General features: G+C 30.9%; 54 protein-coding genes, 1 other RNA gene and 2 pseudogenes (2 of these 57 running past the window's edge). 44 read left to right on the top strand and 13 right to left on the bottom strand.

Going from position 1 to position 57,671, the window contains the following annotated elements; translation table 11 throughout:
* On the top strand, positions 1-822 hold the 3' portion of the coding sequence (locus FBF15_RS05620; RefSeq protein WP_038817091.1) for an ammonium transporter. It extends 414 nt beyond the left edge of the window; the window shows 822 of its 1,236 coding nt (coding positions 415-1,236); its start codon lies off the left edge, out of view; its stop codon occupies positions 820-822.
* A gap of 59 nt (positions 823-881) precedes the next feature.
* Here FBF15_RS05620 and hemH read toward each other — a convergent pair whose 3' ends face one another.
* The 3 genes from hemH to FBF15_RS05605 are packed head-to-tail and all read right to left on the bottom strand — an operon-like array spanning position 882 to position 3,734.
* Positions 882-1,793 carry a ferrochelatase gene (gene hemH, locus FBF15_RS05615; RefSeq protein ID WP_038817092.1) on the bottom strand — a complete coding sequence of 304 codons (912 nt, stop codon included), beginning with the start codon at positions 1,791-1,793 and terminating at the stop codon, positions 882-884.
* Positions 1,790-2,656 (bottom strand): Gfo/Idh/MocA family oxidoreductase, encoded by an 867-nt coding sequence (locus FBF15_RS05610; protein WP_002859910.1) that lies wholly within the window; start codon positions 2,654-2,656, stop codon positions 1,790-1,792. The genes hemH and FBF15_RS05610 overlap by 4 nt, the downstream gene beginning before the upstream one ends.
* Positions 2,657-2,660: 4 nt before the next feature.
* Positions 2,661-3,734 carry a DegT/DnrJ/EryC1/StrS aminotransferase family protein gene (locus FBF15_RS05605; protein ID WP_002867665.1) on the bottom strand — a complete coding sequence of 358 codons (1,074 nt, stop codon included), beginning with the start codon at positions 3,732-3,734 and terminating at the stop codon, positions 2,661-2,663.
* 114 nt (positions 3,735-3,848) lie between these two features.
* Between FBF15_RS05605 and alaS the strand changes: the two genes are divergently transcribed.
* From alaS to FBF15_RS05590, 3 genes are read left to right on the top strand one after another with little or no spacing between them, the layout of a single operon-like run.
* On the top strand, positions 3,849-6,377 hold the full coding sequence (gene alaS / locus FBF15_RS05600) for an alanine--tRNA ligase (RefSeq protein ID WP_002900739.1): 2,529 nt from the start codon (positions 3,849-3,851) through the stop codon (positions 6,375-6,377).
* Positions 6,377-6,928 carry a septum formation inhibitor Maf gene (gene maf / locus FBF15_RS05595; RefSeq protein ID WP_002855005.1) on the top strand — a complete coding sequence of 184 codons (552 nt, stop codon included), beginning with the start codon at positions 6,377-6,379 and terminating at the stop codon, positions 6,926-6,928. The genes alaS and maf overlap by 1 nt, the downstream gene beginning before the upstream one ends.
* Complete coding sequence (locus FBF15_RS05590; RefSeq protein ID WP_014516710.1) at positions 6,925-8,856, top strand: penicillin-binding protein 1A; 1,932 nt, start codon at positions 6,925-6,927, stop codon at positions 8,854-8,856. Before maf ends, FBF15_RS05590 begins: the two co-directional genes overlap by 4 nt.
* Before the next feature lie 27 nt (positions 8,857-8,883).
* On the opposite strand, the gene FBF15_RS05585 is transcribed toward FBF15_RS05590, so the two are convergent.
* Both FBF15_RS05585 and FBF15_RS05580 read right to left on the bottom strand, forming a co-directional pair.
* Positions 8,884-11,457, bottom strand: a complete 2,574-nt coding sequence (locus FBF15_RS05585) for an AAA family ATPase (protein ID WP_002854855.1) — start codon at positions 11,455-11,457, stop codon at positions 8,884-8,886.
* Between the two features lie 111 nt (positions 11,458-11,568).
* Positions 11,569-11,859, bottom strand: a complete 291-nt coding sequence (locus FBF15_RS05580) for a metal-sensing transcriptional repressor (RefSeq protein ID WP_002855280.1) — start codon at positions 11,857-11,859, stop codon at positions 11,569-11,571.
* A gap of 126 nt (positions 11,860-11,985) precedes the next feature.
* On the opposite strand from FBF15_RS05580, the gene FBF15_RS05575 reads away from it, so the two are divergent.
* From FBF15_RS05575 to FBF15_RS05525, 11 genes and pseudogenes are all read left to right on the top strand, one after another.
* A complete protein-coding gene (locus FBF15_RS05575; RefSeq protein ID WP_002868056.1) occupies positions 11,986-13,320 on the top strand; it encodes a S41 family peptidase in 1,335 nt (444 codons plus the stop codon).
* 1 nt (position 13,321) lies between these two features.
* Complete coding sequence (gene purC / locus FBF15_RS05570; protein WP_002858572.1) at positions 13,322-14,032, top strand: phosphoribosylaminoimidazolesuccinocarboxamide synthase; 711 nt, start codon at positions 13,322-13,324, stop codon at positions 14,030-14,032.
* An 8-nt stretch (positions 14,033-14,040) separates the two neighbouring features.
* Entirely contained in the window at positions 14,041-14,286 is a 246-nt protein-coding gene (gene purS / locus FBF15_RS05565; RefSeq protein WP_002857003.1) for a phosphoribosylformylglycinamidine synthase subunit PurS, read from the top strand.
* 1 nt (position 14,287) lies between these two features.
* Positions 14,288-14,960, top strand: a pseudogene (gene purQ / locus FBF15_RS05560) (phosphoribosylformylglycinamidine synthase I).
* Entirely contained in the window at positions 14,932-16,128 is a 1,197-nt protein-coding gene (locus FBF15_RS05555) for an SH3 domain-containing protein (RefSeq protein ID WP_165434599.1), read from the top strand. Before purQ ends, FBF15_RS05555 begins: the two are co-directional and overlap by 29 nt.
* A complete protein-coding gene (locus tag FBF15_RS05550) occupies positions 16,109-16,801 on the top strand; it encodes a lysophospholipid acyltransferase family protein (RefSeq protein WP_002872634.1) in 693 nt (230 codons plus the stop codon). Before FBF15_RS05555 ends, FBF15_RS05550 begins: the two co-directional genes overlap by 20 nt.
* A complete protein-coding gene (gene crcB / locus FBF15_RS05545) occupies positions 16,795-17,163 on the top strand; it encodes a fluoride efflux transporter CrcB (protein ID WP_002872635.1) in 369 nt (122 codons plus the stop codon). Before FBF15_RS05550 ends, crcB begins: the two co-directional genes overlap by 7 nt.
* Positions 17,164-17,235: 72 nt before the next feature.
* Positions 17,236-19,062, top strand: a complete 1,827-nt coding sequence (gene htpG, locus FBF15_RS05540; protein WP_002854987.1) for a molecular chaperone HtpG — start codon at positions 17,236-17,238, stop codon at positions 19,060-19,062.
* On the top strand, positions 19,059-19,376 hold the full coding sequence (locus FBF15_RS05535) for a rhodanese-like domain-containing protein (protein WP_038816969.1): 318 nt from the start codon (positions 19,059-19,061) through the stop codon (positions 19,374-19,376). The genes htpG and FBF15_RS05535 overlap by 4 nt, the downstream gene beginning before the upstream one ends.
* On the top strand, positions 19,376-19,810 hold the full coding sequence (locus FBF15_RS05530; protein WP_002858595.1) for a hypothetical protein: 435 nt from the start codon (positions 19,376-19,378) through the stop codon (positions 19,808-19,810). Before FBF15_RS05535 ends, FBF15_RS05530 begins: the two co-directional genes overlap by 1 nt.
* A gap of 54 nt (positions 19,811-19,864) precedes the next feature.
* Positions 19,865-21,584, top strand: a pseudogene (locus tag FBF15_RS05525) (Na/Pi cotransporter family protein).
* Between the two features lie 14 nt (positions 21,585-21,598).
* On the opposite strand, the gene FBF15_RS05520 reads toward FBF15_RS05525, so the two are convergent.
* The 5 genes from FBF15_RS05520 to mltG all read right to left on the bottom strand — a co-directional run bounded on the left by FBF15_RS05520 (position 21,599) and on the right by mltG (position 25,716).
* Positions 21,599-23,389 (bottom strand): penicillin-binding protein 2, encoded by a 1,791-nt coding sequence (locus FBF15_RS05520; protein WP_002867674.1) that lies wholly within the window; start codon positions 23,387-23,389, stop codon positions 21,599-21,601.
* Between the two features lie 6 nt (positions 23,390-23,395).
* Positions 23,396-23,692: a flagellar hook-basal body complex protein FliE gene (gene fliE / locus FBF15_RS05515; RefSeq protein ID WP_002856884.1), complete on the bottom strand. Its 297-nt coding sequence runs from the start codon at positions 23,690-23,692 to the stop codon at positions 23,396-23,398.
* 6 nt (positions 23,693-23,698) lie between these two features.
* Positions 23,699-24,193, bottom strand: a complete 495-nt coding sequence (gene flgC / locus FBF15_RS05510; RefSeq protein WP_002855235.1) for a flagellar basal body rod protein FlgC — start codon at positions 24,191-24,193, stop codon at positions 23,699-23,701.
* 9 nt (positions 24,194-24,202) lie between these two features.
* The gene (gene flgB, locus FBF15_RS05505) at positions 24,203-24,634 is read right to left on the bottom strand and encodes a flagellar basal body rod protein FlgB (protein WP_038816971.1); all 432 of its coding nucleotides are present in this window, start codon (positions 24,632-24,634) and stop codon (positions 24,203-24,205) included.
* Positions 24,635-24,714: 80 nt separating this feature from the next.
* Positions 24,715-25,716: an endolytic transglycosylase MltG gene (gene mltG, locus FBF15_RS05500; protein ID WP_002859067.1), complete on the bottom strand. Its 1,002-nt coding sequence runs from the start codon at positions 25,714-25,716 to the stop codon at positions 24,715-24,717.
* Between mltG and FBF15_RS05495 the strand changes: the two genes are divergently transcribed.
* The 21 genes from FBF15_RS05495 to FBF15_RS05395 all read left to right on the top strand — a co-directional run bounded on the left by FBF15_RS05495 (position 25,631) and on the right by FBF15_RS05395 (position 47,372).
* A complete protein-coding gene (locus FBF15_RS05495; protein ID WP_052773624.1) occupies positions 25,631-28,201 on the top strand; it encodes a DUF3971 domain-containing protein in 2,571 nt (856 codons plus the stop codon). The genes mltG and FBF15_RS05495 overlap by 86 nt on opposite strands.
* Positions 28,202-28,317: 116 nt before the next feature.
* Positions 28,318-30,522, top strand: a complete 2,205-nt coding sequence (locus FBF15_RS05490; protein ID WP_038816596.1) for an NADP-dependent isocitrate dehydrogenase — start codon at positions 28,318-28,320, stop codon at positions 30,520-30,522.
* Positions 30,519-31,421: a malate dehydrogenase gene (locus tag FBF15_RS05485; RefSeq protein WP_002872643.1), complete on the top strand. Its 903-nt coding sequence runs from the start codon at positions 30,519-30,521 to the stop codon at positions 31,419-31,421. Before FBF15_RS05490 ends, FBF15_RS05485 begins: the two co-directional genes overlap by 4 nt.
* On the top strand, positions 31,422-32,585 hold the full coding sequence (gene sucC / locus FBF15_RS05480) for an ADP-forming succinate--CoA ligase subunit beta (protein WP_002872644.1): 1,164 nt from the start codon (positions 31,422-31,424) through the stop codon (positions 32,583-32,585).
* 9 nt (positions 32,586-32,594) lie between these two features.
* Positions 32,595-33,464, top strand: a complete 870-nt coding sequence (gene sucD, locus FBF15_RS05475) for a succinate--CoA ligase subunit alpha (protein WP_002855278.1) — start codon at positions 32,595-32,597, stop codon at positions 33,462-33,464.
* A 13-nt stretch (positions 33,465-33,477) separates the two neighbouring features.
* The gene (locus FBF15_RS05470; protein ID WP_002854819.1) at positions 33,478-33,789 is read left to right on the top strand and encodes a 4Fe-4S binding protein; all 312 of its coding nucleotides are present in this window, start codon (positions 33,478-33,480) and stop codon (positions 33,787-33,789) included.
* 8 nt (positions 33,790-33,797) lie between these two features.
* Positions 33,798-34,922, top strand: a complete 1,125-nt coding sequence (locus tag FBF15_RS05465; RefSeq protein WP_002858560.1) for a 2-oxoglutarate synthase subunit alpha — start codon at positions 33,798-33,800, stop codon at positions 34,920-34,922.
* Positions 34,923-35,768, top strand: coding sequence for a 2-oxoglutarate ferredoxin oxidoreductase subunit beta (locus FBF15_RS05460; RefSeq protein WP_002854895.1), 846 nt, complete (start codon positions 34,923-34,925; stop codon positions 35,766-35,768).
* The gene (locus FBF15_RS05455) at positions 35,765-36,322 is read left to right on the top strand and encodes a 2-oxoacid:acceptor oxidoreductase family protein (protein ID WP_002864641.1); all 558 of its coding nucleotides are present in this window, start codon (positions 35,765-35,767) and stop codon (positions 36,320-36,322) included. Before FBF15_RS05460 ends, FBF15_RS05455 begins: the two co-directional genes overlap by 4 nt.
* Positions 36,323-36,460: 138 nt before the next feature.
* Positions 36,461-36,724, top strand: a complete 264-nt coding sequence (locus tag FBF15_RS05450; RefSeq protein ID WP_002854834.1) for a DUF2018 family protein — start codon at positions 36,461-36,463, stop codon at positions 36,722-36,724.
* A gap of 2 nt (positions 36,725-36,726) precedes the next feature.
* The gene (locus FBF15_RS05445; protein ID WP_002855217.1) at positions 36,727-37,263 is read left to right on the top strand and encodes a hypothetical protein; all 537 of its coding nucleotides are present in this window, start codon (positions 36,727-36,729) and stop codon (positions 37,261-37,263) included.
* Between the two features lie 13 nt (positions 37,264-37,276).
* Entirely contained in the window at positions 37,277-38,170 is an 894-nt protein-coding gene (locus FBF15_RS05440) for a hexaprenyl-diphosphate synthase (protein ID WP_002894044.1), read from the top strand.
* On the top strand, positions 38,170-39,468 hold the full coding sequence (gene hemA / locus FBF15_RS05435) for a glutamyl-tRNA reductase (RefSeq protein ID WP_002854989.1): 1,299 nt from the start codon (positions 38,170-38,172) through the stop codon (positions 39,466-39,468). The genes FBF15_RS05440 and hemA overlap by 1 nt, the downstream gene beginning before the upstream one ends.
* The gene (locus tag FBF15_RS05430) at positions 39,452-41,161 is read left to right on the top strand and encodes a proline--tRNA ligase (protein WP_074485720.1); all 1,710 of its coding nucleotides are present in this window, start codon (positions 39,452-39,454) and stop codon (positions 41,159-41,161) included. The genes hemA and FBF15_RS05430 overlap by 17 nt, the downstream gene beginning before the upstream one ends.
* Positions 41,158-41,547 carry an FxsA family membrane protein gene (gene fxsA, locus FBF15_RS05425; protein ID WP_002854991.1) on the top strand — a complete coding sequence of 130 codons (390 nt, stop codon included), beginning with the start codon at positions 41,158-41,160 and terminating at the stop codon, positions 41,545-41,547. The genes FBF15_RS05430 and fxsA overlap by 4 nt, the downstream gene beginning before the upstream one ends.
* A complete protein-coding gene (gene hemC, locus FBF15_RS05420; protein WP_002820769.1) occupies positions 41,544-42,467 on the top strand; it encodes a hydroxymethylbilane synthase in 924 nt (307 codons plus the stop codon). Before fxsA ends, hemC begins: the two co-directional genes overlap by 4 nt.
* Positions 42,464-44,266, top strand: coding sequence for a menaquinone biosynthesis decarboxylase (locus FBF15_RS05415; protein WP_002867682.1), 1,803 nt, complete (start codon positions 42,464-42,466; stop codon positions 44,264-44,266). Before hemC ends, FBF15_RS05415 begins: the two co-directional genes overlap by 4 nt.
* 156 nt (positions 44,267-44,422) lie before the next feature.
* The gene (locus tag FBF15_RS05410; RefSeq protein ID WP_038816593.1) at positions 44,423-44,788 is read left to right on the top strand and encodes a FlaG family protein; all 366 of its coding nucleotides are present in this window, start codon (positions 44,423-44,425) and stop codon (positions 44,786-44,788) included.
* A 2-nt stretch (positions 44,789-44,790) separates the two neighbouring features.
* On the top strand, positions 44,791-46,719 hold the full coding sequence (fliD, locus tag FBF15_RS05405) for a flagellar filament capping protein FliD (protein ID WP_038816592.1): 1,929 nt from the start codon (positions 44,791-44,793) through the stop codon (positions 46,717-46,719).
* Positions 46,720-46,729: 10 nt separating this feature from the next.
* Positions 46,730-47,116, top strand: a complete 387-nt coding sequence (fliS, locus tag FBF15_RS05400; RefSeq protein WP_038816591.1) for a flagellar export chaperone FliS — start codon at positions 46,730-46,732, stop codon at positions 47,114-47,116.
* Positions 47,097-47,372, top strand: a complete 276-nt coding sequence (locus FBF15_RS05395) for a hypothetical protein (protein ID WP_038816590.1) — start codon at positions 47,097-47,099, stop codon at positions 47,370-47,372. The genes fliS and FBF15_RS05395 overlap by 20 nt, the downstream gene beginning before the upstream one ends.
* Here the strand turns inward: FBF15_RS05395 and rnpB are convergent.
* Positions 47,369-47,692, bottom strand: an RNA gene (rnpB, locus tag FBF15_RS05390) — RNase P RNA component class A. The two genes, FBF15_RS05395 and rnpB, sit on opposite strands and share 4 nt — an antisense overlap.
* 115 nt (positions 47,693-47,807) lie before the next feature.
* Here rnpB and efp point away from each other — a divergent pair.
* The 6 genes from efp to FBF15_RS05360 all read left to right on the top strand — a co-directional run bounded on the left by efp (position 47,808) and on the right by FBF15_RS05360 (position 53,402).
* Positions 47,808-48,377, top strand: a complete 570-nt coding sequence (gene efp, locus FBF15_RS05385; RefSeq protein WP_038816589.1) for an elongation factor P — start codon at positions 47,808-47,810, stop codon at positions 48,375-48,377.
* Between the two features lie 159 nt (positions 48,378-48,536).
* The gene (locus tag FBF15_RS05380) at positions 48,537-49,229 is read left to right on the top strand and encodes a DUF969 domain-containing protein (RefSeq protein WP_002856730.1); all 693 of its coding nucleotides are present in this window, start codon (positions 48,537-48,539) and stop codon (positions 49,227-49,229) included.
* Positions 49,216-50,169 (top strand): DUF979 domain-containing protein, encoded by a 954-nt coding sequence (locus FBF15_RS05375; protein ID WP_002858607.1) that lies wholly within the window; start codon positions 49,216-49,218, stop codon positions 50,167-50,169. The genes FBF15_RS05380 and FBF15_RS05375 overlap by 14 nt, the downstream gene beginning before the upstream one ends.
* A 9-nt stretch (positions 50,170-50,178) precedes the next feature.
* Positions 50,179-51,183 (top strand): DUF2891 domain-containing protein, encoded by a 1,005-nt coding sequence (locus FBF15_RS05370; protein ID WP_002872011.1) that lies wholly within the window; start codon positions 50,179-50,181, stop codon positions 51,181-51,183.
* Between the two features lie 118 nt (positions 51,184-51,301).
* Complete coding sequence (locus FBF15_RS05365; protein WP_074485714.1) at positions 51,302-52,594, top strand: SLC13 family permease; 1,293 nt, start codon at positions 51,302-51,304, stop codon at positions 52,592-52,594.
* Positions 52,595-52,604: 10 nt separating this feature from the next.
* Positions 52,605-53,402: an amidohydrolase gene (locus FBF15_RS05360; RefSeq protein WP_002867687.1), complete on the top strand. Its 798-nt coding sequence runs from the start codon at positions 52,605-52,607 to the stop codon at positions 53,400-53,402.
* Here FBF15_RS05360 and FBF15_RS05355 read toward each other — a convergent pair.
* Positions 53,399-54,484 (bottom strand): FUSC family protein, encoded by a 1,086-nt coding sequence (locus FBF15_RS05355; RefSeq protein ID WP_002859081.1) that lies wholly within the window; start codon positions 54,482-54,484, stop codon positions 53,399-53,401. The two genes, FBF15_RS05360 and FBF15_RS05355, sit on opposite strands and share 4 nt — an antisense overlap.
* Positions 54,481-55,713: a glutamate-5-semialdehyde dehydrogenase gene (locus FBF15_RS05350; RefSeq protein WP_165434598.1), complete on the bottom strand. Its 1,233-nt coding sequence runs from the start codon at positions 55,711-55,713 to the stop codon at positions 54,481-54,483. Before FBF15_RS05350 ends, FBF15_RS05355 begins: the two co-directional genes overlap by 4 nt.
* A 70-nt stretch (positions 55,714-55,783) precedes the next feature.
* Between FBF15_RS05350 and FBF15_RS05345 the strand changes: the two genes are divergently transcribed.
* Both FBF15_RS05345 and FBF15_RS05340 read left to right on the top strand, forming a co-directional pair.
* A complete protein-coding gene (locus FBF15_RS05345) occupies positions 55,784-56,719 on the top strand; it encodes an NAD(P)-binding domain-containing protein (protein ID WP_002856867.1) in 936 nt (311 codons plus the stop codon).
* 180 nt (positions 56,720-56,899) lie between these two features.
* Positions 56,900-57,671, top strand: partial view of an MATE family efflux transporter gene (locus FBF15_RS05340; RefSeq protein WP_038816585.1) — the 5' portion only. The gene runs 557 nt beyond the window's last position; only the first 772 of its 1,329 coding nucleotides appear in the window; its start codon is at positions 56,900-56,902; the stop codon falls past the right edge of the window.

Raw genomic sequence — 57,671 nt, 5'->3', positions numbered from 1 at the left:
TTAGCACATATGATTTGGAGCAGTGAGGGATTTTTGCTTAAAAGAGGAAGTCTTGATTTTGCTGGGGGCGGTGTTGTGCATATTAGCTCTGGGGTTGCTGGACTTGTAGGAGCTTTGATGGTAGGCGCTAGAAAAAGTGATGATGAGGATAAAAACGCGCATTCTATTCCTTATGCTTTCTTAGGTGCGATTTTGCTTTTTATAGGATGGTTAGGTTTTAATGCTGGAAGTGCTGGCGAAATGAATGATGTTGCTATCAATGCTTTTATAGTAAGTATTATATCAGCAGCTTGCGGCTTTTTATCTTGGGTGGTACTTGAGTGGCTCATCTATAAAAAACCGACTATTTTAGGTGGACTTAGTGGGCTTGTAGCAGGGCTTGTGGGAATTACTCCAGCTTGCGGTTATGTAGATATTTATGCTTCTCTTGTTATAGGGACTTTGTCTTCTGTGTTTTGTTATTTTGGTTTAAGTTTTATTAAATACAAACTCAAATGGGATGATTCTTTAGATGCCTTTTCTTTACATGGAATCGGAGGTATTTGGGGAGGAATTGCCACAGGGCTTTTTGCAAGTGCTAAAGTAAATCCTAATGTGATTGCCCAAAATGCACTTGGCGAGGGATTTTTTATCAGCGGAAGTTTGGAACTTTTAAAAGAGCAAATTTTTGCTATTGTGATTTGTGTGGTTTTGTCAGCTCTTATAAGCTTTGTTATTTTTAAGATTATCTCTTGTTTTACAGACTTAAGAGTAAAAGAAGAAGTAGAGCAAAAAGGCTTAGATGTGAGTTTGCACGGAGAAAAAGCTTATACTTTAGCTTAGTTGGCTAAATTTTTACTAAAAAGTCCTTGTAATCATAAACAAGGACTTCAAAATCATTCTTAATTAAAATCAGGCAAATACTTTAAAATAAAGTGGATAAATTCATCACTATCATTTGGGCAAGTGATTAAATCATAATCGCACTTTGCTAAATGTTTATACTCCATACCTAGCTCAAAAATCGTTTCAGAACAATCAATGCAAAAAGAAATAGGGTAAATCAGAGCTTTATCGTTTAAATTTGCCAAAACATCGCTTGTATTTGGTTCAAGCCATTTTACAGGGCCTAGTTTAGACTGATAAGCTAAAATAAATTCATCAAAATGATCTTTTAGCTTTTCTTTTAAAATTTCTACATGATCATTTACATGCTTTTCATATAAATCACCTTTATCAATAATGCTTTGTGGTAAAGAATGCGCTGAAAAAATCAAAATTTTGGCATCAAATTTACTTTTTTTAGCCAAAATGTGCGAAACTATCATCTCGTTATAAAGCTCATTTTTGTAAAAAATATCTATAGTTTTTACTTTTGCTTGAATTTTTTGCTTTGAAATTTCATTTTGCAGAACTTCTAAAGATGAAGTTACTGTGGTGCAAGAATGGTGCGGATAAAGTGGAAAAAGAATGATTTCATCACTTGCATTTAAAGTGTATTTTTGCAAAATTTCTGTGGCAAAAGGAGGAACATAAAGATTTACAAAATCAAATTTAAATTCATCTTGTTTTAAATTAAGCTTGTCACACAGGCTTTGAGTAAGTTCGTTTAAAGGGGATTTTCCGCCCATTTTTTTATAGTTTTCTTGCATGGCTTTAACGCGAGCCTTTGTTATGATCCATGCTACAAATTTTCTTAAAAATCGATTTTTGATTCCTAAAATATAAGGATCATTAAACATATTTTTTAAAAAAACTTCACAATCTTGTAAATTCGTAGCTCCGCCCATATTTAAAAATAAAACTAATTTCACGCAAACCTTTCTAAAATTTCTTGAACTTTGTAAGCATCGCTCGTGCTGGCTAAATGATTGGGTTGATTATCGATAAGTTTTAACAAAGCTTCGTGTTCTGAAAAAAGTGGACTTTGTTGAGTAAGTTCTATAAAATTTCCATCTTTTAATAAAGAAAAGTCATTTAAATTGGCTTCATAAAAATGATTTTTAGTAATAAGATGAATTTTTCTTAGTTTTTGTGTGCTATTCCAACTTTGATGTATGCTAGCAATACATTTTTCAAGCTCACATAGAATAATGCTTTCACTTTCTCTTGTTTGATCTTGGGTGTATTTTTTAAGCAAATTGGTTTTTGTTATTTCTTGTTTGCTTAAAAAACAAAGCAAATCAAGATCATGCACAGCCAAATCTTGCAAAATCCCTACATCGCTGATTCTTTGTGGGTAGGGTGAAAATCTTTGTATGTTAATGCTGATAATTTCTTCATTTTCAAGCTCTTTTTTTAGGGCTAAAACCGCAGGATTAAATCTTTCGCAAAAACCTACACCTACTTTTATGCTGTATTCTTTAGCTAAATTTGAAATTTCGTCTATTTCTTTTAAATTTAGAGCTAAAGGCTTTTCGATTAAAACGCATTTGCATTGTTTAAAAACTTTTTTTGCTATTGTTAAATGTGAATTTGTAGGTGTTGCTATGATGATAATATCATTATTTTGATTTAAAAATTTATCCAGATCATCATAAAAAATATCATCAAAAATATTTAGGTTTGGATTTTTGCAAAGATCAAAAAGTGCATTAAGTTTAAAATGAGAATTTTTACTAAGTTCATTTAAGTGGTTTTGCCCCATTTTTCCAAGGCCTATGATACCTATTTTCATGGAATCAATCTTTAAAAATACAAATAACTTGCTCTTGCTCTTCTTCACTTAAAAAAGGTGAAAAAGGCAAAGATAAGATGTGTTCGCTTGCGTATTCTGAATTTTTAAGTTCTAAATTTGAAAACTCACTAAAGCAAGGTTGTTTATGCAAAGGGGTTGGATAGTGTATAGCATAAGGTATATTAGCTTTTTCAAATTTTTGCAATACACTAGCTCTATCTTCAACTAAAACACTGTATTGTGCATAAGCGCTAAAAGCATTTGGATTAATTTGTGGAATTTGACAGTTTTTTAAATTTGCATTATAAATTTGTGCTAATTTTTGTCTTTTGTCTAATTCTTTTTCTAGGTATTTTAACTTAACATTTAAAATCGCTGCTTGTAAGGTGTCAAGGCGTCCATTTATACCTATAAATTCATGTTTATAACGCTGAGTTTGTCCGTGATTGAGTAAAATTCTTATTTTTTTAGCAATTTCATCATCATGGCAAAAAATAGCCCCGCCATCGCCATAAGCTCCCAAAGGCTTCGAAGGAAAAAAGCTTGTGCATGAAATTTTAGCTATAGAGCAGGATTTTTCTCCTTTGAAACTTGCGCCAAAACTTTGTGCACCATCTTCGATCAAAGTGATATTTTTATCTTTTAAAATTTCTTCTAAAGCCCTTAAATCACTCATTTGTCCAAACATACTCACTACTATAACAGCTTTAGTTTTTGGAGTTATTGCTTTTTGCACTGCTTCAAAATCAAGATTGTAATTTGATAAATTTATATCTACAAAAACAGGTTTTGCACCTACCAAGGCCACAACTTCAGCTGTTGCTATGAAAGTAAAACTAGGCACTATAACTTCATCATCTTTGCCAATATCTAAGGTTCTTAAGGCAAGATATAAAGCACTGGTTCCACTTGAACAACCTATAGCGTGTTTAACACCTAAAAAATGAGCTAAATTTTGCTCAAATTCGTTAAGCTTTGTACCGCCTATAAAAGAAGAGCTTGATAAAACGCTTTCAATTTCAGCATTGATTTCATCTTTGTATGCGAGATATTGGGCTTGAAGATTGATAAAATTCATAAAAAACCTTAGAGAAATAAAATTAAATAAAAATGTTTATTGTATTTTAGTTTTACTTAATTTAAAGTAATTTTGGTATGATATGTTTTTATAAAAATTTCTTTAGGAAAATTCATGGATATTAGAAAAGCTTATTTGGATTTTTTTGCATCAAAAGGACATGAGATAACCCCGTCAAGTCCTTTAGTTCCTGATGATGCAACTTTACTTTTTACTAATGCGGGTATGGTGCCTTTTAAAAGTATATTTACAGGAGAAATTCCACGCCCAAACCCTCCACGCAAAACAAGCTGTCAAACTTGTATAAGAGCGGGTGGAAAGCACAATGACTTAGATAATGTAGGATATACCGCACGCCATCATACTTTTTTTGAAATGCTTGGGAATTTTAGTTTTGGGGATTATTTTAAAGAACAAGCCATAGCTTATGCTTGGGAATTTGTAACTGAAGTTTTAAAACTACCTAAAGATAGACTTTATGTAACCGTGCATGAAAACGATGATGAAGCTTTTAATCTATGGCAAAAACACATTCAAAAAGAAAGAATTTACAAATTTGGCGATAAAGATAACTTCTGGCAAATGGGCGATACTGGTCCTTGTGGTCCTTGTAGTGAGATTTTTTATGACCAAGGACAAGAGCATTTTAACTCAAGCGAAGATTATATGGGCGGAGATGGAGATAGATTTTTAGAAATCTGGAATCTTGTTTTCATGCAATACGAAAGAAGTGCTGATGGAGTGCTTAGCCCACTGCCAAAGCCAAGCATTGATACAGGAATGGGGCTTGAAAGGGTAACAGCGATTAAAGAAGGTAAATTTAGCAATTTTGATAGCTCGCTTTTTATGCCAATCATCAATGAAATTTCAAAACTTTGTAATAAAACTTATGTTTATGAAAGCGGAGCAAGTTTTAGAGTCATAGCTGATCATATAAGATCAAGTGTATTTTTGCTTGCACAAGGGGTAAGTTTTGATAAAGAAGGTAGAGGTTATGTTTTGCGTCGTATTTTGCGTCGTGCTTTAAGACATGGATATTTGCTAGGTTTTAAACAAGCTTTTATGTATAAACTAGTTGATATTGTGTGCGATTTAATGGGCGGACATTATACCTATCTTAATGAGAAAAAAGACTTTATAAAAGAACAAATTCGCCTTGAAGAAGAAAGATTTTTAAGCACTATAGAAAATGGGATTGAAATTTTTAATGAAGAGCTTAAAAACACTAAAGAAATTTTTAGCGGAGAAGTAGCCTTTAAGCTTTATGATACTTATGGTTTTCCGCTTGATTTAACGGCTGATATGCTAAGAGAAAAAAATCTTAAAGTTGATGAAGAAAAATTTGAACTTTTCATGAATGAGCAAAAAGCACGCGCTAAGGCTTCTTGGAAAGGAAGTGGAGATAAAACTGCAAGCGGAGATTTTAAAAACTTACTTGAAAAATTTGGAGAAAATCATTTCGTAGGTTATGAAAAAGCAGAATGCGAAAGTAAAATTTTAGCCCTTTTAGATGAAGATTTTAAAGAAGTTTCCACCCTTAAAGATGTGGGTTGGGTGATGCTTGAAAACACACCTTTTTATGCAACAAGTGGGGGGCAAAGTGCTGATAGTGGATTTATAGCTAAGCGTGAAGTTTTAGATACGCAAAAGTTTTTTAATCTCAATCTTAGCTTTATAAAAGCAGGCGAAGAACTAAAAGTTAACGATATAGTTCATGCAAGAATCGATACAGAAAAAAGAGAGCAAATCGCACGCCACCACTCAGCCACTCATCTTTTACATCATGCTTTAAGAGAAATTTTAGGTTCTCATGTAAGCCAAGCAGGATCTTTGGTTGAAAGCAATAAACTAAGATTTGATTTTACTCATCATAAAGCTTTAAACAAAGAAGAGCTAGAAAGCATTGAAAAAAGAGTCAATAAAATGATTATAAACTCAAGCGAAGCTATCTTAGAAAATATGCCTTTAGAAGAAGCTAAAAAAAGCGGTGCTATAGCATTGTTTAATGAAAAATACCAAGGCAATGTGCGTGTTTTAACTCTAGGTGAAAGCAAAGAACTTTGCGGGGGAACTCATGTTAAAAATACTGCTCAAATAGGAAGTTTTTACATAGTTAAAGAAAGTGGTGTGAGTGCTGGAGTTAGACGTATTGAAGCTGTGGTTTCTAAAGCGGCTTTAGAATTTGTAAAAAATCAACTCGAAGAACTTTCTAAAGTAAAAGATGAACTTAAAAATAATGATATTTTAAGCGGGATTAAAAAGCTTAAAAATGAAATTTTAAGTTTAAAAAATGAGCTTAAAAATTCAAGTAAAACCGAGCTTGATTCTAAAAATATCCAAGGTGTTGAAATTTGCGTAAAACGTATAGATAATGGCGATATTAAAGCTATGATTGATGATTTTAAAAACAAATTTGCTAAAGCGGTGATTTTACTTATCCAAGTAAAAGATGAAAAAATCACTTTAGCAGCTGGCGTTAAAGATGTGCCTTTAAAAGCAGGAGCTTTGGTTAAAGAAGCGGCGCAAATTTTAGGTGGAAATGGTGGCGGAAGAGATGATTTTGCTACTGCAGGTGGAAAAGATTTAAGCAAAATCAATGAAGCTTTAAAACAAAGCTTAGAAACGATAGAAAAAGCACTTTAATGTTAATTCTTGCTTCAAGTTCCATTTCAAGAGCTAACTTGCTTAAAACCGCAAAGATTGATTTTAGGCAAGTTAGTTTTGATTATGATGAAAATTTAAATAAAAATATTTCACCTTTTTTATATGTTCAAAAAATAGTTCTTGAAAAAGAAAGACAATTTTTAAGTACTTTAGGCAAAGATTTTCAAAACCAAAATTTGCTTTTTGCAGATAGTATAGTTTGTATAGATGAAAAAATTCTTACCAAAGCAAAGGATAAAAAAGAAGCTTATGAAATGCTTGCCTTGCAAAATGGAAAGTATGCAAGTATTTTATCGGCTTTTTTGCTTGTAAAACCTGAAAAAAGAGTTTTTTCTCTTTCAAAAACTACACTTTATTTTAAAAATTTTGATGAAAATGCTTTAAGAGATTATGTAGAAAATGATCTTTATAAAGGCAAGGCGGGTTGTATTATGTGTGAGGGTTTTCATCAAAATTTCATCACCCAACAAGTAGGAAATCTAAGCACTGCTTTAGGGCTTGATATCCAAACTTTAAAGGCTTATTTATGAAAATATTAAAATATATTTTTTCATTTTTTACTCTTTTGTTTATAGCTGGATTTATTTATGTGGCTTATCTTTTCACAAGTGCTGATACTGAGGGTTATACTTTTAAAGAATACAAACCTCCTCTTACAACACAAATTTACGATAGAAATGGCAAGCTTGTGGCTAATATTTTTGAACAACATCGTTTTTACGCTCCTTATGAAGAGCTTCCTCCACGCCTTATAGAAGCTTTGGTTGCTATAGAAGATACAAGCTTTTTTGAACATAATGGAGTTAATATCGATGCCATTTTTAGAGCTGCTGTAAAAATCATAAAAAGCGGTGGAAAAACCATGGAAGGAGCTTCCACTCTTACCCAGCAATTTATTAAAAACACGGAATTAACCCCTGAAAGAACTATTACGCGTAAAATTCGCGAAGCTTTGCTTGCTTATAAAATGGAAACCATTTTAACTAAAGAGCAAATTTTAGAAAGGTATTTAAATTTTATTTTTTTTGGACATGGGTATTATGGAGTAAAAACCGCAGCTTTGGGGTATTTTCATAAAAATTTAAATGAATTAAGCCTTAAAGAGATTGCTATGTTAGTAGGTATGCCAAAAGCACCTAGCAGTTATGATCCTACAAAGCATTTAGATCTTTCCATTTCAAGAGCAAATAATGTTATTTCAAGAATGTATAATCTAGGTTGGATTTCAAAAGCAGATTATGATATAGCCATTAAAGAAATTCCGCAAGTTTATGATGATACGCTTACTCAAAATGCTGCTCCTTATGTCGTAGATGAAGTGATTAAACAATTAAGCCCTAATATCAAAGACTTAAAAACAGGTGGATATAAAATCATTTTAAATATAGACTTAGATGTTCAAAATATGGCACAGAATGCTTTAAAATTTGGTTATGATGAGATAGTAAAACGCGATAAAGATGCAAATTTAAGCACTTTGAACGGAGCTATGGTCGTGGTAAATCATCAAAGTGGTGATGTTTTAGCTTTGGTAGGTGGAGTTGATTATGAAAAAAGTAATTATAACCGCGCTACTCAAAGTATGCGTCAACCTGGAAGCTCTTTTAAACCTTTTGTGTATCAAGTGGCGATTAATTTAGGATATTCGCCTATGAGTGAAATTGCTGATATTTCTAGAATTTTTGAAGGTGGAGCGGGTAATAATGAGGATTGGAAACCTAAAAATGAAGGGGGTAAATTTTTAGGTTTAATTACCTTAAAAGAAGCTTTAACAAGATCAAGAAATTTAGCTACCATTAATCTCGCACTTGATATGGGGCTTGATGTTCTTTACTCTAAACTAATGGAATTTGGATTTAAAGATATACCGCCTAATTTATCAATCGTATTGGGAAGTTTTGGTATTTCTCCTTTGGAGTATTCGAAATTTTATACCATGTTTGGGAACTATGGTACGATTAAAGATCCTCAAATTATCAGACAAGTTCAGGATAAAACCGGTAAAACCATCATGGAATTTAACTCAAATGAGCGTAAAGTCAGCGATGAAGCGCAAAGTTTTCTGGTTTTAGATATGATGAGAAATGTTGTTGAAAAAGGCACAGGGCGTAATGCAAGAGTAAAAGATATAGAAATAGCAGGAAAAACAGGAACAACGAATAAAAGTGTTGATGCTTGGTTTTGTGGACTTACGCCTGAAATAGAAGCAATCATTTGGTATGGAAATGATAACAACAAACCTATGCGTTATACAGAAGGTGGGGCTAGAACAGCTGCTCCTGTGTTTAGAGAATTTTTAACTCAATATATAGAAAAATTCCCTGATACAACTAGAAAATTTAGCATTCCTAATGGAGTTTATCGTGGAAATTATAAAGGAGAAAGTGCTTATTATACCACCAAATCACCATTACCAAAAGTAAATATGAAATTTAATGAAAGCGAGATTATATTTTGAAAGTAGAAAGATCTACTTTCAAAATGATTAAGCTTTTTTGATGATTATTTCATCATCTTTTGCATCAATGATAATGCTATCATTTTCATGAAGTTCATCAGCAAGTATCATATCGCTTAATTTATCTTCTATAAGATCATAAATAGCTCTTCTTAAAGGTCTAGCACCAAAATCAGGGTCAAAACCATCTTTAGCGATTAAAAGGGCTGCATTTTCGCTTAAACTTGCTTTTATTCCCTTGTTTTCTAAGCTCATTTGTAAATCTTTAAATAAAAGCTTGACTATTTCATAAGCTTCATCTTTTCCAAGTGGATTAAAGGTGATAATATCATCTAAACGGTTTAAAAACTCAGGTTTAAAGAAATTTTTTAACTCATTTTTTACCGCATCTTCTTGTTCTTTTCCACTTAAATTCATAATGGCACTTGAGGCGATATTAGAAGTTAGAATGATAATGGTATTTTTAAAATCCACTGTTACACCTTTGCTATCGGTTGCTCTACCATCATCTAAAATCCCTAAAAGCACATTAAATACATCTTTATGTGCTTTTTCAACTTCATCAAACAAAAGCACGCTATAAGGTTTTCTTCGTACGGCTTCAGTAAGCTCTCCACCTTCTTCATGTCCTATATATCCTGGAGGCGCACCTAAGAGTCTTGAAACACTATGTTTTTCCATAAATTCACTCATATCAAAGCGAATCATTGCTTTTTCATCATCAAATAAAAATTTTGCCAAAGCTTTAGCCGATTGTGTTTTTCCTACCCCTGTTGGCCCTAAAAATAAAAAGCTTCCTATAGGTTTATTGTCCGCATTAAGCCCTGCTTTGTTACGTTTAATGGCTCTAGCTAAAGCACTTAAGGCCTTATCTTGTCCTATGACACTTTCTTTTAAATGTTTTTCCACTTCTAAGAATTTTTGTTTTTCAGAAGTTAACATTTTTTGCACGCTAATACCCGTCCATTTGCTTAAAATTCCAGCAACCAAATCCTCATCCACTTGATTTTTAAGTAAAACTCCATTTTCACTCATTTTTTTCCATTTATCTTCTAAAATTTCTACTTCTTTTTCAAGACTTGGAATTTTTCCATACTCTAGCTCGGCTGCTTTTTGAAATTCACCTCTAGCTTTAGCCAAAGAAGCTTCATTTTTAAGCAGATCAATTTCTTTTTTCTTAGCACTTATGCCATCAAAAACACTTTTTTCATTTTCAAACTGTGAATTTAGGGCATTTTGTTTTTCTTTTAAATTGGCTAGTTCTTTTGCGATTTCATCGAGTCTTTTTTGATTTTTTTCATCATTTTCCATTTTTAAAGCTTCATTTTCAACTTCTAAAGTTTCTATATCTTTGCGTACTTTTCTTAAAGAACTTGGTTCGCTTTCAATTTGCATTTTCAGTTCAGCTGCAGCTTCATCGATTAAATCAATGGCCTTATCAGGTAAAAAACGATCCGCTATATAACGCTTTGAAAGTTTAGCTGCAGCTACTAAAGCGCTATCATTTATAGTTACATTATGATGAATTTCAAGCTTTTCTTTTATACCCCTTAACATAGCCAAAGCCTCATTAACGCTTGGCTCACCTACATTTACAGGTTGAAAACGGCGTTGCAAGGCTGCATCTTTTTCAAAATATTTACGATATTCTTTTAAAGTAGTTGCGCCTATAGTATGGAGTTCACCTCTTGCAAGAGCGGGTTTTAAAATATTTGCCGCATCCATACTGCCTTCACTCGCTCCAGCTCCTACTATAGTGTGAATTTCATCGATAAAAAGAATGATATTTTCACTTTTTATCACTTCATTAACCACAGCTTTTAATCTATCTTCAAATTCTCCTCTGTATTTTGCACCTGCAATTAAAGCACTCATATCAAGAGCGATAACTTTTTTATTTTGCAAAGATTTTGGAACATCTTTTTTAATAATTCTTTGTGCTAAAGCTTCTACTATAGCTGTTTTTCCTACGCCTGGTTCACCTAAAAGTATAGGGTTATTTTTGGTTTTGCGTATTAAAATTTGCATTAAACGTTCGATTTCTTCTTCTCTGCCTATAACAGGATCAAGTTTACCTTCGCTTGCTTTTAAGGTTAAATCTATACCAAATTTATTTAAGCTGTCTAAGGTTTCATCGCTTGTTTTGCTATCGATTTTGCGTCCCGCTCTTAGACTTTCAAGCTCTTTTTGAAATTCTCTTAAATCTAAAAATTGCGCCAAAATTTCTTTAATAGGACTTTTTTGACTTTCACTTATAAGCCAAGTATCCACACTTAAATAACTATCTCCATTAGCACTCATTAATCCTTTAGCATTTTCTAATGAATTTATAAGTTCATTGGAAAAGCGTATATTTTCACGGTTTACATTTGAACTCGTTGCAAGTTTTGAAATTCTGCTTTTAATTTCAAGTTCTAAAGCTTCTTTAGAAATATTTAATTTATTTAAAATTTGATTTAAAATACTTGCATTATCTACGCTTAAAGCCCATAAAAGATGTAAAGGTACAACTTCATTATTTTTAGAATGTATAGCTAAAGATGCTGCACTTTCAAGGTTTGAAAGCATATTATCAGTTAAAAAATCTTGTATATTTGCCATGTTTTATCCTTTATTTAGTTTATATACTTGCTATTATATAACTTTAGTCATATAATGTCAAGTTAATTGAGTAAAATTTTTTAAATAATAGGACAAATAACTAATTTTAGATTATTTCATAAACATATCTATAGCCTTGTTTAATTCTTCTATACTTTGAATATCATTTTCTTCTACAGCATGTACCATACAATGAGCTAAATGTTCTTTTAAAACTACTTTTGCAGTATTGTTAACTTCGGCTTTTACAGCAGCAAGCTGGATTAAAATTTCACTACAGTCTTTGTCATTTTCAACCATTCTTTTAATAGCGCTTAAATGCCCTATGGTTCTACTTAGACGATTGCAAACTGCTTTAAGATGTTTTTGAGAATGTGTATGAGTATGTTTTTCTTGGCACATTGCATTAACTTTCTTTTTGGAATTTTTAGTCTATTTTAACATATTTTTAAGAATTTAAATTTATTTACGAAGTTTTAAGCAATTTTTATTAAAATTTACTCTTTAAACTAATTAAACTAAAACTCAATGATGGAGCTTATTTTGAAAACAAAACGATTTTTTGCGGGTCTTGCAGGCTTTGCTACTACTTTCATTTTATGTCTATTTTTAACAAGTCATTTACAAGCTAAAGTTGATCAAAAAGAAGAGCAGGTTCAAAAACGCCTAGAAGCTTTAGATAAGCTTACAAAAACTCTTGCTATAGTAGAGCAATACTATGTGGATGATCAAAATATCAGCGATTTGGTGGATAAATCTTTATCAGGGCTTTTAAGCAATCTTGATGCGCATTCTTCTTTTTTAAATGAAAAAGATTTTAATGATATGAAAATTCAAACTAATGGTGAATTTGGCGGCCTTGGTATAACCGTAGGTATGAAAGATGGTGCTTTAACAGTTGTTTCTCCTATAGAAGGAACACCAGCAGATAAAGCAGGGATAAAATCAGGAGATATTATTTTAAAAATTAATGATGAAGCCACTTTGGGAATTAATCTCAATGATGCTGTAGATAAAATGCGTGGTAAGCCAAAAACTCAAATCACTTTAACCATCTTTAGAAAAGGTGCAACAAAACCTTTTGATGTTACACTTACAAGAGAAATTATTAAGATAGAAAGTGTTTATGCAAAAATGATAGAAAATGAAAACATTCTTTATCTTAGAGTTACAAATTTTGATAAAAATGTTGTAGATGTGGCAAGTAAAGAACTTAAAAAATATCCTAATGTTAGAGGGGTTATTTTAGATCTTAGAAATAATCCTGGTGGACTTTTAAATCAAGCCATAGGACTTGTAAATTTATTTGTAGATAAAGGTGTTATTGTTTCTCAAAAAGGACGCATCGCAAGTGAAAATCAAGAATATAAAGCCGATCCTAAAAACAAAATTTCTAATGCTTCTTTGGTTGTGCTTGTAAATGGTGGAAGTGCTAGTGCAAGTGAAATCGTAAGTGGAGCTTTACAAGATCTTAAACGCGGTGTTATTGTGGGTGAAAATACTTTTGGAAAAGGTAGTGTTCAGCAAATCATACCTATTAATAAAACTGAAGCTTTAAGGCTTACTATTGCAAGATATTATCTTCCAAGCGGGCGTACTATTCAAGCAGTGGGTGTAAAACCTGATATTGAAGTTTTTCCAGGTAAAGTAAATACTCAAGAAGATGGTTTTTCTATAAAAGAAAGCGACTTAAAACAACATTTAGAAAGTGAGCTTGAAAAAATAGATAAAAATAAAAAAGAAGATAAACAAGAAAATAAAGACAATAAAAATCTAATCAGTCAAAAACAAATCAATGATGACGCACAGTTAAAATCAGCTATTGATACTATTAAAATTTTAAATATCAAACAAGGACAATAAAATGACAAAAAAAGAAATGCTTTATGAAGGAAAAGGTAAAAAACTTTTCAAAACTGATGATGAAAATTTACTAATTAGTGAGTTTAAAGATGATTTAACTGCTTTTAATGCAGAAAAAAGAGGCAATGAAAGTGGAAAAGGTGCATTAAACTGTAAAATCAGTACTGAAATTTTTCATTTGCTTGAAAAAAATGGGATTAAAACCCATTTGGTAGAAATTATAAGCGATACAGAACAAGTGGTTAAAAAATGTAAAATTGTTCCTATTGAAGTTATAGTACGCAATGTTGCAACAGGTTCTCTTACAAAAAGACTGGGCATTAAAGATGGCACTGTGCTACCTTTTGCTTTGGTGGAATTTTGTCTTAAAGATGATGCCTTAGGCGATCCTTTTATCAATGATGAGCATTGTTTGATTTTAAATTTAGTGCAAAATGAAGCTCAAATTAGTGAAATTAAAAATATGGCTAGGAAAATCAACTCTATTTTAACTCCATTTTTTGACAATAAGAATTTAAGGTTGATTGACTTTAAAATCGAACTGGGTTTAACTAAAGATAATGAGCTTGTTTTAGCTGATGAAATAAGCCCTGATAGTTGTAGATTCTGGGATAAATTTAGTAATGAAAAATTAGATAAAGATAGATTTCGTCAAGATCTAGGTAATGTAAAAATGGCTTATGAAGAAGTTTTAAAAAGAATATTAAATTAAGGAAAAATATGGAAGTTATTGTAAATATTTCTTTAAAAAATGGGGTTTTAGATCCACAAGGTAAAGCGGTGGAAAAAGCTTTGCATTCTTTAAATTTTAATAGTGTTAAAGAAGTAAAAATAGCAAAACAAATCAAAATTTCTCTTGATGAGAAAGATGAAAAATTAGCCAAAGAACAAGTAAAAAAAATGTGTGAAGAGTTGTTGGTAAATAGCGTCATTGAAGATTATGAGCTTGTAATTGAGAAAGAGTAAAATGAAAGTTGCTATTATTAGATTTCCGGGGACAAATTGTGAAATTGATACAGCTTATGCCTTTGAAAAACTTGGAGTAAAAACGCAGATTGTTTGGCATGAAGAAAAAGAATTTGATGCAGATTTAGTTGTTTTACCAGGAGGATTTTCTTATGGAGATTATCTAAGATGCGCAGCTATTGCAAAACTTGCTCCTGCTATGCAAGGTGTTTTTAATCATGCAAAAAAAGGAGGATATATCTTAGGTATTTGTAATGGTTTTCAAATTTTACTTGAAAGTGGTCTTTTAAAAGGTGCAATGAAGCATAACAACAATCTTAGCTTTATCTCAAAAAACCAAAGTTTAAGAGTGGTTTCTAATGATAATGCCTTTTTGAAAAATTTCAAAAAAGATGAAATTATTAGTTTACCAATTGCCCATGGAGAGGGAAATTATTACGCTGATGAGACTACTTTAAAAGAATTGCAAGATAAAGATCTTATTATTCTAAAATACGAGCCAAATCCAAATGGTTCTGTATTTGATATCGCAGGAATTTGTGATGAAAACAAAAAAATCTTTGGACTTATGCCCCATCCTGAGCGTGCTTGTGAAAAAGTTCTAGGTAATGATGTAGGTTTAAAAATGCTTAAAGGCTTTTTATCTTGAAAATTTTATTAACTTTAATTTTTAGCATTGTTGTATTGTTTGCCAGGGGTGAAATTTCTGTATTTAGCGGCCAAGATGAAAATATGCAAAAAGAATTACAAAAATTACCCCAAGAAGAACAAAAAATTTATCAAAATATTCCGCCAAGTGATGAAAACAATGACTTTGAAAGCAATGTAGATGATCCTTTTGTAGCCAAAGGGAGTTTGGTTCTTACAAATGATGAATATCCAAGTAGAGTATATGTTGGAGAAGTTTTTCCTATTACGATCTATGCTCGCACTACGGAAAATACAAAATTTGATTTTAACATAAGCGTAGAAAAAACTAATTTATCTTTTTTAAATCCAGATGCAAAATGGGAATTTATCAACAATGAATATAAAACAACTTTATGGTTTGAAGCCAAAAATTCAAATGCTAGTTTGAGTAAAATTTCTATCAAACTTCTTAGAAATAATGAAGCTTTTCAAGAGGCTGATATCAATCTTAATCCTATCAAATTTGAAAATACTTTATCCAATAAGGATTTTTCACACCTTGTGGCAAGTTCTTTGGAAATTAAAAAAGTTAAAGCGAGTTATTTTGATGATGCTAATATCATTATGATGGTAGAACTAAACGCAACCAATACAAATCTTAAAAGCTTTTTTATAGAAGGAATTCAAAAGCAAGGTATTGAAAATTTAAAAGGAGACTTTAATGCTTCTAGTGCTTTTTATTATGCTATTTTGCCATTAAGTAAAACAAATTTTGAATTTTCGTATTTCAATAAGAACAGTAAAAAGCTTGAAAATATAAAATTAAAATTAAAAATTAGTGACGATGAGATTAGTACTCAGAGTGATTTAAATCCTGTAAATAAAGACTTAAATATTTATAAACAATATGCTTTGTGGTTTTTAGCGGTTTTATTTGGAGTTTTATTTGTATGGAGAAAAAATTACATTATTCTGGCTTTGGCAGTTGTTTGTTTTGCGCTTAGTTTTCTTGTAGATACCAATACTCAAAATGCAATTATCAAGGCTGGTTCTAGGGCTAAAATTTTACCTACAGAGCCTTCAACTTATTTTTATACGGCAAATGCAGATGAAAAAGTAGAAGTTTTGGGCAAAAGACAAAATTATATTAAAGTACTGTTTTCTGATGGAAAAATAGGTTGGGTTAATAAAGATGATTTACAAAAAAATTAAAGCTCTTTATTTTTGGATTTTTTTTGTTTTAAGTGTTGCTTTGGTGATTTTTTGTTTTTGCTTTACAAAATCTCAAAACACACTTTGGAAAATCCGCAAAATTTGGGCTAAATTTCAAAGATATACTATCTCTTATAAACAAGAAATCATTGGTACTTTTAATCCGCAAGCTCAGATGATTTTAATGAATCATCAAAGTGCTTTAGATATCATCGCTTTAGAAGAATTATATCCTAAAAATTTATGCTGGATTGCCAAAAAAGAATTAGGAGAAATTCCTATTTTCAAAGTTGCTATGAAAAAACCAAAACTTCTTTGTATAGATAGAAAAAATCCACGTGATTTGGTACGAGTTTTAAAAGAAGCAAAAGAAAGAATTAGTGAAGATAGGGTTTTGGCTATTTTTCCAGAAGGAACTAGATCTAAAAATGAAAAAATGCTTAAATTTCAAAGTGGAGCAAAAATTTTAAGTGAAAAATTAAATCTTAAAGTTCAACCTATTTTAATTGTGGATTCTGCAAAAATTTTAGACACAAAAAGTTTTAGCGCAAGCAGCGGAGTACTTAAAATCATTTGTATGGATTTAGTCGATACAAATGATGAAAAATGGCTTGAAAACACCAGAAAAAAAATGCAAGAATTACTCGATCAAGAAAGAGTCAAGCTTTGCTAAATACTCTTCTAGTAGTTGGTTTTGGGGGATTTATAGGAGCAATCTTAAGAATGCTTTCTATAAATTTAGTGAATAAATTTTTTCCTTATTCTATCAGTTTTGGAACTCTTTTTGTAAATGTTTTGGGTTCTTTTATCATAGGACTTTTGTTTTCTTATGCACAAAATAAAGGTTTATCTCCTTTGCTTAAAAGCTTTATAAGTACAGGTTTTTTAGGAGCTTTTACAACTTTTTCTACTTTTTCTTATCAAAATTTACTTCTTTTGCAAAGTGGAAATTATTTTAATTTTGCGTTAAATATCATCTTAAATGTCTTTCTTTGCTTATTTGCCGCATGGCTTGGCTTTTTAATTTTCAAATAAATCTTTAAATTTACTTTAGAATTTGTATTTTTTGCTAAAATACCACTTTAAAAAATTACAAAGGAAATTAAAATGCAATTTCAAACCGAAGTCAATCAGCTTTTACAGCTTATGATACATTCTTTATATTCTAATAAAGAAATTTTTTTAAGAGAGCTTATTTCAAATGCAAGCGATGCTTTAGACAAACTTAATTTTTTAAGCGTAAGTGATGATAAATATAAAAGCTTAAAATTCGAACCTAAAATTGAAATCAAAATTGACAAAGATAAAAAAACTTTAAGCATTAGTGATAATGGTATAGGTATGGATAAAGATGATCTTATTAACAACCTTGGAACCATAGCAAAAAGCGGTACTAAAAGTTTTTTAGAAAATTTAAGTGGTGATGCTAAAAAAGATTCTCAACTCATAGGACAATTTGGAGTAGGTTTTTATTCTGCTTTTATGGTGGCTAGTAAAATCGAAGTTTTAAGCAAAAAAGCTTTAGATGATAAAGCTTATCTTTGGAGTTCTGATGCAAATGGTTATGAGATTAATGACGCAAACAAAGAAGAACAAGGAACAAGCATTACTTTATACTTAAAAGATGATGAGTTTGCTAATACTTATAAAATCGAAAGCATTATAGAAAAATATTCTAATCATATTCAATTTCCAATTTTCATGGAAAAAGAAGAATTTACTCCTGCTAAAGAAGGAGAAGAAGAAGGAAAAACTGAACTTAAAATTTCTCAAATCAATAAAGCCAATGCTTTATGGAGAATGCAAAAATCAAGCCTTAAAGCAGAAGATTATGAAAGATTTTATGAGCAAAATTTTCATGATTCAAACAAACCTTTACTTTATCTTCACACTAAAAGTGAAGGAAAATTAGAATATAATTCTTTATTTTTCATACCGCAAAACGCACCTTTTGATTTATTCCGTGTGGATTATCAAAGTGGCTTAAAACTTTATGTAAAACGCGTATTTATCAGCGATGACGATAAAGAACTTTTACCAACTTATTTGCGTTTTGTGCGGGGGATTATCGATGTAGAAGATTTACCACTTAATGTAAGTCGTGAAATTTTACAAGAAAATCAAATTTTAAAAGGTGTTAAAGAAGCTAGCGTTAAAAAGATTTTAGGTGAACTTGAAAAACTTAAAAACAATGATAAAGAAAAATACTTATCTTTCTTTAAAACCTTTGGTAAGGTATTAAAAGAAGGACTTTATGGTTTTGGCGGAGAAAAAGACAGTCTTTTAAAACTCATGCTTTATAAAAGTACCAAAGGTGAAAATTTACGCTCTTTAGAAGAGTATAAAAATGACCTTCAAGGCGAGCAAAAGGAAATTTTTTATATAGCAGGAAATAATGAAAGTTTATTAAGAACCTCTCCTTTGCTTGAAGAGTATAAACAAAAAAATATAGAAGTTTTACTCATGGATGATGAGATTGATTCTTTGGTAACTCCTATGCTAGAATTTGAAGGTTTAAAATTTGTAGCCATTAATCAAGTAGAAGATAAAAATGAACTAAGCGATGAAGAAAAAAATACTTTTGCTCCACTTGTAGCTAAATTTAAAGAACTTTTAAAAGATCAAGTTGAAGATGTAAGACTAACCAGTCGTTTAAAAGATAGTCCAAGTTGTATAGTTTATGATAAAAATAAACCTGATTTTGCTATGCAACAACTCTTAAAACAAATGGGTCAAGAACAAAATTTCAAACCTATTTTAGAAATCAATCCAAAACACGCTATTTTTACAGGTCTTAAAAACAACGAAAGTTTTAGTGCAGATATAGCAACCCTAGTTTTAAATATGGCAAAACTAAGCGAAGGTATGGGAGTGGATAATCCTGCTGAATTTAATGCAAGCCTTACAAAAATTATCAATAAGGCTTTTTCATGATAGAAAATATCCCTGCAAGTCTTTGGACAAAGCAAGATTTGAACGCATATCAAATTTTTGATGTGCGTACTCCTTTAGAATGGGAAGAAGGTATTTTATCTAATGCGCAATGTGTGGCTTTATATGATAATCAAGGGCTTTTAAATGCTAAATTTTTAGATGAATTTCAAAGCAAAAGAGATGAAAGTAAAAAACTTGCTTTTATTTGTCGTAGTGGCCATAGAAGCATGGTTGCAGCTGAATTTATAGCTGAAAAATTGGGACTTGAAAGCATCAATTTAGATGGCGGAATGCTAGCCCTTAAGGGTTATTAATGCTAGGAATTTATTTACTTATAGCAGCTTTGTCTTTTTTAGCTCTTTATTTTGCTGTTAAAAAGCTTACTTTAAATATAGATGAGCGAACTCTTTTAGAGCCTATTAAAATGGATATTTATCCAAAATTTTGTGATTTAATCGATGAAAAAATCAGAGAATTTAAAGAAAATATCCAAAATGCTAATTTAACATTAAAAAATTCTAATCAAAAAGATGAATTTTTAGAAAAACTTGGGGATTTAAGCAGAGAGTTGACTTTCATACAAACCATGAATTTGAGCAATAAAAACGATAGTATCTGGCAAAATGAACTTTTTTCTTTTTTAAAAGAATTAGAAAATTTATTGCTTGAGTATCTAGAAAAAGGCGAAGAAGAAGCTGAAAATTTAAGAGAATTTCTGATGGATGAATTTGAAAAACTAAAAGGTTAGGCATTGCAAGAAGAAGGAAATTCTTTAAAATATTTTAAATTTATTTCATGAAGTATTTTTACTTTAGTTCTGATTTTTATTTTAATTCGTTATGACGAGCTTGCTAATCTTTTAGCAGGAGTGGCAATATTTCTTTATTGGAATGACTAATTTAGGTATAGGTTTTAAAGTTTTTAGTGGTGATTTGCTTGAAAAAATTTTAGCGAAGTCAACCGATACAAAGATAAAAAGTATACTTTTTGGTACTTTAAGTACTTTAATTATGCAATCTTCAACTTTAGTTTCTATTATTACGATTTCTTTTTTGAGTGCAGGGCTTATTTCTTTGGGTGCGGGCATAGGGATTATTTTTGGAGCAAATTTAGGAAATACGGCAAGCTCTTGGCTGATTGTTGGTTTGACAAATATTAAAATTTCAATGCTAGCTATCCCACTTTTGATTATTGGAGTATTATTTTTCTTTCAAAAAGATAGTGTTTTAAAAGGTTTGGGTAATATTTTTATTGGTATAGGATTTTTCTTTTTGGGTGTGGATTATATTAAAAGTGGTTTTGAAAATTTTAAACATATAATTGATCTTTCTCGTTTTGATTTTGCTGGTTTTAAAGGAGTTTTTGTTTTTTTAGGATTAGGTGCTTTGCTTACAGGAGTTATACAATCAAGCACAGTTATAATGGCTATTATTGTCGCTGCTTTACTTGCAGGACAAATCAGTTTGGAAAATTCCTTAGCAGCAACTTTAGGTACTAGTGTTGGAGGAGTTGTAACGGCTGTTTTAGCTTCTTTAAGTACCAATATTGAAGGAAAGAAATTAGCGTTTGCAAGTTGTATTTTTAATTTTGGTATAGCTTTTTTAATAGTGCTTATTTTTCCTTATTTTATACATTTTCTTAATTTTTTATCCATTGTATTAAACATAGAAGATATAGCTTTGAAAGTAGCATTATTTCACACTTTGTTTAATTTAATTGGTGTTGTGCTTTTTTCATTCTTTACTCCTCAAATTGTTCTTTTTTTAAATAAGATAGTAAAAGCTCCTAAAGATAAGAATAAAGACAAGCCTTTATATCTTGATAGTAGTTTGGTTAAGTTTAGTGACACAGCCATCGAAGCTTTAAGGAAAGAAAGCGAGCATCTTTATAACAATACCTATGCAATTGTTGCTCATGCTATAGGTTTTAGTCGTAAAGATATACAAAGTGATAAAAGTTTTAAAGAAATTTTAGAAAATAAAAAGTGGTTTAGTAAAAATGTGGATTTGGACTATTTGTATCAAACTAGGATAAAGGTTCTTTTTGAAGCTATTATCGATTTTTCAACTAAAGCACAAGTTTATATTAACGATGAAACAAAGAATCATAAAATTTTTACCTTTAAGATGGCAGCTAAAAATTTAGCCGAAACAACTAAAAATTTAAAAATTATCCAAGCAAATATTAAGAAATATTCTAGTTCTTCTAATGAATTTTTGGCTTTAGAGTACAATAAAATTAGATCGAATTTAGGAGAGCTTTTAAGAAGTATCGAAGAGCTTAGAGTTGTTGAAGATCGTGAAAAGCTTTATTTGATTATTAAAAATCTTCAAAAAGGAAAAGAAATTTTAAAAGAAATCGATACTTTAACCTTGAGCAATGTTGAACATCTTATTTCAGTAAGAAAAATCACAACAGCTGAAGGAATTTCAATACTTAATGATACAACTTTTGCTGCTAAGATTGCTGAAGAACTTATAGGTGCTGTTGAGGTGATATTTTCTAAAGATATATCAAACTAGTTGTTTGTGCTAGTTTAGTTATTGTCTTGTATAGGCGTTAGAAATTCTTCATTGATTAAAATATCAACAACATCTTTAAACATAGGCAAAGCACTTTGTGCAGCATAATAACTATAAGGTTTAGTAGGATGTCTTACGAGAACTCCTATGGTATAGGCGTGATTTAAATCATTTGCAAAACCAAAAAAGGATGCATTGTAGCGATTTGAGGTGTAACCTTGTCTTTCGGCTATTCTTGCCGTTCCTGTTTTACCTCCTGCAATAATACCTTGTGTAATTGCCTTTTTTCCTGTTCCTTTTTCTATAACATTTATAAGAACATTTTGCATCGTTTTAGCGGCTTCGCTAGAAAGAATTTTTTCTTTTTTTACATCATCATCAAGATTTGTAAAGCGTCCATTTTGATAGAATTTTTCAGCTAAACGTGGTGTGATATAAAACCCATCATTGTTGAAAACATTATAAGCTGCAAGGAGTTGTATAAAGGTTGTTTTAAGTCCATAACCATAACTTAAAACAGATTTTTCTATATCTCTTAAGCGCTTAGGATTTGGAATTTCTCCTTTTTGTTCATAGGGTAGATCAATACCACTTTTTTCGCCAAATTTAAATATTTTAAGCCCTGATACGATTTCTATATTGTTAAGTCTTTTAGCAATTTGTATCATGCCTATATTTGAAGAATATCTTATAACTTCCTCCATAGTCATTTTGTCCATTTTGTGATCGTCTTTGATGGTGAAACGTCCTAGCTTGTAAGAACCGCCATAAGTATTAATCACTTCATCCATTTTTATTTTACCAAGTCTTAAGGCTGTTGTAAAGATAAAAGGTTTGATAACAGAACCTGCTTCATAGCCGTATTCTATAGCGCTTGCATTAAGAACTGATAGATCCTTTCCGCGATTTTGTGGGTCATAACGCCTTGAGCTTGCTAGAGCTAAAATTCTTCCTGTTTTACTTTCCATTACCCCAACGATGATTTCATTGGCTTTTAAATCCTCATTTCTTTGATCTATAGCTTTCTCTATACTTTTTTGCAGTTTTAAAGAAAGATTTAAATATAAATCACAACCATTGATCTTTTTTTGTTGTAGTGAATTTAGATTTAAAATAATATTTCCACCTATATCTTTAAGTCCTTGAATTTTTTCATTTTGAACAGGGCTTAGACATGCATCGTAGTATTTTTCTAAACCTTTAACTCCTATATTTTTTAAAATTCCACTTTCTGGATCTAATATCATTTTAGTATAACCGATAATAGGAGTAAAAGAATCTTTTGACATGTAAATTCTATCTTCTTCATGTTCGATGATATTTAATCCTCTTGTTTCAACTCTTCCTGAGTTATTTGTAAAAGCTTTGAAAAAACCTTGTATATAAAGTTTTTTAGCAAGATCTTTAAGGTAGCTTGCTTGCTTGGAGTCTAAGTTTTGTAAAAGAACAAAATTATAAGAGCGTTTTTTTTGATTTTGCATTCTTTTTTTAATATCTGCTACTTGATCGTTACTTATCCCACTATAAATTTGAAAAAGCTTTAAAAATAGATCAAATTTATCTTTGTTAATGCTTCTAAGATCAATTTCAGCACGATAAATTTGTTTAGAACTTGTGATAGTAAAATTATCTTTGGTTATAATCGATCCTCTTAGAGCAAGAGCGTATTGATCTTTTTCAGTGTTAGGTATATGACGTTTTGATGTAAGAAAAAAAGTAGAGCTGATAAAAATAATCATAAACAAAAGTGCCATGCAGTAGGCAAAGGCAACTTTTGAAACCCTATTTTTTTTATATTCTTGCATTAGGGTTTAAATTTGAGTTCTTGTGATTTCTTTATAAGCACTGATCGCTTTATTTCTTACTTCTAGCATAAATTTCATGCTGCTTTCAGCTTTAGTGATAGCTATAGCTGCTTGATGTAAATCTTTTACTTGTCCTGTGGCAATGTCTGTCATTGCAGCTTCTCCACTTTCTTGTGCTTTATTTAAATCATCGATTTCATTTTTAAGCATCTTGGCAAATTCATCACCAATTCCTGTGGAATTTTGACTTTTGTTGGTATTTGAAATATTATTATTTAATCTTAAATCATTAATATTGTTCATTTTTTATTATCCTCTTAATAAATCAATCGCACTTTGAGCTATAGTTTTTGCACTTGTAAAAGCACTTACATTGGCTTGATAAGCTCTTGTAGCTTCAATCAAATCTGCCATTTCAATAACAGGGTTTACATTTGGATACGCTACATAACCTTCAGCATTTGCATCAGGATGGCTTGGATCATACTTCATACGAAAATCTTTGTCATCTCTGACCACTTTATCCACTACAACACTTTGAATAGCAGGTTTAGCTTCTTCTGGCGAACTTGGATCATTTAAAGGATTTTCATATTTTAAAAAATTATTATCTTTGTTAATTTGCTCATTTAAAAGCTTATCAAAATCTGTTGCTTTAAAGATCACTTCGCGTCTTCTATAAGGCCCACCTTCAGCTGTTCTTGTAGTGTTTGCATTGGCTATATTAGAGCTAATAACATTCATTCTAAAACGTTGAGCACTTAAACCATAACCACTAATATCAAAATCACTTAAGTATGCCATAATTTACCTTTAACTTAATTTAGAGCTTGCATCAAGTATAGAACTAAAGATATTGCTCTGTCTTCTTAAAACTCCATCAAGAGCTGTTATCATAACTGTATTTTTACTCATTTCTGTAGTTTCTACATCTAGATCAACAGTATTTGCATCATTTCTTGCCAAATGACCATCTCTTAAGTAAATAGTAGATTTACCAGGATCAGGAAATTTCCAAGGTTTTTGATGCCCTTCTTCGGTTACTGCCAATTCTAATTCTTTTTTGTCATTTTTTTTGAAAATTTCATTTGCACGATTTACCAAAGCTGTTTCAAATTCAATATCTCTTGCTTTATAAAAAGGAGTATCAACATTTGCAAGATTGGCATTGATGAGTTGATTTCTTAGATTTCTACCCGCTAAAGCACCAGTGACTAGTTCTTTTGATTTAAATGGGTTAATCATTTTTTATCCTTTTTATAATTTTTAATATTAACAAGCAAATACTGTTCCAATTTAACTATTTTGTATAAAAATATCAAAAATTATTTTCCTTTTTGTAAATTTATGGCTTTATTGTGATCATCTATATTTGTGCTAAAAATATGAACTCCAGTATTTTTATCACGCACAAAATATAAATAATCTGTCTTTAAAGGAAAAATAGCTGCACGAATAGCAGCTAAAGAAACATTACAAACCGCTTCTTTAGGCAATCCTGTAAATTTATAGGTATTATAAGAGCTATTATCTTGTCTTATTCTTTGTGGGGTAACTTTTACATGGGAATAAATTCCATAATTTAAAGTTCCATCCATTTGAAGTTTCATACCTTTTTTAAGTCGATTGTAAATTACGCTTGCAACTATAGGCATTTCATTGTCATTAGCAGCTTCTTTTTGTATTACAGAAGCGATGATGATATATTGGTGCCATTTTTTTGGATTATAATCACCAAAAATTTTCTCAGAAGTTTTTTTATTGGAAATTTCAGCATGGTTTAAAAGCATTTGAATGAGTAGATTTTCTGTAATGCCTTTCGGGATTTTATAAGTTTCTGGTAAAAAAACTCCTTCATCATAAGGAGCTTGAGCTTGAAATTCTTTTAAAAGTATATCTTTATCAAGTCCAAGTTGTTTGGCTGCTTGTTCTAGAAAGATTACGCTTGTTTCTCCTGGGATAAGAGTAATGGTTTGAAGTGCTGCTTTAGCAATAGTGAGTTTATGTAGAAATTCAGCTCTATTTAAATCTTTTGTACCTATGTTGATCCAGCCTGATTGAGGGTGTCCTAAAAAAAATAAAATATATTTATCAATATTACTCATCTGATATTTATTTTGCTTTAAATATGTTATAATTTGAGAAATTGAACCTTGGGGAATAAATACCACAGAATTGCTTTTTAAAGGCTGAGTTAGATAATAAAAAATCCCCAAAATAAATATCAAAAAGAAGTTGCGTATGAAAAAGAAAATTTTATATATTGTTGTATTTTTTGTTGTGCTTATATTAGCTTTGTTTATAGTGCTTAAAAATGGAATTGTCATCTCTAGTATCCAATTTGATTTTTTAAAATTGGAACAATTATATATTAAATTAGATAAAAAATTAATTGTACGAGCAAAAAATATCACTATAAATGAGACTCAAAATTCCGAAATTTCATCACAAACCCACTCTTCTGATAATGCTTCAACAGAGATTTTAAAAATAACAAAAAATTTAAAATATCTATATACTTTTGTTAAAGAGATTGATATACAAAATTTAAATATAAAAGATAATCATGTGCGTATTTTATTTAAAGATAATGAATTTTTTATAGATAATGATTTGTTGTTTTTAAAATTAACATTACAGCGTCAAAATAAAGAACTTATAGCTGATATTAAAAAACTTTTATTAAAAGATTATGATTTAAATATTGATGGAAATTTAAGTATCAATACTAAGAGCGAGTTTTATTATTTTCAAGGTAGAGCAAGTGGAGAATTGCTTGACTTTAACGCAAGTATCTCTTATAAAAATAAAAATTTAGCTTATAAAATAGAAGATTTAAATATTAGAAATATTACGGAAATTTTTAAAAGAGTTAATAAAAGAATAGAACTTCCGCAGAGTTTAAATCTTTGGGTAGCATATAGGGCTAAGGGAGAATTTTATCATTTAGATTATTTGCAGGGCTTTATAGATTTTACTAAAGATAATTATTATTTAGACAATATTAGTGCATCAGGTTATGTTAATAATGTCAAAGTTCGCTTGGATGATAAAATGAATGCTATTGAAATTCCAAAACTCGATTTAAATTTAAACAAACAAAAGCTCGATTTTGTCTTTAATAAAGCTTTCTATAATGGTGCTGATTTAAGTTCTAGTAAGGTTTATCTATATGATTTGTTTGATGAAAAAAAAGTTGGGATTTATTTGCGCATTAAGTCTGATAATCTAAAATTTGACGAAAAACTTGCTAAAGCTTTAGAGGATTATCATTTTTCACTACCTTTTTATCAAAAAAGCGGAAAAATTAAAAGTGATTTGGAGCTTAAAATTGATTTTCATGATAAGGGTGAAATTTCTTATAGTGGTATTTTAGCTTTAGAGAATGCTAGTATTTCTTTGGCTGATTTTAATATTACAAAAGCATTTGTAAAATTAAATCAAAATGATTTAAATATAGAAAATGCCAGTGTTAAAAATGGCTTTTTAGAAGCTGATTTTAATGCTAAATTTGACTTACAAAAACAGCAAGGAAATTTCAATACTCAGATTTCAAGGCTTTATTTTGACAATGGAGAGCTTTTAGATTTAAAAAATCAAAATGTAGAAGTAAAATTAGATTATTCGCAAAATGTTAACATTAGCATTCCTCAGTGGAATTTGATTTTAAATTTTAAAGATGGACTTGAGGCTAATCTTAGTAATCCTAAGATTTTATTTTCATTTTCTCCATTGCTTAAAAAGTTTGGGTTTATCGATGCTAAAAATGTTTATTATAAAACTTTAAATTTTGAAGATTTTAATGCAAGCGTTAATGATGCTTATTTTAAAAATAATTTACTTATTAACGGTCAAACTCCTTATGAAAATGATAGCTTTGATATTGTAAAAAATAAGGGCATTATGGAAATTCATACTCAAAGTGATACAGCAAGTGCTAAAATAAGTTCTAATAATAAAGAAATTCATTTAAAAAATTTAAGTTATATTTATAGAAAAGGTTCCAACTCTTCAAATTCAACATTTGATATTTCTACTAATACCCAAAATATTAGTTTTGGTGGAGCAAATGTAGCTTTAATTTTGCCAGATTCTAATAAAACTTTGGCTTTTGATAGGGTAGAGGCTGATTTAAAAGGCAATGCTTTGGATCTTAAAGGTTCTAGAGGAAATGCAAAATTTGAACTTTATTATTCTTCTAATGATGTAAATTTAAACGTTAGCAATATTGATGATAATTATTTAAATGAGTTTTTACAAAAACAAGCTGTTCAAGATGGAGTGTTTAACTTAAGTATAAAAGGAAGTGGATTGGAGTATTTTGATGGACAGATCGATTTTAAAAACACTTATGTGAAGGATTTAAAAGGTGTAAATCAGCTTATTTCCTTTATTGATACTGTACCAAGTTTATTGATGTTTAAATCTCCAACTTTTAATCAAAAAGGTTTAAGCTTGTATGATGGAAAGATTATTTTTAATAGAAAAAAAGATCTTTTAAGTGTTTTGGCTATTAATTTAAATGGCGATAGTGTAGATATATATGGTTTAGGATCAGCAAATTTAAGATTAAATACAGTGGATTTTAGCTTAGAGCTTAAAACTTTAAAATCAGCTTCAGAAGCTATATCCAAGGTTCCAATTTTAAATTATGTAATTTTAGGTAAAAATCAAGAAATTAGCACAAACTTAAAAATAGATGGAAGTATAGATGACCCTAAATTTCATACCGAAATTTTAACAGATACCCTAAAAACCCCTTTTAATCTTATTAAAAATATCATACAACTTCCTGCTAATTTACTTAATTAAAAATATTTAAAGTTTGTTTGAAAACTAAAACAAACTTTAAACTTACTCTTGCATTTTTTTTTATTTGTAATATACTTAAAAATGAAAATAAAAATAAGTATTTTAAAGGACTAAAAATGCAAATTACTTATACCTTAACAGATGAGTCGCCAGCTCTTGCGACTTATTCGTTTTTGCCTATAGTGAAAGCTTTTTTAAGTAGGGCACATATAGGAGTAAAAACCTCGGATATTTCTTTATCTGGAAGGATTTTAGCTGCTTTTAGTGAGTATTTAAAAGAGGAGCAAAGATGTGAAGATGCTTTAGAACTTTTAGGTGAGCTTGTCAAAAGATCGGATGCAAATCTTATTAAAACCCCAAATATTTCAGCTTCTATTCCTCAGCTTAAGGCGGCGATTAAAGAATTGCAAGATAAGGGTTACATGTTACCAAATTACCCAGATGAGCCAAAAAATGATGAAGAATTGCAAATTAAAACAAAATATCAAAAAGTTTTAGGTTCAGCGGTTAATCCTGTATTAAGACAAGGAAATTCAGATCGTCGTTCAACAAAAGCGGTAAAAGATTATGCAAAAAACAATCCTTATCGTGTGGTTGAGTTTAATCCAAACTCAAAAACTCGTGTTTCTTACATGAAAGAAGGGGATTTTTTCTCTAATGAAAAAGCGGTTTTAATCGATCAAGATTGTGTGGCTAATATAGAATTTACAAGCGTTGATGGTAAAAAAGAAATTTTAAAAGAGGGCTTAAAACTTGAAAAAAATGAAATTTTAGACGCTACTTTTATGGATGTGCAAAAACTTCAGGAATTTTATGCAAAAGAAATTAAAGCAAGCAAAGATGATGATGTGCTTTTTTCTTTGCATTTAAAAGCTACAATGATGAAAGTAAGTGATCCTATACTTTTTGGTTATGCGGTAAAAGTATTTTTTAAAGAATTATTTATCGAATTTCAAGATGAATTTGAAAAATTAGGCATTAATCCAAATAATGGTTTAAGTGAGCTTTTAAGTAAGATCGAAAATTCAAGCAAAAAAGATGAAATTTTAAAAAAATACAATGAAATTTTAGCTAAATCTGCAGATATTTCTATGGTAAATTCAGATAAAGGCATTACAAATCTTCATGTTCCAAGCGATGTTATCGTTGATGCTTCTATGCCTGCAATGCTTAAAAATGGCGCAAGATTGTGGGATAAGGAAGGTAAGGAAAAGGACACAAATGCCGTAATTCCTGATCAAACTTACGCAACTATTTATGAGGCGGTTATTGAAGATTTGCATAAAAATGGTACTTTAAATCCTTCAAAACTTGGCAGTGTATCTAATGTAGGTTTAATGGCTAAAAAAGCTCAAGAATATGGATCGCACGATAAAACCTTTGTGGCTAAAGAAGAAGGAACTTTTAAAATAGTTTCTAACGGTAAAGTTTTATTAGAACATAAGGTTAGAAAAGGTGATATTTATAGAGCTAATCAGGCTAAATTTGATGCAGTGTTAAATTGGATTGATTTAGGTATAGAAAGATCAGAACTTAGTGGAGCCGAAGCTATTTTTTGGTTAGATAGCAAAAGAGCTAGTAATAAAATCATGATAACTTTGGTACAAAATCGTTTAAAAGAAAAGGGTAAAAATATAGCCATTTTAACTCCAAAAGAAGCTTGTTTAAGAAGTTTAGAGTTAATCCGAGAAGGTAAAGATGTTATTTCTATCACGGGTAATGTTTTAAGGGATTATTTAACCGATCTTTTTCCTATTTTAGAGCTTGGAACAAGTGCAAAAATGCTTTCTGTTGTGCCTATGTTAAAGGGTGGAGCTATGTTTGAAACAGGAGCAGGGGGTTCAGCACCTAAACAAGTAGAACAATTAGTCGAAGAAAATCATCTGCGTTGGGATAGTTTGGGTGAATTTTTGGCTTTGCAAGCAAGTTTGGAATTTTATGCAAATAAATGTAGCAATCATAAAGCTAAGGTTTTAGCAGAATGTCTTGATGAGGCTATAGGCGAATGGCTTGAAAATAATAAAGCTCCATCAAGAAAAGTTAAAGAAGATGATAATAGAACAAGTCATTTTTATTTAGCAATGTATTTTGCAAATCATTTAGCAAGACAGGCAAGTGATATGGAGCTTCAAAGCTTTTTTAAAGATATTGCCCTAGAGCTTTCTTCTAATGAAGAAAAAATCAGAGCCGAATTTAACGATGCACAAGGTGTGAAAGTGGATTTGGGTGGGTATTATAAATTTGATGATGAAAAAGCAAATAAAATCATGCGTCCAAGTGCAACTTTTAACGCTATTTTAGAAAAAATAGGACAAAGATGAAAATCACTGTTATAGGGGCTGGCAATGTAGGTTCAAGCGTAGCTTATGCTTTGATTTTAAGAGAAATAGCAAATGAAATTGTTTTAGTAGATATCAATGAGGATTTGCTTTATGCAAAAGAACTAGAACTTACTCAAAGTATAGCTGCTTTAAATTTAAATATAGATTTACTTTGCACTAAAGATTATACTCATACCAAAAATTCAGATATAGTGCTTTTTAGTGCAGGTTTTGCTAGAAAAGATGGGCAAAGTAGAGAAGAATTGCTTCAGTTAAATACAAGCATTATGCTTGATTGTGCTAAAAAAATTAAAGATTTTACAGAAGATCCGCTTTTTATTATTTTAACTAATCCTGTAGATTTTCTACTTAATACTCTTTATGAAAGCGGGATTTTTTCATCAAAGAAAATTATAGCCATGGCGGGAGTTTTAGACAATGCAAGATTTAAGTATGAGCTTGCCAAAAAACTTAATGTCAAAATGTCAAGCGTGGATACAAGACTTATTGGTTTTCATAATGATGATATGGTTTTGGTAAAATCTTACGCAAGTGTTAAAAATAAAAATATAAGCGAATTTTTAAATGAAGAAGAATTTGATGATTTGGAAAATGAAGTTAAAACAGGTGGAGCTAAAGTAATCAAACATCTTAAAACTTCAGCTTATTTAGCCCCTGCTAGTGCTTGTATAAGAATGCTTGAGTCTATAAGAAGTGGCGAGTTTTTACCTATGAGTGTGATTTTACATGGAGAATTTGGAGTGCAAAACAAAGCCTTGGGAGTTATGGCAAGATTAGGACTTGAAGGTGTGATTGAAATCATGAAAATGGATCTTAGTTTGCAAGAAAAAGACAAATTAGAAAAATCTTTAATCAAATATCAATATAAAGGAGAATAAATGAACATACATGAGTATCAAGCAAAAGCAATTTTTGCAGACAATGGTATCCCTACCTTAAAGGGAAAAGTTGCATTTAGCGTAGATGAAGCTGTGGCTAATGCTAAAGAATTAGGCGGTAGTGTTTGGGCAGTTAAAGCTCAAATTCACGCAGGAGGCCGTGGTCTTGGTGGTGGTGTTAAAATCGCTAAGAATTTAGATGAGGTAAAAGATTACGCAAGTAAAATTTTAGGAATGAATTTAGTAACTCATCAAACAGGACCTGAAGGTAAGCTCGTGCAAAAACTTTATATAGAAAGTGGCGCTAATATAGTAAAAGAGTATTATTTGGCTATTTTGTTTAATAGAATGGCAGAGCAAATTACCATTATCGCTTCAAGTGAAGGAGGGATGGATATAGAAAAAGTAGCCAAAGAAAGTCCTGAAAAAATTGCAAAAGTAGGCATTGATCCACAAATTGGTTTTAAAATGTTTCATGGACTTGAAGTAGCGAGAGTTTTAGGACTTGATAAAGATGAAGGCAAAAAACTCATTTCTATGATAGCTAAACTTTATAAGCTTTACATGGATAAAGATATGAATATGCTTGAAATCAATCCTTTAATTAAAACTACAGAAGGGGATTTTTATGCCCTTGATGCAAAATGCAGTTTTGATGATAGTGCGCTTTATCGTCATCCTGAAATTGCTGAACTTAGAGATATTACTGAAGAAAATCCTGCTGAAAGAGAAGCGGCTGAATTTGGCTTAAGCTATGTGAAATTAGATGGAGATGTAGCTTGCATGGTGAATGGTGCGGGTCTAGCAATGGCAACTATGGATATTATTAATTATAGTGGTGCAAAACCTGCAAATTTCTTAGATGTAGGTGGGGGAGCTTCTCCAGAAACTGTTGCAAAGGCTTTTGAAATCATTTTAAGAGATAAGAATGTAAAAGTTATATTTATCAATATCTTTGGTGGTATTGTTCGTTGTGATAGGATAGCAAATGGAATTTTAGAAGCTACTAAGAATGTTGAGGTAAATATTCCAATTGTAGTGCGTCTTGATGGCACTAACGCAGCAGAAGCAAAGACAATTTTAGATAATTCAAATCTTAAAAATATCAAAGCAGCAACCAATCTTAAAAACGGTGCAGAGCTTGTAAAAAGTTTAGTAGGATAAGGATAGAAAATGAGTATATTGGTTAATAAAAATACAAAAGTAATAGTTCAAGGTTTTACGGGTAAAGAAGCAACTTTTCACGCTGAGCAATGCATGGCTTATGGTACAAATATAGTTGGAGGTGTCACCCCTCATAAAGGTGGACAAACTCATTTAGGTAAACCAGTTTTTGATACCGTTGCAGATGCGGTTAAAGCAACAAAGGCTGATGTGAGCTTGATCTTTGTCCCTGCTTTTGCTGTGGGTGATAGCGTGATTGAAGCAGCTGATGCGGGTATTAAGCTTGCAGTTGTAATCACAGAACATACGCCTGTAAAAGATATGATGTTTGCTAAGCAATATGCCAATAAAAAGGGTATGAAAATCATTGGACCAAATTGTCCAGGTATTATCACTTCTGAAGAATGCAAATTAGGTATTATGCCAGGTTTTATTTTTAAAAAAGGTTGCGTGGGGCTTATTTCAAAAAGTGGAACTTTAACTTATGAAGCTGCTAATCAGGTAGTTCAAGGTGGTTATGGAATTTCTACTGCAGTAGGAATTGGTGGTGATCCTATCATAGGTCTTGCTTATAAAGAACTTTTAAGTGAATTCCAAAAAGATGATGAAACTAAAGCTATTGTAATGATAGGTGAAATTGGTGGTAGTTTGGAAGTGGAAGCGGCTAAATTTATTAAAGAAAATATTAGCAAACCTGTGGTAGCATTCATTGCAGGTGCAACTGCTCCTAAAGGCAAAAGAATGGGGCATGCAGGTGCCATAGTAGGAAGTGCTGATGAAAGCGCTGCAGCTAAAAAAGAAGCTTTAAAAAGCTATGGAATTCATGTGGTGGATTCTCCGGCTTTAATTGGTGAAGAAATTCAAAAAATATTAGGTTAATAAAGGAAAAAACATGAGTATGACAGCTCCAAAAGATACCCCTGTTTGGGTAGATGAGCATAGATGTAAAGCATGCAATATTTGTGTTAGCTATTGCCCCGCTGGGGTTTTAGCTATGCGCGATGATGTGCATGCGGTTTTAGGACAAATGATAGAGGTGGTACACCCTGAATCCTGTATAGGCTGTACCGAGTGTGAGACACATTGCCCTGATTTTGCTATTATGGTGGCAAAAAGAGATGAATTTAAATTTGCCAAACTTACTGCTGAGGCTAAAGATAGAGCTGTAGCCGTAAAAAATAACAAATACAAAAAATTAGCATAGGAAAAATAATGAGAGAAGTTATAGCAACAGGTAATGTTTTAATCGCCAAAGCTGCGATTGATTGTGGATGTAAATTTTTTGGAGGTTATCCTATTACTCCTAGTAGTGAGATAGCTCATGAATTAAGCCATATGCTTCCTGCAAATGATGGAACTTTTATACAAATGGAAGATGAAATTTCAGGTATTAGCGTGGCTATTGGTGCGGCAATGAGTGGAGTAAAATCCATGACTGCAAGTAGCGGTCCAGGAATTTCTTTAAAAGCAGAGCAAATAGGACTTGCATTTATTGCTGAAATTCCACTTGTGATTGTAAATGTTATGAGAGGTGGTCCTTCAACAGGTCTTCCAACTCGTGTAGCACAAGGAGATTTGTTTCAAGCTAAAGCACCAACTCATGGGGATTTTGCAAGTATTGCTATTGCTCCTGCAAGTCTTGAAGAAGCTTATACAGAAACCATTAGAGCGTTTAATTTAGCTGAAAAATATATGACTCCAGTATTTTTACTTATGGATGAAACTGTAGGGCACATGAATGGTAAAGCGGTTTTACCTGATTTAAAAGATATTAAAGTATATAACCGTAAAAAATTTGAAGGCGATAAAAAGGATTATAAACCTTATGCAGCAGGAGAAAATGAGCCTGCAACTTTAAATCCTTTCTTTACAGGTTATCGTTATCATGTTACAGGACTTCATCATGGAGATATAGGTTTTCCAACTGAAGATGGAGTTATAGTGAAAAAAAATATGGAAAGACTCATAGGTAAAATAAAAAACAATCAAGAAGATATTTGTACTTATGAAGAGTATATGCTTGATGATGCTGAATTTTTAATCATTGCTTATGGAAGCGTGAGTCGTTCAGCAAAAGAAGCTATACAAAGATTAAGAGAGCAAGGGATTAAAGTGGGGCTTTTCCGTCCGATTACTCTTTATCCAGTGGCTGAGAAAAAAATCGCTGAAGTTGTAAGCAAATTTAAAAAAGTAATGGTAAGCGAGCTTAATATGGGACAATATCTTGAAGAGATTGAAAGAGTAACTTCGCGTCGCGATTTTATTAGTTTGCACCGTGCAAATGGTCGTCCTATCACTCCAAGTGAAATTATTGCTAAGGTAAAGGAGAATATATAAATGGCTTTTAATTATGATGAATATCTAAGAGTAGATAAAATGCCTACTCAATGGTGTTGGGGATGTGGCGATGGTGTTGTTTTAAAATGTATTATCCGCGCGATAGAAAAACTTGGTTGGAATATGGATGATGTTTGTCTTGTTTCGGGTATAGGTTGTAGTGGCAGAATGAGTTCTTATGTAAATTGTAATACAGTTCATACAACTCATGGTAGAGCAATAGCTTATGCAACAGGCATTAAACTAGCCAATCCTAGTAAACATGTTATTGTAGTAAGCGGAGATGGGGATACTTTGGCAATTGGTGGAAATCATACTATACATGGTTGTCGCAGAAATATTGATTTAACTCATATTGTAATCAACAATTTTATTTATGGGCTTACTAATTCTCAAACTTCTCCAACTACTCCAAAAGGTTTTTATACAGTAACAGCTCAATTTGGAAATATTGACCCTAATTTTGATGCGTGTGAATTAACTAAAGCTGCAGGAGCTTCTTTTGTGGCAAGGGGTAATGTGATCGAAGCTAATAAGCTTGAAAATTTAATTTATAAGGCTTTAGCGCATAAGGGTTATAGTTTTGTAGATGTTTTTTCAAATTGTCATATCAATCTAGGCAGAAAAAACAAAATGGGCGAAGCTGTAGCTATGCTTGATTGGATTAAAAATCGCGTTGTGGATAAAGCTAAATTTGAAAGCATGGATTTTGAAGAAAGAAAAGATAAATTTCCAACAGGAATTTTACATGAAGATAATTCTCAGCCAGAATACTGCCACGCTTATGAAGAAGTACGTCGTGCAGCCAAAGAAAAAAGAATGGTGGATTTAGGAGCTTTAAAATGAAATATCAATTAAGATTTGGCGGTGAAGGCGGACAAGGTGTTATCACCGCAGGAGAAATTTTAGCAGAAGCAGCCATTAAAGAAGGTCGTCAAGCTTTTAAGGCTTCTACTTACACTTCACAAGTGCGTGGTGGCCCTACTAAGGTGGATATTATCATCGATGATAAAGAAATTTTATTTCCTTATGCTGTAGAAGGGGAAGTAGATTTTATGCTTTCGACTGCAGATAAGGGTTATAAAGGTTTTCGTGGGGGTGTAAAAGAAGGAGGTATTATAGTTGTAGAGCCAAATTTAGTACATCCTGAAAGTGAAGATTATAAAAAATGGCAAATTTTTGAAATCCCTATTATTACCATAGCTAAAGATGAGGTAGGAAATGTGGCTACTCAATCAGTTGTTGCACTTGCAATTGCTGCTTATATGAGTAAATGTATAGATTTAGATGTTTTAAAAGAAACTATGCTTCATATGGTTCCTGCAAAAACTCGTGATGCAAATGCTAAAGCTTTTGATCTGGGTGTAAAATACGCCACTCAAGCAAAACCACATTCATAATAAATTCCGCATCATGCGGAATTTAACTTCTAAAATTTTACACATTGCAAATAAAATTTAAATTTTAATTATTTTAATTTAGCTACTTTTAACGATTAAAATTTTATAATCAAAAACTTATATTTTCAAGGAAAATTAATGGATTTTTTTGATGAAATGTTTAATAAAACTCCAAAAGAAAAATTTATAGAAATTATACAAAATGGAAATTTAGGAGCCTTAGAAAAAGTTTTTGAGGAATTTTTTGCTGATCATATTGCTATGGTGGAACTTTTGGAAAAACAAGGTCTAACAGAAATGGATGTAAAAAATTTCATATTAGAAAATGGTGATTTCATAGAAGAAAGGCAAAATGATATTTATATAGAATTGGGCGCAAAAATTTTAGGACACGAAGGCTAAAATTGTTTAAAATAAGCCCCTATTTAATTTGTATTTTTTTTATTTTTAGTAATGTTTTAGCATCTGAACCAACTTTTGATTATACTTATAAATTTATACTTAAAAAAGATGAGAGAGCTAGTGTGCAGATTAAAGAAATAGGCTATGAAGATAAGGTGCAAAATTTTGATTTTTATTGGACTTTGTTTGATAATACTAATATCATCGTACATTCGAAATTTCGCAAATATCCGCGTCAATTTGTGATGAGTTTAAGAAGAAATTTAGATTGGGTAACTCAAACTTTAATACCTGATTATACTAATCCACATATTGATAGAGCAAGACTTATTTTAGAATTTAGTGGTTATAATAAAGGTTTGGCAACTTTTACGGTTTATATAGAAGATAAGGAATCTCGCTTAATGGTAGAATTTTTAGATCCGAGAAAAAAAGCTTTACAAAATCCACCGCAAAATAATCAGGTTGTTCCTATGATTAATTTTAACGAACCTCAGGTAAAACCATTAACAAGTAAAGAAAATAATAATAGCAATTAACAAGGAAAAGATAGTGCAAAAAATAGATGAATTAATAAAACAGTTTTTAGAAGAACTTGGCTATGAACCTATTTTAAATATGCTTTCAAATGTAAAATCAGGAAAGAAATTACGTTCTAAATTATTATTAGCTATCGCAGATGAGAGTGAGATTGCTTTTAAAATTTGTGCAGCTATAGAATTGATACATCTTGCTAGTTTATTACATGATGATATTATTGATGAGAGTGAATTAAGACGTGGAGCAAGATCTGTTAATGCTGAATTTGGTACAAAAAATGCTCTTATGTTGGGCGATATTTTGTATTCAAAAGCCTTTTATGAATTAAGCAAAATGGATGCTAGATTTGCAAGTATTATTTCAGATGCTGTTGTAAAGCTTGCTATAGGAGAACTTATGGATGTTGATTTGGGAGAGAAATTTAATATCAATAAAGAAGCTTATTTGAAAATGATCTATAATAAAACAGCTGTTTTGATTGAAGCAAGTGCTAGATGCGGAGCTATTTTGGCTGGATTATATGAAAAAGATTTTGCAGAATATGGTAAAAATTTAGGACTTGCTTTTCAGATGATTGATGATATTTTAGATATTAAGAGTGATGAAAAAATTCTTGGAAAACCTGCTATGAATGATTTTAAAGAGGGTAAAACTACCTTGCCTTATATTTATCTTTATGAAAATTTACAAGAACAAGATAGGATATATTTGCAGACTTTATTTAAAAAAGATTTAAATGAAAATGAAAAAGAATGGCTAAAAACTAAATTTGAAGAACAAAAAGCTTTAGAAAAAGCTATTTTAGAAGCTAAAACTTATGCAAAAAAGGCTAGAAAAGCAATTGAAAAATATGATAATAACAAGCTTAATGATATTATTAAAGCTATGATAGATAGGGAATTTTAATGTATTATTGTATATCTTTTACTCATAAAAATACAGATATTGCCTTAAGGGAAAAGTTAAGCTTTTCCAATGAAGCTAAAAAAAGTGAGTTTTTAAAAATCATTAGCACTCATGAAAATATTGAAGAATGTTTGGTTATAAGCACTTGCAATCGTGTTGAAATTGTTGCTTTTGTAAAAATGGCCTGTGCGGAGTTTATTGTTAAATCTTTGGCTTTACTTTGTGATGTTGATAAAGATATTTTACTTGAAAAAGCTGATATTTTTGAAGATAGTGGAGCAATCCACCATCTTTTTTCTGTAGCAAGTTCTTTGGATAGTTTGGTGGTTGGAGAAACTCAGATAGCAGGACAATTAAAAGATGCCTTTGCTTTTGCTGTAAAAAATAATTTTTGTGGAGTACACCTTTCAAGAGCAGTACATAGTGCTTTTAAATGTGCTGCTAAGGTACGCAATGAAACTCAAATTTCTAAAAATTCTATTTCTGTAGCTAGCGTTGCCGTGGCAAAAGCAAAAGAACTTGCAGATTTAACGCAAAAAAAAGCTGTTGTTATTGGAGCTGGAGAGATGGGAGAACTTGCGGCAAAACATTTAATTGCTGCGGGTGCTAAGGTGATTATTTTAAATCGTGATTTACAAAAAGCTAAAGATTTGTGTGAGAGACTTGGTGTTTTAAGCGAATATGATAGTTTAGAAAATTTAAAAAAATATTTAAATCAATACGAGTTTTTTTTCTCAGCTACCAATGCACCAAATGCTATTATTACAAATTCTTTAATAGAAGAACTTTCTTATAAAAGGTATTTTTTTGATATTGCAGTTCCAAGGGATATTGATATCAATGAAAATGAAAATATATCTGTTTTTGCTGTAGATGATCTTGAAATTGTGGTTCAAAAAAATTTAGCACTAAGAGAACAAGAAGCTCGTATGGCTTATGGGATAATAGGTCGTGAAACAAGTGAATTTTTTAGGTATTTAAACGATTTGGCTTTGATGCCTATTATCAAAGCTATACGCTTGCAAGCTAAAGAATATGCAGATAAACAACTTGAAATTGCGTTAAAAAAAGGATATTTGAAAAAATCTGATAAAGAAGAGGCTAGAAAGTTGATTCATCAAGTTTTTAAGGCTTTTTTACACACGCCTACTGTAAATTTGAAACATTTACAAGGTAAAATGCAAAGCGATACAGTGATTAATGCTATGCGTTATGTTTTTGATTTGCAAAATAATCTTGAAGGTTTAAATCAATATAAATGTGAATTTGATATGGAGAATAATGATGAGATTTACTAAATTTTATGCACCAAGTTTAAAAGAAGCGCCAAAAGATGCGAGTTTACCTAGTCATATTTTTTTAACGCGTGCGGGTTTTGTAGAACAAATTGGTAGCGGACTTTATAATTTCTTGCCTTTGGGAAAAAGAGTTTTAGACAAGATTAAAAATATAGTTAAAGAAGAAATGGATAAGGCTGGAGCACAAGAAGTAAATCTTAGTTTTATCACTCCTGCAAGTTTGTGGCAAGAAAGTGGGCGTTACAATGTTTTTGGAAAAGAACTTTTGCGTTTTAAAGACAGAAAAGAAAATGAATTTGTTTTAGGTCCAACACATGAAGAAGCTATGCTTTCTTTGGTAAAAAACAAAATCACAAGCTATAAACAACTTCCTTTGCATTTATATCAAATTGGACTTAAATTTCGTGATGAAGCAAGGCCTAGATTTGGGCTTTTAAGATGTCGTGAATTTCTAATGAAAGATGGATATAGTTTTCATGCTAATGAAGAAGATTTAGGGCGTGAGTTTGAGCTTATGTATAAAACTTATTCTCAAATTTTACAAAGAATGGGGCTTGATTTTAGAGCAGTTGAAGCTGATAGTGGGGCTATTGGTGGAAGTGGCTCTAAGGAATTTATGGTTTTAGCAAAAAATGGGGAAGATGATATTTTAATTTGTGAAAATTGTGATTATGCGGCTAATGTTGAAGCTGCAAAAAGAGCTAAAAAAACTTGTCAAGATGAGCGTCCTGAAGCAAATTATGCAAGTAAATTTCACACTCCAAATATTAAAACTATAGATTCTTTAGCACAATTTTTTAAAATCAATGCTTTTTATACGATTAAAGCAGTGGTAAAAAAAGCTATTTATGAAAATGAAAGCAAATTAGTTGTGTTTTTTATAAGAGGAAGTGATGATTTGCAAGAGGTTAAGGCTCAAAATGCTTGCAGTGCCCTTGAACTAGTCGATGCGAGCGAAGAAGAATTGGAAAAAGCTGGCTTAGTAGCTGGTTTTATAGGTTTTGTGGGATTAAAAGATATAGATTTTTATATAGATTTTGAGCTTGAAAACGAAAAGCAAATGATTATAGGTGCGAATGAAAAAGATTATCATTTAATCGGTATTGATGTTGTAAATTTAAATAAAGATCGTTTTAAAGATTTGATTGAAGTTAAAGAAGGGGATTGCTGTGTTAAATGTGGAGCAAAATTAAAACAAAGTAAAGGTATAGAAGTAGGGCATATTTTTAAGCTAGGACAAAAATATTCCAAAGCGATGAATGCAAATTTCTTAGATGAAAATGGCAAAAGTCAGCCTTTTTACATGGGATGTTATGGCATAGGTGTTTCACGCTTGTTGGCTGTAGCTACTGAAGCAAGTCATGATGAAAAAGGATGTATTTGGAATAAAACTTTAGCTCCTTTTGTGCTTGAAATTATTGTTTCAAATCTCAAAGATGAAAAGGCTTTAGAATTTGCCAATAAGCTTTATGAGGATTTAACTAATCTTGGATTAGAGGTATTGCTTGATGATAGAAATGAGCGTTTTGGGGTTAAAATGAATGATTTTGAACTTATGGGCTTTCCTTATGCGTTAGTTGTTGGTAAAGGATTAGAAAAGAATGAAATAGAGCTTATCCAAAGAGAAGGTTTGATAAAAGAACTTATAAAAACTGATGAACTTATGGAAATTCTTAAAAAGAAAGTGTTATGAATTATAAATTAAGTTTAAGCCCTTTATTTGTACTTGAAATTATTGCAAGTATACTTTTTATAGTGTTTTTTGGTTTTGGTAATTTTTTATTTTTCATACTTTTGAGTATGATTTTTGGTGCGGTTTTATTGGGAATTTTTTGGAAAAATATGCTTGAATTTCAAATGGGTGGCTTAAAGGATATGTTAACACAATTTTCTTTTGTTATCGCAGGGTTTTTACTTGTTTTTCCAGGGATTATTACAAGTGTTTTTGGAATTTTTGTATTTTTCTTTGGTATTGCTTTGAAATTAATAACTAAATCAAAATATCAATACACCAAGCAAGAGTATCAAAATTCTAATGAAGAAATTATTGATGTTGAAATTATAGAGGATAGAAAATGAAGCTTATTATTGCAACAAGAAAAAGTCAATTAGCTCTTTGGCAAAGTGAACATGTAGCCCAAATTTTAAAAAATACACATCAAATTGAAGTGCTTTTAGAAGGTTTTAAAACAAAAGGCGATGTTTTGCTTGATTCTCCTTTGGCAAAAATTGGTGGTAAAGGACTTTTTACAAAAGAACTTGAAGAAAGTATGTTAAGAAAAGAAGCACACTTAGCGGTGCATAGTTTAAAAGATGTGCCTAGTTTTTTTCCTCAAGGTTTAGTTTTGGCAGCGGTAAGTAAAAGAGAGCAAAGCAATGATGCTATGCTAAGTCAAAATTATAAAGATTTTCTTTCTTTGCCAAAAGGTGCAAAAATAGGCACTACTAGTCTTAGACGCAAGATGCAGCTTTTATTATTAAGACCTGATTTAGATATTATTTCTTTGCGTGGTAATGTCAATTCTCGTATAGAGAAATTAAAAAATAATGATTTTGATGCGATTATTTTGGCAATGGCGGGAATTAAACGCTTAAACTTAGATAAGCAAGTGAATTTTGTTTATGAATTTAGCAAAGATGAGCTTATTCCTGCGGCTTCTCAAGGAGCTTTAGGTATAGAAAGCATAAATGATGAAAAAATTTTAGAACTTTTAAAATGTTTAAATGATGAAAATGCTTTGATTGAAACAAGCATTGAAAGAGAATTTATTGCTACTTTAGAAGGAGGTTGTCAAGTTCCTATAGGTATTAACGCAGAGCTCTTGGGAGATGAAATTTGCGTGCGTGCGGTACTTGGACTACCCGATGGAAGTGAAATTTTAAAAGATAAGAGAATGATTAAAAAGAATGATTTTAAAGGTTTTGGAGAGAGTTTGGCTAAGGAGTTTATTGCTAAAGGTGCTAAAGAACTTTTAAAAAAAGCTGAGAGTATGATATGAAAGAATTTATTCAAATTTTAAAAGAAAATGATCTTTTAAGGGTAATTGAAGAACCTGTAGATGTAGATCTTGAAATCGCTCATTTAGCCTATATAGAAGCTAAAAAAGGAGAAAAAGGGAAGGCTTTATTATTTAAAAATCCTATAGATAAAAAATTAAATAAACAATATAAATTTCCTGTTTTGATGAATACTTTTTGCAATGAAAAGGCTTTAAATTTAGCTTTTGGACGTGATTATGAAGAGGTGGCTGAAGAAATTTCAAAACTCACCAAGCTTCATATTCCTACGAGTTTTAAAGCAAAAATGGATTTTTTTATGAATTTGTTAAGTTTTAAAAATATTCCTCCTAAAAGACTGAAAAAAAATAAAGCCTTGTATGATTATGAAATTTTAAACTCACTTGAAGAACTTCCCATACTAAAAACTTGGGAAGATGATGCGGGTAAATTTATTACCATGGGGCAAGTTTATACACAAAATTTAGATAAAACTCAAAATAATCTTGGAATGTATCGTTTGCAAATGAGTGATAAAAATGAACTTTTAATGCATTGGCAAATTCATAAAGATGGGGCAAATTTTTATCACGAATACAAAAATGCTGGTTTTAAAAAAATGCCTGTAAGTATAGCCATAGGTGGAGATCCGCTTTATATTTGGTGTTCTCAAGCACCTTTACCTAAGGGAATTTTTGAACTTTTACTTTATGGTTTTATTAAAAAAACTCCTGCAAAAATTACTCCTTGTGAAAATGGTATTTTTATACCTTATGATAGTGATGTGGTTATTGAAGGTTATGTGGATTTAGAAGAGTTTAAAATCGAAGGTCCTTTTGGAGATCATACGGGTTTTTACACTCCTGCTGAACTTTTTCCTGTGATGAAAGTAGAAAAAATTTATGCTAAAAAAGATGCGATCTATCAAGCAACGGTTGTAGGAAAGCCTCCTTTAGAAGATAAGATCATGGGACTTGGTACTGAAAGAATTTTTTTACCTTTGCTTCAAACTTCAGTACCTGATTTAATTGATTATAATATGCCTGAAAATGGGGTCTTTCATAATCTTATCTTAGCAAAAATCGATGCAAAATATCCCGCTCATGCGCAACAAATTATGCATGCATTTTGGGGAGTAGGGCAAATGAGTTTTGTTAAGCATGCAATTTTTGTGGATAAAAATGCACCTTCTTTGAAAGATTATGATGCTTTAATTCCTTATATGTTAGATCGTTTTAATACAAAGAAAATTTTAATTTCAGAAGGAATTTGTGATCAATTAGATCATGCTTCACCTAATTCTTGTTTTGGGGGTAAAGCAGGACTTGATGCTTGCGAAGAAATACAAGTTGAAGAGCTTGAAATTTTAGAAGATGAAAAATTACTAGAACTTTTTAAAACTAAGGTAGAACTTTTAAATTTAAAGCAATTTTATAAAGAAAGTAAAAGTCCTATAGTTTGTATTTTGCTTGATAAAAAAGAAAAAATCGAACAAAGTTTTGACAAACTTTTAGAATTTAAAAAACATTTTAGGATTTTAGTGTTTTTAGATGCTGAAAATAAGCTTGAAAATTCTTATATGCTTGTTTGGCGTGTGGTAAATAATATAGATGCTAAAAGAGATATTTTTATCAAAGAAGAAAGACTTGGAGTAGATGCAAGTGCTAAAGGTGAAGCTGAGGGTTATTTAAGAGCTTGGCCTAAGCAAACAGATTGCACTAAAAGCGTGATAGAAGATTTGATCTTGCGTAATATTTTAGAAAATAATCCAGATCTTTTTAATAAATTTGAAATTTTTTAAGATAATTGAGATTTATTTTAAAATTTTGGCACAGTTTTTGCTTATTATTTTTTTATTATTGAAAAATAAAATTTTCTTTATAGGTGTTCATAAATTTATAAATTTGTCGATATAAGCTTTTAACTAGCAATAGGAAATTTTAAAAAGGATTTTAAAATGGAAATATCGAAGGCAAATGGGCAAATGGATACAGCTTTGGCAAACATTAGCCAAAGAACAAGTGAGACACAGGCTAGTTTAAACATTCAAACCGATAGAAGTCAAGGCCAAGAAGGCGATGATCGACAGCAACGAGGTGTGAGTGAAAAGTTGGCTGATATTACAAAAAAGTTAAATGAGCAAATGGATTCTCTAGATACCAATGTTCGTTTTGGTTATAGTGATAAAATCGGTTCTATGTATATTAGCGTGACTGAAAAAAGCACTGGAAGGGAAATCCGTCAAATTCCTAGCGAAGAAGCTATGAGATTAGCTGAGTATTTTAGGGATGTGATAGGAATGATATTTGATAAGGAGAGTTAAAAATGGCATTTGGTAGTCTATCTAGTTTAGGATTTGGTTCTGGGGTTTTAACTCAAGATACTATAGATAAATTAAAAGAAGCAGAGCAAAAAGCTCGTATTGATCCTTATACTAAAAAAATTGAAGAAAATACAACCAAACAAAAAGATTTAACAGAAATCAAAACTAAATTACTAAGTTTTCAGACGGCTGTTTCATCATTAGCCGATGCTACGGTTTTTGCGAAAAGAAAAGTTGTAGGAAGTATTAGCGATAATCCTCCAGCAAGTCTTACAGTTAATTCGGGTGTTGCTTTACAAAGCATGAATATCAATGTTACTCAACTTGCACAAAAAGATGTGTATCAAAGCAAAGGATTAGCAAATGACAGTGGTTTTATTAATGCAAATTTAACTGGAACCACCGATCTTACTTTTTTTTCAAATGGCAAAGAATATACTGTTACGGTAGATAAAAACACAACCTATAGAGATTTAGCTGATAAAATTAATGAAGCTAGTGGAGGAGAGATTGTTGCTAAGATTGTAAACACAGGAGAGAAAGGCACTCCTTACCGCTTAACTTTAACCAGTAAAGAAACAGGCGAAGACAGTGCGATAAGTTTCTATGCGGGAAAAAAAGATTCGAATGGTAAGTATACAAGTGATTCAGAGGCAGAAACAATATTCAAAAATCTTGGATGGGAATTAGATACAACGAGTTCTATTGATCCAGCTAAGGATAAAAAAGGTTATGGTATTAAGGATGCTTCTTTGCATATCCAAACTGCGCAAAATGCAGAATTTACACTTGATGGTATTAAGATGTTTAGATCAAGTAACACTGTTACCGATCTTGGTGTAGGAATGACTTTAACTTTAAATAAAACAGGTGAAATTAATTTTGATGTACAGCAAGATTTTGAAGGTGTGACAAAAGCCATGCAAGATTTGGTGGATGCTTATAATGATTTAGTAACCAATCTTAATGCTGCAACTGACTATAATAGTGAAACTGGAACAAAAGGAACTTTACAAGGCATCAGTGAAGTAAATTCAATACGCTCAAGCATTCTTGCTGATTTGTTTGATTCTCAAGTTGTTGATGGAACTACTGAAGATGCAAATGGTAATAAAGTGAACACTAAGGTTATGCTTTCTATGCAGGATTTTGGCTTAAGTTTAAATGATGCAGGCACTTTGAGTTTTGATTCTTCTAAATTTGAACAAAAAGTTAAAGAAGATCCAGACTCTACTGAAAGTTTTTTTTCAAATATTACTAAATACGAAGACATTAATCACACAGGAGAAGTAATTAAGCAGGGAAGTTTGAATCAATATCTTGATTCTAGTGGCACTGGCAATAAAGGTTTAGATTTTAAACCAGGAGATTTTACTATAGTTTTTAATAATCAAACATATGATTTATCTAAAAATTCTGATGGTACTAATTTTAAATTAACAGGAAAAACAGAGGAAGAATTGCTTCAAAATTTAGCTAATCATATAAACAGCAAAGGTATTGAAGGTTTAAAAGTTAAGGTTGAATCCTATGATCAAAACGGTGTTAAAGGGTTTAAGTTGAATTTTAGTGGAGATGGTAGTTCGGATTTTTCCATCAAAGGAAATGCTACCATTCTTAAGGAATTAGGTTTGTCTGATGTAAATATAACCTCTAAACCTATAGAAGGTAAAGGTATTTTTTCAAAATTAAAAGCCACGTTGCAAGAGATGACTGGAAAAGATGGTTCAATTACAAAATATGATGAGAGTTTGACAAATGATATTAAATCATTAAATACCTCTAAAGACTCAACTCAGGCTATGATTGATACAAGATATGATACAATGGCAAATCAATGGTTGCAGTATGAAAGTATCTTAAATAAGCTTAATCAGCAGCTCTCAACTATAACTAATATGATTAATGCAGCAAATAATTCTAATAATTAAGGATAAAAAGATGCAAAATAGTTTAGCTTATAATGCTTATTCTCAAAACCAAGCGGGGATAGAATCTCCGCAAAAGCTTATTGAAATGCTTTATGAGGGGATTTTGCGTTTTTGTTCAAGAGCTAAAGTAGCTATAAGAAATGAAGATATAGAGCAAAGAGTGTATTTTGTAAAAAGAACCACAGCCATTTTTATAGAGCTTATAAATACTTTAGATTATGAAAAAGGTGGAGATGTGGCACATTATTTAAGTGGGCTTTATACAAGAGAAATCCAGCTTTTATCTTTAGCAAATTTAGAAAATAATGAAGAAAGAATCAATGAAGTGATCAATGTAACCAAAGGTTTGCTAGAAGCTTGGAGAGAAGTGCATAGTAATGAAACAATGGCTCAATAATTTTAAACTTGCATTAATTCAAGAAGATGTTGATAAGCTTGAAATTTTGCTTGATGAACTTGATGTGAAAAATTTTGTTAAAAATTTAGTAAAAAGCCAACCTTCAGAAGAAATGTTAAAAGAAAACGTAAAAGATATATTTTATCAACTTCAAGCTCTTTTGCAAGAAGCTATTGTATTGATTGATCAGAAGAAAAAAACTAAAGCTTTTGAAATTCAAAAATTTCAAAAAGCTTTGACCTATGTTAGATCTTAAAAAGCATAGCGATAAGCCGAGTTCTGTCAAGAATGCTCATTTATCTAGTTTTGTTTTTGCAAACAAAATCAAGCGAAGGGTTAAAACAAAGACACTAACCATCCCTTCTTGCTGCACATTGGGTTTACATAGCCGAAATTGTTACCAAAATCGCTGGTGGGCTTTTACTCCGCCGTTTCACCTTTTCCACTTTAATGTGGTAGTTTTCTTTCTGTTGCACTATCCCTTAGGTTGCCCTAGCCATCTGTTAGATGGAATGTTTGTCTTTAGCAGCTCGGACTTTCCTCTTCTAAAAAAGAAGCGAGCATTTACTATGCTTTAAGTTTAGATTTTAACGTAATTTTGCTTATTTTTTTATCAAATAAAGCAGTTTTATTGTGATATCAATTAAAATTTGATAGAATTACCTTTTATTTTTTTTACTAAAGGAAATTTATGGCATCTTATTCAATGGGTGATTTAAAAAAAGGACTTAAAGTAGAAATTGATGGAATTCCTTTTAAAATAGTTGAGTATCAGCATGTAAAACCAGGTAAAGGTCCTGCTTTTGTGCGTATTAAAATCAAATCTTTTATCGATGGTAAGGTACTTGAAAAAACTTTCCATGCAGGGGATAAATGTGAAGCTCCAAATTTAGAAGATAAGACTATGCAGTATCTTTATGATGATGGTGAAAATTGTCAATTTATGGATACGCAAACTTATGAGCAAGTAGCAATTAGTGATGAAGATGTGGGTGAAGCAAAAAAATGGATGATTGATGGTATGATGGTAGACGTGCTTTTCCATAATGGTAAAGCTATCGGCGTAGAAGTTCCACAAGTTGTTGAACTCAAAATCATCGAAACAGCTCCAAATTTTAAGGGTGATACTCAAGGATCAAATAAAAAACCGGCTACATTGGAAACAGGCGCAGTAGTGCAAATTCCTTTTCATGTGTTAGAAGGTGAAGTTATACGCGTTGATACCGTGCGTGGTGAGTATATAGAAAGAGCGAACAAATAATACAAAAAAAGCTTTTGGACTATTCCAAGGCTTTTTTAAATTTATATAAAATTTATTTTGTTACTTAATTTCTCATTCCATTCTTAAAAATATTTTTTTAAACTTTTCTTCAATTTAAAATTTCTATAATATTTCTAATTCATATTGTGGAGATGGTTGATGGAATGGTTACTTCTTGCTTCTATACCTTTGATTGTTTTAGGTTTTGCTTTAAAGATTAACCCCTTTTTAGTGGTAACTTCAGTTGGAATTTATGCTGGACTTGTTTCAGGTTTTGATTTTGTTAAGGTTGTTAGTGATATAGGAAAATCTTTTGTAGATAATCGCTATGTTGCTATAATTTGGCTTATTTTACCTTTACTTGCTGTTTTGGAACGCAAAGGCTTAAGAGAGCAGGCTAAAAATTTAATATCCAAAATAAAAGTTGCCAGTACAGGACGAATTTTAATGTGTTATTTTGTTTTTAGACAAGTTACTGCAGCTTTAGGGCTTTTATCTTTAGGCGGACATGCACAGATGATAAGACCTTTAATAGCCCCTATGGCAGAAGCTGCAGCTAAGCTTAAATTTAAAAACTTAACACATAAAGATAGTCAAAAAATCAAAGCTTTTTCTGCGGGAACGGATAATGTTGCTGTATTTTTTGGAGAGGATATTTTTATAGCCGTGCATTCTATTTTATTTATTAAAGCTTTTTATGAGAGCAATGGTATTATTGTTGAGCCATTGCATTTATCAGTTTGGGCTATACCAACTGGAATTTTGGCTTTAATTATCCATTGTTCTAGACTTTATTTATTTGATAAAAGATTAGAAAAAACTTATAAAGGGTTGAGTGATGATAAGTCTTGATTTGCTTTATTATATTGTAGGAATTTTATTTTTAGTTTTTGGAATTTTAAGTTTTTCTAATCAAGCTAAAGATATAAAATCAAGAATAAGCGGCGGGGTATTCTGGATAAGTTATAGTTTTACTTTTTTACTAGCAGGAGTTTTGCCTCATTTTGTGATGGGTTGTATAGTGATTTTACTAGCACTTATAGCAGGATTTAATTTATTAAAACCAGCAAAGATTGAAGTTAGCAAAGAAGAAAAAGAATACGAGATAAAACATGCAAATATTTATAAAAATAAACTTTTTATCCCTGCTTTAATGGTTCCTTTGATTACACTTATTGGGACTTTTTTATTTCCCTATTTGAGTTTTTTTGAAAATAAAAATGCTACATTGATGGCTTTGATTATAGGTATAATTATTTCTTCAGTAGTTGCTTGTTTTATGTTTAAGGCTTCTCCTAAAAGAGCTGTTAAAGATGCAGCACATACTATGGATCACATTAGTTGGGCAGCGCTTTTACCGCAAATTTTGGCTACACTTGGGGTAGTTTTTGTTTCTACAGGAATGGGCGATCAAGTATCTAAACTTTTATCTAGTTATATTAGTTTAGATAATGCTTTTATTGCAGTAGCTGTGTATTGTATCGCTATGGCGCTTTTTACTATAGTAATGGGCAATGCTTTTGCAGCTTTTCCTGTGATTACTGCTGCTATTGCTTTGCCGATTTTAATCATACAAATGCATGCAAATCCTGCTATTATAGGTGCGATTGGAATGCTTAGTGGATTTTGCGGAACTTTAATGACGCCTATGGCTGCAAATTTTAATATAGTTCCTGCAGCACTTTTAAATTTGGATGATAAAAATGGCGTAATTAAAGCCCAGTTTATGTCAGGACTTGTTTTGCTTGTGGCTAATATCTTTTTAATGTATTTTTTAGCTTTTAGATTTTAAGGAGAAACAATGGAAAAATTTATAAAACAATTTAGCTTTATTGCACTAGAAAATATTTTTAGAGAATTGCCAAATAAAATTACACATTCTTTTAATGATATCAATGATATTAAACCACCAAAACTTATGTATCCTATATTTTATGGTTCTTATGATTGGCATTCTAGCGTGCATTCTCACTGGCTTTTGGTGAAAATTTTAAAAGATTTTTCTCATTTTGCTCCAAAGGATGAAATCATCAAAGCTCTAGATTCTCAATTTAGCAAAGAAAAAGCAGAAGGAGAGCTTAAATATCTTCAAAACCCTGCACACAAAGGTTTTGAAAGACCTTATGGATGGGGATGGTTTTTAAAACTGACTTTGGAGATAAATTTACTTGCTAAAGAAAATGACAAAGCTGAAATTTGGGCTAAGAATTTAGAAGGCATAGCTGATTTCTTTGTTAAAGAATTTAAGGAGTTTTTACCTAAGATGGATTATCCTATACGAGTTGGAACCCATTTTAATAGCTCTTTTGCTTTGTATTTTGCTTTAGAATATGCAAGATTTAAAAAAGATCAAGAATTGGAGTATTGCATCATCCAAAGTGCTAAAAAGTGGTTTTTAAATGATAAAAATATGCAAGCTTTAGAGCCTTGTGGAGATGAGTTTTTATCTCCTGTTTTGATGGAAGCGGTGCTTTTAAGTGCTGTTTTACATAAAAATGATTTTGTAAAATTTTTTAAAGCATATTTGCCAAATTTAGAAGCAAAAGAGCCTGCAACTTTATTTACCCCTGTGAGTGTGAGTGATAGGAGCGATGGTAAAATAGCACATCTAGATGGGCTAAATTTAAGTCGTGCTTGGTGTTTTAAAATACTTTCAAATTTTTGCGATGAAAATTTAAAAATTCTTTTAAGAAATAATGCTACAGAGCATTTTGATAAAGCCATAGCTCATATAGAAGATGATTATCTTGGGTCGCATTGGCTAGGAAGCTTTGCTTTGCTTGCTATGGATGTGGATATTTTATAAAAAATTTCATAAGATGAGTAAATTTGTTACTAAATAGATATTTTTTAAATTTAGATTTTGTTTTTATGCTTTGAAAAATATATTTTTTGATATTATAAGCCCTATAATATTTTAAAGGATGATAATGGTTTTTTTAATCATCTCTAGTATTATAGTGGCTATTATTTTGGGCTATATTACTAGACATAATGTTGGAATTTTTGCTATGATTTTTGCTTATATTATAGGAGCTTTTTTTATGGATTTAGCTCCTAAAAAAATCATAGCTTTTTGGCCTATTTCTATATTTTTTGTTATTTTTGCTGTTTCATTGTTTTATAATTTTGCAACCGTAAATGGAACTCTTGAAAAATTAGCTGGACATTTGATGTATCGTTTTGCTAATCATCCTTATTTGCTTCCTTTTGTTGTTTTTGTGGTTAGTGCTATTATAGCTGCTTTAGGAGCAGGTTTTTATACAGTTTTAGCTTTTATGGCACCACTTACTTTTTTACTTTGCGATAAAATCGGTTTAAGCAAAATTGCTGGAGCTATGGCTATAAACTATGGTGCTTTGGGAGGAGCAAATTTTATGACTTCTCAAAGTGGGATTATTTTTCGAGGATTGATGGAAAATTCAGGCATTGAAGCAAATGAAGCTTTTGTAAATTCTAGTATTATTTTTGCTTTTACTATAATTTTGCCTATTGTGGTATTATCTTTTTTTGTGTTTAATGCTTTTAAAAATAATATAAAAATCAGTGTTATTTCAAAACCTGATTCATTTGATTATAAACAAAAAACTACTTTAATTCTTATGTTTATGATGATTGTTGTTGTTTTAATCTTTCCTGTGCTAAATATTATTTTTCCACATAATGAGACAATTAGTTATTTTAATAAAAAAATAGATATAGCTATGATAGCCATGATTTTTGTTGCCATTGCTTTATTTTTAAAATTGGCCGATGAGAAACAAGTTGTTGCTTTAATTCCTTGGGGAACCTTGATAATGATTTGTGGAGTAGGGATGTTAATTAGCATAGCGGTTGAAGCAGGGGCTATAAAATTATTTTCAGATCTTGTAGAAAATGAGATCAATGTGATTTTTATTCCGTTAATAATGTGTGCTATTGCAGCTTTTATGTCGCTTTTTTCAAGTACTTTGGGTGTGGTTACTCCAGCGCTTTTTCCTATAGTTCCAAGCATTGCTGCAAGTAGTGGATTAAGCGAGGCATTGCTTTTTTCTTGTATTGTTGTAGGGGCTCAAGCTTCTGCTATTTCTCCTTTTTCTTCTGGAGGAAGTCTAATTTTAGGATCTTGCCCTGATAAATATAAGGAAAAATTATTTAAAGATTTACTTATTAAAGCTGTGCCTATAGGATTTATAGCGGCGATTTTAGCTACTATTATAATGAGTTTTATTTTATAAGGATAATTTAATGAAGATTGATACTCACGCACATATATTTTTGAAAAAGTTAAATACGGTTGCAAATGCAAGATATAAGCCTGATTATGACGCTAGTTTTAAAGATTATAAAGCAAATTTAGATCATTATGATTTTAATAAAGGGGTTTTAGTTCAGCCAAGTTTTTTAGGTATTGATAATGAATTTTTGCTTCAGAGTATAGAAAAAGATGAAAATATAAAAGCTATAGTTGTGGTTGATGAAAATATTAAATTTGATGAGCTTAAAAAACTAAAAGAAAGAAAAGCTTGTGGAGTTAGATTAAATTTAATTGGCAAAGAATTACCAAATTTTAAAAGTATGGTTTGGACTCAATTTTTTGAAAATTTAAGTAAGCTTAAAATGCAAATAGAAATTCAAAGAGATTTAGATAATAATCTTGTTGATATTGTTGAAAATTTAATTCCTTATGGTTGTAATATTGTTATCGATCATTTAGCAAGAGCTAATGCAAACTTAACAAATTTAGAGGATTTAATTTGCTTAAAAAACTCTAGAATATTTTTTAAAATTAGCGGTTTTTATAGAGCAAAAATAGACTATGCTAATAATGAACAAGCTGTAAAATTTGCAAAGAAAATATATGAAATTTTAAAAGAACATTTTCCACTTAGCAATTTTGTTTTTGGAAGCGATTGGCCACATACAAATTTTGAATCAAATGTTAATTTTTCATCGGCTCTAGTAGCTTTTAATGAAGTTGTCGTATCTAAAAAAGAACAAGAGCAAATTTTAGGGGATAATGCTTGTGCTTTATTTGGCTTTTAAGCTTTTTGTTTTATCCTAAAGATGTATTTTGCAATGCGTTCAAAATGTACTCTTAGATAAGGTTTGTAAATTACAAAACCACCTAAAAGCCCTAAAATGCTTCCTATTACAACATCAATTAAACGAGCGAGTATTAATTTATCTGCATTTTCACTCATAAAATTAGCTGCTTCCGAAAGATAAGTAGCATAAGGAGTAAAGAAAATCATAGCTAAAGCATAGTTTCGATTGACTAAAAATTGTCCTATAAAAAACAAAGACATCATAAGTAAAATAAGCTCTATATCGTGAAATTGTTTAGATAAAAGCCACCATGCAAAACATACTCCTAAGGCCGTTCCTATGATGCGCTGAATTTGTTTAATCCATATAGAATTTAAAGTTACACCTTGCATAATAGCTGTGCAAGAAATGGCTATCCAATAACTTCTTTCAAGTTCTAAAAAAGTTCCTATAAATATAGAAAAAGCCACAAAAGAACCCATGATCAAAGAATCCACAAAAACTGCATCAAAACCTATGTATTCTCTAGGTGGAATTTCGCTAGGTAAAGCATTTTTAAATCCATAAATCACAACGATAGAATATAACAAAGCCATTAAATTAGCTACCATTGCTCCAAGAAAAACAAGACCTACTAAAAAGATAAAATCCTTAGCTTCAAAAGGAGAATAGGCTCCTAAAACACAAGAAAATACAAAGAAAAAATATCCAGGTGCACCAATGTTATAGTATCTAATTAAAATAGAACTTCCCATGGCCATAATTCCTATGGGGATGAAGGCAAAAATTGCAGGCAAAAAATGAGTTAAAATTCCTAAGAAAAAACTAGAAACTATGCCAAAAGAACAGCACATCACAACAGCCATTCTATGATATAAAGGAGTGTTTGGAACATATAAAAAAGACAAAGCTCCTATCATGGCAATGAGTCCATAGTTTAATTTTCCAAAAAATACACTAAGCCCTAAAACTATACCTACGCCTAAAGCCGCAAAAAAAGGCATTTGCCAAACTTGTTCGCTTGAATTTAATTTAGCAATTTCTTTAAAGTGTTGCTTTAGTATTTCTATTTTATTCACTCTCGAATTTGTCCTTCCCCATTGATTATATATTTATAAGTGCAAATATCTTCAATCCCCATAGGACCTCTTGCATGCAATTTGCTGGTTGAAATTCCAACTTCTCCACCAAAGCCAAATTCTCCTCCATCGCTAAAACGCGTTGAAGCATTAGCATAAATACAAGATGAGTTTATAAGGCGTTGAAATTTAGCGATATTTGAAGCATCATTTGAGATAATGGTTTCAGAATGCAAGGAGCTGTGTTTATTGATATGCTCTATAGCTTCATCGCAATCTTTTACTAATTTTACACTTAAAGCAAAATCAAGCCATTCTGTATCAAAGGTATTTTCATTTGCTTTAAAAATTTCTAAATTTGAGTTGTTAAAATAAGCCAAAGCATTTTCATGGGCGTGAATTTTTACCTTAAATTTTTCAAATTCAGGTATTAAAAGACTTATAAAATTTTTAGCAATTTTTTCATGGATTAAAAGCGTTTCTAAAGCGTTACAAACACTTACTCTTTGACACTTTGCATTAAGGATTATTTTTAAAGCCATATCTAAGTTAGCACTTTGATCTACAAAAGCATGACACAAGCCTTTATTTTGCTTAATGAGAGGAATTTTGGTATTGTTTGCAATTTCTTGTATCATATTTGAACTTCCGCGAGGTATGATCACATCGATTAAATCATCAAAGGCTAGAATTTGCAAGATTTCATCTCTTTGGGTAAACATAGCAAAACAATCTTGCAAATCAAATTCCTTAAGTACTTTATTAACAAGAGTAAATATAGCCTCATTTGTAAATTTTGCTTCACTTCCGCCTTTAAATACACAAGCATTGGAACTTTTTATCATTAAAGCTGCGATTTCAGCGCTAAGACTAGGCCTTGCTTCGTAAATAACACAAATGAGTCCTAAAGGAATGCTTATTTTTTGTATGTTTAAACCCGCATAATTTTTCCAGCCTTTAGAAATTTTGCCTATAGGATCTTCGATGTAAGTGATTTTTTCTAGGCCTTCGCAAAGAGCTAAAATACGTTTTTCATCTAACAAAAGCCTATCTTTCATTGCTCCGCTTTTTGTGAAATTTGCCATATCTTTTTTATTTGCTTCTAGGATAATTTTGAAATTTTCTCTTAAAATTTGAGCTAATTTTAGAATAATTTTTTCTTTATCTTTGGGCGTTAAGTTAAGTAGTTTTTGAGAATTTTTCTTAATATTTTCAAGCAAATTTCGCATTTTTAATCCTTTATTTACAAAAAACTTGATAAATTATACAAAAAAATTTAGAATTGAAAGGTAAATATAAATGAAAAAAATAGATTTAATTGTAGTAGGTGCAGGTCCAACAGGGATAGGCTGTGCAGTTGAAGCCAAGCTTAAAAACAAAGAAGTTTTGATACTAGAAAAATCAAATAACATTTGTCAAACTTTAATGCAATTTTATAAGGATGGCAAAAGAGTAGATAAAGCTTATAAGGGATGCGAAGGAACCAATCACGGACATGTTCCTTTTGAAGATGGCACCAAAGAAAGCACTATAGAAACTTTTCAAAACGCTTTAAAAGAGCACAATATAGAAGTTGAATTTGGTTCTGAAGTTGAGAGCGTTAAAAATGAAAATGGAGTTTTTTTAGTAAGTACAGCTAAAGGTGTTTATGAGTGTAAAAACATTATTGTTGCTATAGGTAGAATGGGTAAACCTAATAAACCTGATTACAAACTTCCTATGACTTTAACAAAAATCATTAATTTTAATGCCAATTCAGTTTTGGGAAATGAAAAAATTCTTGTTGTAGGTGGCGGAAATTCAGCAGCAGAATACGCTGTGGATTTGGCAAATTCAAATCAAGTTAGCCTTTGTTATCGTAAAAAAGAATTTACAAGATTAAATGATATAAATCTTAAAGATATTCACGAAGCTGGAAATTCGGGTAAGGTAGAGTTAAAATTAGGAATTGACATTAATGAAGTAGAAGATGATAATGGCAAAGCTAAAGTAAATTTTACCGATGGTACAAGCGATATTTATGATAGAATCATTTATGCTATTGGTGGTTCTACTCCACTTGATTTTTTACAAAAATGTGGGATTAATGTTGATGATAAAGGCGTGCCTTTAATGGATGAAAACAAACAAAGCAATGTTAAAGGCATCTTTGTAGCAGGAGATATTGCTACTAAAAATGGAGCAAGTATAGTTACAGGGTTAAATGACGCTGTGAAAATTCTTTCTGTGCTTTAAAATTTAGCCTTTGGGCTAAATTTTTATTTTAGTTTAATCTAGAAAATTCATATGCAAAATAAAATAAATATTAATAAACTTATTGCGAAATTACTTTATTTAAATTCTTACATACTAGGACTTTTGGCATTTTATTAGCGGTTTAAAATATTTTTAATTTTAAATATTTTAAGGATTATTATGTCAAGTATTTTTAGCACCTTAAGCCCTTTTAGGCTTTTTGTAAAATGTGCCGTGCCAAATGTTATAAGCATGGCTTTTATTTCTTTTTATTATATAGTTGATGGAATTTTTGTTGGAAAATATCTAGGAAGTGATGCTTTAGCGGCACTAGCCTTGATTATTCCCTTTATCATGATGTCTTTTGCTTTGGCTGATATGATAGCCATAGGATCAGCAGTGCAAATTTCTATGCATTTAGGTTTAGGCAAGAAGAATTTAGCTAGAAAGATATTTAGCTCAAGTATGTTGATTATTTTTATAATCTCTTGTTTTATTGGAATTTTAGAGTATTTTTTAGGACCTGTTTTGATTGATTGTTTAAATGTTAGCGATGAGATTAAAACGATGGCTAAAGAATGTATGTTTGTTTTTGCTTTGTTTGCACCCTTTACTATGCTTTCTTTTGCTTTGGATAATTATTTAAGAATTTGCGGAAAAACTGCTTATAGTATGGTAATGAATGTAATTATAGCATTAAGCAATATAGTGCTTGATTATATTTTTATAGTCGAGTTGGGTTGGGGCTTATTTTCAGCTGCTCTTGCAACTTGTTTGGGACTTGTTTTAGGTGGTATTTTTGGAATTTTTCCTTTCTTGTTTCAAAATTTAGAGCTTAAAATTTCAAGCCTATACATGAATTTAAAAATTTTTAAAAATATTCTTTATAACGGAAGCAGTGAGTTTTTTGGCAATATTTCAGGATCTTTATATAGTATTTTTGCAAATTTTG

The organism is Campylobacter sp. CFSAN093233, assembly GCF_011068165.1.
Classification (GTDB): domain Bacteria; phylum Campylobacterota; class Campylobacteria; order Campylobacterales; family Campylobacteraceae; genus Campylobacter_D; species Campylobacter_D jejuni.
This window is presented reverse-complemented; position numbering and strand designations above follow the sequence as displayed.

Excerpts from the sequence above, each read along its gene's own strand:
- FBF15_RS05610 (WP_002859910.1), bottom strand. The coding sequence starts at position 2,656 with ATGAAAATAGGTATCATAGGCCTTGGAAAAATGGGGCAAAACCACTTA.
- FBF15_RS05605 (WP_002867665.1), bottom strand. The coding sequence starts at position 3,734 with ATGAATTTTATCAATCTTCAAGCCCAATATCTCGCATACAAAGATGAA.
- alaS (WP_002900739.1), top strand. The coding sequence starts at position 3,849 with ATGGATATTAGAAAAGCTTATTTGGATTTTTTTGCATCAAAAGGACAT.
- maf (WP_002855005.1), top strand. The coding sequence starts at position 6,377 with ATGTTAATTCTTGCTTCAAGTTCCATTTCAAGAGCTAACTTGCTTAAA.
- FBF15_RS05590 (WP_014516710.1), top strand. The coding sequence starts at position 6,925 with ATGAAAATATTAAAATATATTTTTTCATTTTTTACTCTTTTGTTTATA.
- FBF15_RS05585 (WP_002854855.1), bottom strand. The coding sequence starts at position 11,457 with ATGGCAAATATACAAGATTTTTTAACTGATAATATGCTTTCAAACCTT.
- FBF15_RS05580 (WP_002855280.1), bottom strand. The coding sequence starts at position 11,859 with ATGTGCCAAGAAAAACATACTCATACACATTCTCAAAAACATCTTAAA.
- FBF15_RS05575 (WP_002868056.1), top strand. The coding sequence starts at position 11,986 with ATGATGGAGCTTATTTTGAAAACAAAACGATTTTTTGCGGGTCTTGCA.
- purC (WP_002858572.1), top strand. The coding sequence starts at position 13,322 with ATGACAAAAAAAGAAATGCTTTATGAAGGAAAAGGTAAAAAACTTTTC.
- purS (WP_002857003.1), top strand. The coding sequence starts at position 14,041 with ATGGAAGTTATTGTAAATATTTCTTTAAAAAATGGGGTTTTAGATCCA.
- FBF15_RS05550 (WP_002872634.1), top strand. The coding sequence starts at position 16,109 with ATGATTTACAAAAAAATTAAAGCTCTTTATTTTTGGATTTTTTTTGTT.
- htpG (WP_002854987.1), top strand. The coding sequence starts at position 17,236 with ATGCAATTTCAAACCGAAGTCAATCAGCTTTTACAGCTTATGATACAT.
- FBF15_RS05535 (WP_038816969.1), top strand. The coding sequence starts at position 19,059 with ATGATAGAAAATATCCCTGCAAGTCTTTGGACAAAGCAAGATTTGAAC.
- FBF15_RS05530 (WP_002858595.1), top strand. The coding sequence starts at position 19,376 with ATGCTAGGAATTTATTTACTTATAGCAGCTTTGTCTTTTTTAGCTCTT.
- FBF15_RS05520 (WP_002867674.1), bottom strand. The coding sequence starts at position 23,389 with ATGCAAGAATATAAAAAAAATAGGGTTTCAAAAGTTGCCTTTGCCTAC.
- fliE (WP_002856884.1), bottom strand. The coding sequence starts at position 23,692 with ATGAACAATATTAATGATTTAAGATTAAATAATAATATTTCAAATACC.
- flgC (WP_002855235.1), bottom strand. The coding sequence starts at position 24,193 with ATGGCATACTTAAGTGATTTTGATATTAGTGGTTATGGTTTAAGTGCT.
- flgB (WP_038816971.1), bottom strand. The coding sequence starts at position 24,634 with ATGATTAACCCATTTAAATCAAAAGAACTAGTCACTGGTGCTTTAGCG.
- FBF15_RS05495 (WP_052773624.1), top strand. The coding sequence starts at position 25,631 with ATGAAAAAGAAAATTTTATATATTGTTGTATTTTTTGTTGTGCTTATA.
- mltG (WP_002859067.1), bottom strand. The coding sequence starts at position 25,716 with ATGACAATTCCATTTTTAAGCACTATAAACAAAGCTAATATAAGCACA.
- FBF15_RS05490 (WP_038816596.1), top strand. The coding sequence starts at position 28,318 with ATGCAAATTACTTATACCTTAACAGATGAGTCGCCAGCTCTTGCGACT.
- FBF15_RS05485 (WP_002872643.1), top strand. The coding sequence starts at position 30,519 with ATGAAAATCACTGTTATAGGGGCTGGCAATGTAGGTTCAAGCGTAGCT.
- sucC (WP_002872644.1), top strand. The coding sequence starts at position 31,422 with ATGAACATACATGAGTATCAAGCAAAAGCAATTTTTGCAGACAATGGT.
- sucD (WP_002855278.1), top strand. The coding sequence starts at position 32,595 with ATGAGTATATTGGTTAATAAAAATACAAAAGTAATAGTTCAAGGTTTT.
- FBF15_RS05470 (WP_002854819.1), top strand. The coding sequence starts at position 33,478 with ATGAGTATGACAGCTCCAAAAGATACCCCTGTTTGGGTAGATGAGCAT.
- FBF15_RS05465 (WP_002858560.1), top strand. The coding sequence starts at position 33,798 with ATGAGAGAAGTTATAGCAACAGGTAATGTTTTAATCGCCAAAGCTGCG.
- FBF15_RS05460 (WP_002854895.1), top strand. The coding sequence starts at position 34,923 with ATGGCTTTTAATTATGATGAATATCTAAGAGTAGATAAAATGCCTACT.
- FBF15_RS05455 (WP_002864641.1), top strand. The coding sequence starts at position 35,765 with ATGAAATATCAATTAAGATTTGGCGGTGAAGGCGGACAAGGTGTTATC.
- FBF15_RS05450 (WP_002854834.1), top strand. The coding sequence starts at position 36,461 with ATGGATTTTTTTGATGAAATGTTTAATAAAACTCCAAAAGAAAAATTT.
- hemA (WP_002854989.1), top strand. The coding sequence starts at position 38,170 with ATGTATTATTGTATATCTTTTACTCATAAAAATACAGATATTGCCTTA.
- FBF15_RS05430 (WP_074485720.1), top strand. The coding sequence starts at position 39,452 with ATGATGAGATTTACTAAATTTTATGCACCAAGTTTAAAAGAAGCGCCA.
- fxsA (WP_002854991.1), top strand. The coding sequence starts at position 41,158 with ATGAATTATAAATTAAGTTTAAGCCCTTTATTTGTACTTGAAATTATT.
- hemC (WP_002820769.1), top strand. The coding sequence starts at position 41,544 with ATGAAGCTTATTATTGCAACAAGAAAAAGTCAATTAGCTCTTTGGCAA.
- FBF15_RS05415 (WP_002867682.1), top strand. The coding sequence starts at position 42,464 with ATGAAAGAATTTATTCAAATTTTAAAAGAAAATGATCTTTTAAGGGTA.
- FBF15_RS05410 (WP_038816593.1), top strand. The coding sequence starts at position 44,423 with ATGGAAATATCGAAGGCAAATGGGCAAATGGATACAGCTTTGGCAAAC.
- fliD (WP_038816592.1), top strand. The coding sequence starts at position 44,791 with ATGGCATTTGGTAGTCTATCTAGTTTAGGATTTGGTTCTGGGGTTTTA.
- fliS (WP_038816591.1), top strand. The coding sequence starts at position 46,730 with ATGCAAAATAGTTTAGCTTATAATGCTTATTCTCAAAACCAAGCGGGG.
- FBF15_RS05395 (WP_038816590.1), top strand. The coding sequence starts at position 47,097 with ATGAAACAATGGCTCAATAATTTTAAACTTGCATTAATTCAAGAAGAT.
- efp (WP_038816589.1), top strand. The coding sequence starts at position 47,808 with ATGGCATCTTATTCAATGGGTGATTTAAAAAAAGGACTTAAAGTAGAA.
- FBF15_RS05380 (WP_002856730.1), top strand. The coding sequence starts at position 48,537 with ATGGAATGGTTACTTCTTGCTTCTATACCTTTGATTGTTTTAGGTTTT.
- FBF15_RS05375 (WP_002858607.1), top strand. The coding sequence starts at position 49,216 with ATGATAAGTCTTGATTTGCTTTATTATATTGTAGGAATTTTATTTTTA.
- FBF15_RS05370 (WP_002872011.1), top strand. The coding sequence starts at position 50,179 with ATGGAAAAATTTATAAAACAATTTAGCTTTATTGCACTAGAAAATATT.
- FBF15_RS05365 (WP_074485714.1), top strand. The coding sequence starts at position 51,302 with ATGATAATGGTTTTTTTAATCATCTCTAGTATTATAGTGGCTATTATT.
- FBF15_RS05360 (WP_002867687.1), top strand. The coding sequence starts at position 52,605 with ATGAAGATTGATACTCACGCACATATATTTTTGAAAAAGTTAAATACG.
- FBF15_RS05350 (WP_165434598.1), bottom strand. The coding sequence starts at position 55,713 with ATGCGAAATTTGCTTGAAAATATTAAGAAAAATTCTCAAAAACTACTT.
- FBF15_RS05345 (WP_002856867.1), top strand. The coding sequence starts at position 55,784 with ATGAAAAAAATAGATTTAATTGTAGTAGGTGCAGGTCCAACAGGGATA.